We start from the raw sequence: 55189 nt of genomic DNA, 5'->3' as shown, positions 1-55189 counted from the left end.
CAGCAAGTCGGCACTCGTGCCCTTCCACTTCTGGCTGCCCGGCGCCATGGCGGCACCGACTCCCGTGAGCGCCTACCTCCACGCCGCGGCGATGGTCAAGGCCGGCGTCTTCCTCGTGGCTCTTCTCGCACCGGCCTTCTCCGACATCCCCGGCTGGCGGCCGCTGCTCCTCGGGACCGGGCTGCTCACGATGATCATCGGCGGGTTGCGCGCGCTGCGGCAGTACGACATCAAGCTGCTGCTCGCCTACGGCACCGTCAGCCAGCTCGGCTTCCTCATTGCCGTCGTGGGCGTCGGGACGCGGGCCACGGCCTTCGCCGGCCTCGCCCTCGTCCTCGGGCACGCACTTTTCAAGTCGGCCCTCTTCCTCATCGTCGGGGTCATCGACCGCGCCACGGGGACCCGCGACCTGCGTGAGCTCACCGGCCTCTACCGCTCCCTGCCCGTGACCTTCGTCGCTGCCGCGCTGGCCGCGGGATCGATGGCCGGGCTCCCCCCGATGCTCGGCTTCACGGCCAAGGAGTCGGCCCTCGCGGCCTTCCTCGACCTGGGCGCGGACACCAACCTCGGGGTGTGGGGGGACATCGCGCTCGTCGGACTCGTCGTCGGTTCGACCCTCACCGTCGCCTACACCGCACGCTTCGTGTGGGGCGCCTTCGGCGTGCGCAACGTGGAGCCCCCGACCGTCACGAAGCAGCGGCGCGGCTTCATCCTGGCGCCCGTCCTGCTGGCCGGGCTGTCGCTCGTCGGCGGCTTCGCGGGTGCTTTCCTCACGCCACGACTGATGGCGTATGCCGCACAGTCACCCTCCGGGGCCCACGAGCCGACGCTCGCGCTGTGGCACGGGTTCACCCCGGCTCTCGGGCTGTCGGCGGTGATCATCGTGGTCGGCCTGCTGCTCTGGATCGCCCGCCGTGCCGTCGCATCGACCCAGAAGCGCGTCCACGAGGCCCTCCACCTCCCCGAAGCCGAGCTGGTCTATCACGACATCATTCGAGGCGTCGACCGTCTGTCGATCGAGGTGACGGGTCGGACGCAGCGTGGCTCACTGCCGATCTATGTCGGGATCATCCTCCTCGTCCTCGTCATCATCCCCGGGCTCGCGCTCGTGCAGGTGTGGGACGCCGTGCGGCTGCGCGGCCCGGACAACCTGCTCCAGGTCGCCATCGTCTCCGTCGTGGTGCTGGCCGCGATCATGACGGTTCGGTCGCGACGGCGACTGCGTGCCGTCCTGCTCCTCGGGGTCACGGGCTACGGCACCGCGCTCCTGTTCGTCGCGCACGGAGCCCCCGACCTCGCCCTCACCCAGGTGCTCGTCGAGACGTTCTCCGTCGTGACCTTCGTGCTCGTCATGCGCCGCCTGCCCCCCTTCTTCTCCGACCGCCCCTTCACGACGGCACGCCGCATCCGGGTCGCCGTCGGCTGCCTCGTCGGTCTGGCCGTGGGCGGCTATGCCCTCGTCGCGGCGAACGCGCGAACGGCCCGGCCCGTGGGACGTGACTTCGCGGGACCGGCCTACGAGTACGGCGGTGGCAACAACATCGTCAACGTCACGCTCGTCGACATCCGCGTCTGGGACACCTTCGGTGAGATCTCGGTCCTCGTCGTCGCCGCCACCGGGGTCGCGAGCCTCATCTTCCTTCTCACCGATCGGGCGACGTCGCACCGCGAAGCCCGGCGCCTCCGTGCAGACTCCGACCAGGGGTGGCTCCGGGGCGCTGGCCTCATCGCCGACCGCCGTCGCTCCGTCGTCTTCGAGATCGTCACCCGGGTCGTCTTCCCGGTCCTCATGATGTTCTCGATCTACCTGACCTTCGCCGGTCACAACCTTCCGGGCGGCGGGTTCGCCGGTGGCCTCATCGCCGGCCTCGCGCTCATGGTGCGCTACCTCGCCGGCGGCCGGGCCGAACTCGACTCCGCCGCCCCCATCGACGCCGGCGTCGTGCTCGGCAGCGGGCTCGTCATCGCGGCGCTTTCCGGGGCGGTGCCGGCACTCCTGGGCTACAACGCGTTCCAGAGCGGGATCTTCGACATCCCCACGGGCCTCTTCGGCTACGAAGTGCACCTCGTGACGTCGTTGTTCTTCGACATCGGCGTCTACCTCGTCGTCATCGGACTGTCCCTCGACGTGCTCCGCAGCCTCGGCGGCGGAATCGACAAGCACGGCGAGGAGAGCGGAGAGGTCGAGACCGACAGCGGAGAGGTGGCGATCGCCTAGTGGCGACCAACTACGTCCTCATCATCGCGATCGTCGTCCTCGTCGCGTGCGGCACCGTCCTCGTCCTCGAGCGCAGCCTGACCCGAATCCTCGTCGGATGGGTCATGCTCGGGAACGGCGTCAACATCACCTATCTCGTGGCGTCCGGCCCTGCCGGCGGTGCGCCGATCATCGGCGCCGGGGACGACAGCCAGATGACCGACCCGTTGCCCCAGGCGATGGTGCTCACGGCCATCGTCATCACCCTCGGCGTCACGGCGTTCGGACTCGCGCTCGCCTATCGCGCGTGGCAGCTCAGCGGCCATGACGACGTTCAGGACGACGTCGAGGACGACCTCGTGCGTCGCCGCGCCGATCTCGACCACACGTCGGCAACCTTCGACGACATCGAGGCCGGAGTGCCCGATGAGGAGGGCGAGGACTTGCCTGCGCCGCGGACCGGAGTCTCCGACGACGAGCTTGCAGCCGCACTCGCAGCAGAGGACGCGGAGGAACTGGAGGCAGCGACGAGGTCCCAGTGGGTCGGCCCCACGGACGGAGCCGCTGACCCCACGGACGCGGCCGATCTCGAGCAGTCGCGCGATCCCGACCTGGAGCCCGACACCGGAACGACCGAGGACGACCGATGACCCAGATCGTCGTACTCCCCGTCCTGCTCCCCCTGTTGGGTGCCGGCCTCTGCCTCGTCCTCGGCCGCTCGGCGACAGCGCAGCGTCTCATTTCAGTGGTCGTGCTGACGGCAGTCGTCATCACGGCCGCCACACTCCTCTTCCGCGCCGACCGCTACGGCCCCCAGTCCGTCCAGATCGGTGGCTGGGGACCCGACATTGGCATCTCCCTCATCGCGGACCGACTCTCGGCGCTGATGCTCCTCGTGTCGACCTTCGTCACCCTGTGCGTCCTGCTGTACTCGTTCGGGCAAGGCATCGTCGAGTATGGCCGCGAGACACCCCTCTCGGTCTTCCACCCGACGTTCCTCGTGCTCAGCGCCGGGGTGTCCAACGCGTTCCTGTCGGCCGACCTGTTCAATCTGTTCGTCGGATTCGAGATCCTCCTCGCGGCCAGCTATGTGCTCATCACCCTCGGTGGCACGGAGGCCCGCATCAGGGCCGGCACGATCTACGTCATCGTCAGCCTCATCTCGTCGGCGATCTTCCTCATCGCGATCTCGTCCGTGTATGCCGCAACGGGAACCGTGAACTTCGCGGAGCTGGCAGGACGCGTCGACGACCTGCCCTCCGGCATTGCGCAGATGTTGCAACTGCTCCTGCTCACGACCTTCTGCATCAAGGCCGCGGTCTTCCCCCTGTCGGCGTGGCTCCCGGACTCGTACCCCACGGCCCCTGCGCCCGTGACCGCCGTGTTCGCCGGCCTCCTCACCAAGGTCGGCATCTATGCCATCGTGCGGATCCAGACCCTCGTCTTCCCCGGTGACGGGTTGCGCGGGCTGCTCCTGTGGGCGGCGATCCTGACAATGGTCATCGGCATCCTGGGTGCCGTCGCCCAGTCGGACATCAAACGAATCCTGTCCTTCACCCTCGTGAGCCACATCGGGTTCATGCTCTTCGGCGTCGCCTTCGCGACCCAGCTCGGCCTGTCCGGAGCGATCTTCTACATCGCCCACCACATCACCGTGCAGACCGTCCTGTTCCTCGTGGCAGGACTCATCGAGTACCGCAGCGGCACGACGAACCTCAACCGCCTTGGGGGTCTCGCCAGGACGGCGCCAGTCCTGTCCGTGGTCTTCTTCGTCCCCGCCATGAACCTCGCCGGCATCCCCCCGTTCTCGGGGTTCCTCGGCAAGGTGGCCCTCGGCCAGGCCGGCGTCGCGGCAGGCGACTGGTTGGCGCTGGTCACGGTGGCGATGTCGATCCTCACCAGCCTGCTCACGCTGTATGCCATTGCCAAGGTGTGGAACCGCGCCTTCTGGCAGCCGGCCGACCCCGACGCCGACCACGACGATGACGATGACTGGTCGCACGGACCACTGCACGGACACGACCAGGTCTCGACGGGGACGCAGGTCACGACGAAGTGGCAACAGGTCGCGACGAAGCAGCGGCTCCCCATGGCGATGGGCCTTCCGACCGTGCTGCTCGTGACGTTCAGCGTCGGCCTCACGGTGTTTGCCGGGCCGTTGTTCGGCATCACCGATCGCGCCGCCGCCGAGCTGCTGGAGCGCACGCCGTACATCCAGGCCGTCCTCGCGGGGCCGCAATGAGTGGCTCGCTGCCGATGATCATCGGCCTGACCATCGTGTGGATCCTGCTGTGGGGCGCCGTGACGCCGACGATCGTCGTCGGCGGGATCCTCGCGGCCGTGTTCGTCGTCGTCGTCTTCCCATTCCCGAAGGCGCCGTGGACCTGGGTCCTGCGTCCATGGCCGACCTTCGTTCTGGCTGCGCGCTTCTTCTGGGATCTGATCCGCGCCAGCGTCGAGGTGTCATGGTTCGCCATTCGTCCGAGCGGCCCACCCGCGAGCGCCGTCCTCCGCGTGGGCCTGCGCACTCGGTCGGAGCTCATCATGACCATCACGTCGGAGCTCGTCTGCCTCGTCCCGGGATCCCTGCTCGTCGAACTCGTCCCCGAAGACAGCGCCATCTATCTCCATGTCCTTGACGCCGAGACACCCGAGCGCATCGAGCAGTTCCGCCAGTCCGTCCTCGACCAGGAGGAACGTGTCGTGAAGGCCTTCGCCCCTCGCGAGGAACGTGACGCCGTGTGCGCTCAGGTGGGCTCATGATCGTCGTCGGCATCATCTGCGCTGCGCTGCTCGCGGTGGGTGGGGCGCTGTGCCTGTATCGCATGGTGCGCGGCCCGTCGATGCTCGATCGCACCGTCGCCACCGACGTGTTCGTCGCGTCAACCGTCGGTGCCGTCGGTGTGCACGCCGCGGTGGGCCGCTATTCGACCACGGTGTCGGTCCTGCTCGCCCTCTCACTCGTCGGCTTCCTCGGTTCGGTCAGCATCGCCCGGTTCGCCGCCCGCGACGGCGACGGCAGCCCTCACCTCGAGGAGAGTGACCAGCCATGATCGACATCCTCGCCGGAGCCTGCCTGATCCTCGGGTCCCTGCTCGCCCTCGTCGCCGGCATCGGCCTCGTCCGGTTCCCCGATGTGCTGACGCGACTGCACGCTGCCGCGAAGCCCCAGTCGCTCGGGGTCCTGCTCGTCCTGGTGGGACTGGCACTGCGCGTGGAGGACCGCAGCGCGCTGACGATCATCGGACTGGCCGCCGTCTTCCAGCTGGTCACGGCGCCGGTCTCGGCCCACATGCTCGGCCGTGCGGCGTTGCGCGCGGGGCACATCGACCGCACCCGGCTCACCCGCGACGACCTCGCCGACGACTGATTCCCTCTCCTCTCCTCTCCTCTCCTCCCCTCCCCGGCCGCGCGACTTTGTGCCCCATTGGGACACGTGAGGGCGGCCTACCGCCGGTCGTGTGTGTCCCAATGGGGCACAAAGTCGAGGGGCGCGTGGTCAGGTGTTCTGGGGGAATCCGAGGTTGAGACCACCGTGGCTGGGGTCGAGCCACCGTGAGGTCACGACCTTGCCGCGGGTGAAGAAGTGCACGCCCTCCATGCCGTGGGCATGGCTGTCTCCGAAGAGCGAGTTCTTCCATCCGCCGAATGAGTAGTACGCCATCGGCACCGGGATCGGGACGTTGATGCCCACCATCCCGACCTCGACCTCGTTCTGGAAGCGCCGAGCAGCACCACCGTCGTTGGTGAAGATCGCCGTCCCGTTGCCATAGGGGTTGGCATTGATGAGCTCCAGCCCCTCGTCGTAGGACTGCACCCGCACGACCGAGAGCACCGGCCCGAAGATCTCGTCGTCATAGACCGGCATGCCCGGCGCCACCTTGTCGAACAGCGTCGGGCGGAGGAAGAACCCGCCCTCCTCGGCATCGACATCGCCCTCGCGCCCGTCCACGACGAGTTCAGCCCCGGCCTCCACCCCCGCGTCGAGGTAGCCCGCCACCCGGTCACGGTGCGCCTGCGTCACGAGCGGCCCCATGTCGGCGCCTCGCGTCCCGTCCCCGGTGACCAGCTTGCCCACCCGGTCCTTGATCTTCTCGATGAGCTCGTCCGCGATGGGTTCGACGGCGAGCAGTGCCGAGATTGCCATGCATCGCTCGCCCGCCGAGCCGAACCCTGCGTTGACCGCCGCATCAGCGGCGAGGTCGAGGTCCGCGTCGGGGAGCACGAGCATGTGGTTCTTGGCCCCGCCGAGAGCCTGCACCCGCTTGCCGTGAGCCGTTCCGGTCTCATAGACATACCGGGCGATGGGTGTCGATCCCACGAACGAGACCGCCCGCACGTCCGGGTGCTCGAGCAGAGCGTCCACGGCCTCCTTGTCGCCGTGGACGACGTTCATCACCCCGTCGGGCAAGCCGGCCTCGCTCCACAGTCGCGCCACCGCGAGCGCAGCCGAGGGATCCTTCTCGCTGGGCTTGAGCACGACGGTGTTGCCGCAGGCGATGGCCACCGGCACGAACCACAGCGGCACCATCGCCGGGAAGTTGAACGGCGAGATGACCGCCACGACACCCAACGACTGACGGATCGAATACACGTCCACCTTGGTCGAGGCGTTCTCGGTGAACCCGCCCTTGAGCAGGTGCGGGATGCCGCAGGCGAACTCGACCACCTCGAGCCCGCGGGTCACCTCCCCGAGCGCATCGGCCAGGACCTTGCCGTGCTCGGCGGTGATGAGGGCAGCGATCTCCTCCTTGCGCTCGTTGAGGAGTTCACGGAACCGGAAGAGGACCTGGGTGCGAGCGGACAGGGACGACGTTCCCCACCCCGACCGCCACGCTTGCGAAGCGGTCGTGACAGCCTCGGCAACGGTCACGGCCGACGCAAGGTCGAGAGCACCCGTCTCGTCCCCCGTGGCGGGGTTGAACACCGGGCTCGTCCGTTCCACGGGACCGTCCCAGGCCCGGCCGCCGATGAGGTGGGTGATGCGCGTGGGAGTGCTCATGGTGATCCTTCGGGTTCGGCGGGGTGGGGGGACAATGTCTGCGCGGTCTCGGCAGGCTCAAGGTACGGGCGCTGGGACTCTTTGCGGACGGCATACGCCCGCTGAGCAGCGCGCGTCGAGTCGAGTTCACTGACCTGTGCCACCGGCACGTCCCACCAGCTCTCGCTGTCGGGTGCGCCGACGCTGGGGTCGGTCCCGACGTGGATGACGACCGGCCCACCGTCCGGGGGCCAGGCCTTCGCGGACACGATGGCTTCCTCGAGTTCGCCCCGCGAGGACGCCTCGATGACGTGTGCCCCGAGGCTGCGTGCGTTGGCGGCCAGGTCGACTGGCAGACGCTCGCCGTCCAGTCGGTGCGACTCCGGCCCGCGCCTCCGATACTCGGTCCCGAACCGCCCAGAGCCCACGCTCTCGGACAGCGAACCGATGGACTGGAATCCGTGGTTCTGCACGAGGACGACGATGACCTTGACCCGCTCCTGAACCGCCGTGACGAGCTCGGTCGGCATCATGAGGTAGCCGCCGTCACCCACCATCGCGAAGACGTCGCGGGTCGGGTCCGCCCAGCGCACCCCGATGGACGCGGGCACCTCGTAGCCCATGCAGGAGTAGCCGTACTCGATGTGATAGCCCTTGCGATCGCGCACGCGCCACAGCTTGTGCAGGTCGCCGGGCATCGACCCGGCTGCGCACACGACGACGTCACGTGGATCACTCAACTCGTTGACGGCACCGATGACGGTCGCCTGGGTGAGCACTCCGTCGCCCAACGCCTCGGTCACCGAGGCCGGCGGATCGTATGCCGTCCACACGGCCTTGTCCCATCGGCGCCACAGGGTGCCCTGGCGCTTCCGATAGGGGTCTGGCACGGACCACCCCGACAGGGCCGAGGTCAGGGCGAGGAGCGTCTCTCTGGCATCACCAACGACTGAGAGGCCCGCGAGCTTGACCGCGTCGGACGCCGCGACATTGAGGTTGACGAAGCGAACTCCCCTGTGGGCAAACGCTGTTCGGGAAGCAGTGGTGAAGTCGCTCCACCTCGTGCCCACCCCGATGACGACGTCTGCGTCGGCGGCCACCGCATTGGCGGCGGTCGTCCCGGTTGCACCGATGCCACCGAGCAGCTGCGGGTGGCCATGCAGCAACGATCCCTTGCCGGCCTGGGTCTCAGCGACGGGAATGCCTGTGGCCGAGGCGAATTCGGCCAGCGCCCGTTCTGCTCCCGAGTAGTGCACCCCACCGCCCGCGACGATGAGCGGCTTCTTCGCGGACCGGATGATCGACGCAGCAGCCTCCACCCGCGACGTCTCGGGAGGGGGCCGACGCACGTGCCACACCCGCTCCGCGAACAGTTCCGTCGGCCAGTCGAACGCTTCGGACTGCACGTCCTGCGGCAGCGAGATCGTCACCGCCCCCGTGTCCACCGGGTCCGTGAGCACGCGCATCGCCGACAGCAGCGCCGAGGGCAACTGCTCGGGCCTGACCACCTCGTCATAGAAGCGCGACAACGGACGGAACGCGTCATTGACAATGAGGTCACCGGCATACGGGGTCTCGAGTTCCTGCAGCACCGGTGCGGCGACGCGCGACGCGAAGGGGCCGGAAGGCAAGAGCAGCACCGGAATCCGGTTGATCGTGGCCAGCGCGGCCCCAGTCAGCATGTTCGTCGAACCCGGCCCGACCGAGGCAGTGCAGGCCCATGTCTGGAGGCGGTCCTTCTGCTTCGCGAAGCCGACGGCCGTGTGCACCATCGCCTGCTCATTGCGAGCCATGACATAGGGCAGCACCGGCGCGGCGCCGCGCTCCGTGGCGCGCACCTCTTCCTCCAGCAGGGCCTGGCCCACGCCCGCGAGGTTGCCGTGCCCGAAGATGCCGAGGAACCCGGCGAAGAGGCGCTGCCGCTCGCCGTCACGCTCAGTCCACTGCTGCGACAGGAAACGCACGAGCGCCTGGGCCACCGTGAGCCGAACCGTCTCAGTCATCACGGCCCCCAGCTCTCCCGCACCCACGCGTGCGCCGGGTCGTCGCTGATGAGCCACGCGCGTTCTGCGCCGGGGCCAGCCATGACGTTGAGGTAGTAGAGATCCGTGTCAGGGGCTGCCATCGCGGGGCCGTGCCACCCGTGGGGGACGAGCACGACGTCGCCGGTGCGCACCTCGGTGAGGACGTCGATCGGTCGCTCGGCCGTGCCGTAGACCCGTTGGTAGCCCACTGGATCCGTGCCACGCGGATCGATCGAGTGCGTCTCGAAGTAGTAGATCTCCTCGAGCTCCGCCTCGACGCCCGGTAGGTGCTCGTCGTGCTTGTGTGGCGGCCAGGAGCTCCAGTTGCCGGCAGGCGTGATGACTTCGCAGACGAGGATCGAATCGGCGTCGAGGACGGGCGGCAGGCCGAAGCCGCGCACCTCGCGGCTCGCGTTCCCGGCACCACGGTGTTCAGGGGTCGCCTCGTCCGCGGCGATGCGTCGTGGCTCGCGGTCGGATGTGGCGCGGGCACCACAGAGTGCGACACGGGCTCCAGTTCCGCTGTCCTGCACCGTGATCGTGCGGTGGCGCGGCACGTATGCCGTGTCACTGGGTCCGTCGAACACGCTCACTCGTCCTTCGAGCGAGATCGCGTCACCGCCCGACACCTCGATCGTCACCGATCCCGCGAGAGGCACGACCACGACCTCCTCGGCTCGGGTCTCATGCGTCAGGGAACCGCCCGAAGGCAACTCGGCGACCCGCAGCGAGGTGTGGTGCCAACCGTCGACGGCGTCGGTGATCGCCACGGTGAACCCACCCGACGCTGCCTCACCCAGGCGGCGGACCCAGCGGGCGTTGTCTGCACCGGTCCCCACCGTGCGATTCCCCTTGCGCATCATGAGGCCCTCCGGTGGACGGCCAGCGCTGCGTCGACCTCAGCCGTCGTCGGCATCGCCGTCGAGCACTCAAGGCGGCCCGCGACGATGGCACCGGCGACGTTGGCGAACTCGATGGTGCGGCCCAGGTCCCACCCGGCGAGCAATCCGTGGACGAGGGCTCCACCGAAGCCGTCGCCCGCCCCCAGTCCGTTGACGACCTCGACAGGGAAGGGGGCGACCTCGACGCGCTCGTCCGGCGTCGCGGCGAGGACACCGCGCGGTCCCTGCTTGACGACGGCGAGCTCCACCCCGCGCTCAAGGAGTGCATCAGCGGCGCGATGTGGATCGCGCTCACCCACGGCCACCTCGCACTCCTCGGTGTTGCCCACCACGACCGTCACGTGCTCGAGGGCCTGGTCGATCTGCTGAGCGGCCTCCTCCGCCGAGTCCCAGAACATCGGCCTCCAGTCCAGATCGAGCACCGTGTTGCGCACCCGCCCACGTTCCCGCCAGGCAGCGAAATGCGTTGTCCGAGACGGCTCTTGGGACAGCCCTGTCACGGTGGACCAGTAGACACCGGCGGAGCGGATCGCCTCCAGCGGAAGGTCTTCCTCGGTGAGGAGCAGGTCGGGTGCCGCCGGGTAGCGATAGAAATACAGCGGGAAGTTGTCCGGAGGGAAGACCTCGCAGAACGTCACTGGAGTCGGCGGCCCGTCGCCGCGGATCTCGCTGATGCTCACCGGATCGATGCCGAGTCGCTCCGCTTCGCTTCGCACATAGCGCCCGAAGGGATCGCGCCCCACCTTCGTCACGAGGCTGACGCGGCGACCGTGGCGAGCAGCGGCTACGGCGACGTTGGTGGCGCTGCCGCCGAGGAACTTCTCGAACGTCCTGACCTCTTCGAGCCCCACGCCGTGCTGCAGCGGATAGATGTCGACGCCCGTGCGCCCGATCGCGACGAGATCAAATCCGCCGTATGCCGTCCCCTCACCCACCTCGGTCCGTTCACCCATCACCTTCAACTCCCATCCCCCGGTGCGTACCGAACTCACCCAATTGGACGGTTGGGGACGCGTCCCGAACCGAACCGCCGGGACGGTTGGGGAGGTTCCGGATGAATTCGATCGAGGCCCGGACGTCGGCAGCTGGGTCGGCGCCGGTCTCGGAAGGTGACCCGCCGAGAACGGTGTCCTGCTCGAGGACGTACCACCCGGCATACCCACTGCTTTCAAGGGATTCGACAAGGGCAGCGATGTCGATGTCCCCGGTTCCGAGGGGGACGTACATCCCGGCGGCGACTGCTTCGGTGTAGGTCCGCCGCCCCTCCTGGACCTCTCGGGCGAGGTTGGCACGCACGTCCTTGAGGTGGACGTGCTGGATGCGCTCGGGGTGGGTCCGGGCCAGTGCGACCGGATCCGTGCCGCCGATGAGGAGGTGCCCCGTGTCGAGGCACAGCGCCATCCGCGAGCCCGCGAGGACGCGCTCGGTCTCCTCTCCCGTCTCGACGACGGTCCCGACGTGGGGATGGAGCGTCGCGATGAGGCCGTGGGCCGACGCGGTATCGGCGATGCGATCGAGGTTGAGCAGCAGCGTGGACCACTGCGCATCGGTGAGGCCGGGGTGCTCGTCGTAGCCGTCTGCGCCCGTGGCCGCCGCGATGACGAGTACCGAGGCGCGCGCCGCCGCGAGCCCGGCGAGCGCTGCCTCGGCCTCGGCCAGGGGATCGAGTTCGGGGTCGTGGAGCACGAGGGGGACGAACTGCCCGACCGCTCGCAGACCAGCTGCGGACAGAACCTGAACCCTGTCGGTGGGCGTCTCCGGAAGGAAGCCCTCGGGGCCGAATTCCGTTGCGGTGAGCCCGATCTCACTCATCTGGCTCAGAACTGGGTCCATCCCGAGCTGGTAGCCCCAGTCAGGGACCTCGCACACGCCCCACGAGATGGGCGCCCCTGCGATGCGGTCGACGAGGGGTGCACGGACGTGGGGTGCCATTCCCGGGTTCCCGATCGCTCCCGTCATGACGCCCACTGTGTGCGCTCGGGCGCGTCCGGGATCTCGGTCATCGTGACCACGCGGCGCTCGGCCCGCGACACTTCGCAGGCCTCTGCGATGCGGAAGGCCTGCAGTGCGTCCCGCACCGTGCACGGGCTGGGGGTACGCCCGGCGGCAACGTCACAGAACGCGGCGAGCTCAGCGCCATAGGCAGCGCGGAAGCGCTGCATGAACGTCTCGTGCGGAGGGCCCGCCGGGAAGGTCACGCCCTCCTCGGCGGAGCGCACGGCCAGCGCGTCGTCGAGACCCACGGCGAGGCTGGCCGTCGACCCCACCACCTCCATGCGGACGTCGTGGCCACCGCCGCTGTAGCGCGTTGCGCTCGTCGTCACGATCGTGTCGTCGTCGAGGGTGAGCAGCGCCGCGCCGGTGGCGACGTCTCCGGCGGCCGCGAAGAAGTCGGCGCCCTTGTTGCCTCCGGTCGCCATGACCGTTTCGACCTCGCGCCCGGTGACGAACCGAACCGCGTCGAAGTCGTGGACCGAGCAGTCGCGGAAGATGCCGCCGCTCGTCGGGATGTAGGCCGCGTGCGGTGGCTCCTTGTCGTGGGTCTGCGCGCGCACGGCGTGGACGGTGCCGAGTTCGCCGGACGCCACCGCTGCCCTGGCCCGCCGGTAGCCGGCGTCGAAACGGCGTTGGAAGCCGACCTGGACGGGTGTGGTGCTCGCGTCCGCGAGCGCGGTCAGCGCGACCGTCTCGTCCAGGGTCGCGGCCACCGGCTTCTCACAGAACGTCGGTATGCCGGCCGCGAGCGCCTGTCGGAGCAGTTCGGCGTGCGCCGTGGTCGCCGTGGCGATGACGAGGGCGTCGATGTCGGAGGCGAGGAGGGTGTCGATGTCCGGTCCGACCGCCAGTCCGTGGGCCGCGGCCACCCGGTCGGCGAGGCCGGCGTCGAGATCTGCCACGACGACCTCGTCGACGGCGTCGAGCCCGGCCAGGGTGCTCGCGTGGAAGGCGCCGATGCGCCCCACTCCAGCCAGTCCGATCCTCATGTCGTGAACCCTTCCCGAGCGAGGTGTCCGGCGCAACAGCCTGCCCATGGCTGATCCGATCTGACGAGTAGCACGGCGGGTAGCATCCGGGTAGCATTGATCTATGAAGCTCAGCGTCAGTCTCAGTGAAGACGACCTCGCAGCCCTGGATCGCTACGTCGAACAGGCTGGCCTGGGGTCACGCTCCGCTGCGATCCAGGCGGCCATTCGGCAGTTGAGGGACCCCGAACTCGAGGGTGCCTATGCCAACGCCTGGGACGAATGGGCCGAGTCAGGCGCCGAGGAGGCGTGGGCGACCACGGCGTCAGACGGGCTGGCGAATGCTGCGCGGTGAGATTCGGTTGGTGGATCTCGACCCGTCGCGCGGAAGTGAGGCGGACAAACGTCGCCCCGCCGTCCTGGTGAGCAACGACCGGGCCAATGCGACCGCGGCGCGGCTCGGTCGGGGAGTCGTCACTGTCGTGCCCGTCACGAGCAACGTCGATCGCGTGTTCCCGTTCCAAGTCCTCCTGCCCGCTGACGAGACCCGACTCCAGGTGGACTCCAAGGCTCAGCCGGAGCAGGTTCGATCTGTGGCGGTCGAGCGGCTCGGGGCAGCGATCGGCCGGGTTCCGGCCCACCTCATGGCCGAACTCGACGACGCCCTCATCTTGCACCTGCAGCTCTGACTCCCGACGCCAAGGTGGTGAGAAGAACGACTCCCCGCCAGAAAGCGGGAGACGGCGGACAACCCGCGATGGTGGTGGGAACGTAGAGATGAGGTCCCATTCCCACGAGCCAGGGGGCCACGATGAGTGACAGCGACCTGGATGCCGACTTCACGGCATACGTCCGCGCCCGGCAGAGCACTCTGGTGCGGTTTGCCTACCTCCTCACGGGGGATGCGCAAGAGGCCGAGGACCTCGTCCAGAGCGCCCTGGCCAACGTCTATCGCCGGTGGTCGACGATCGACGGGTCACCCGACGCCTACGTCCGACGGACCATGGTCAACGAGCACCACAGCTGGTGGCGTCGCGCGTGGCGACACCGCGAGGTGACCGGAAGCGATCTCGTCGAGTACCAGCAGCCAGCGGCACGTCCGGACGACTACGGAGAGCAGGACCTGCGGGCCCAGATCCGCAAACTGCCCACCCAACAGCGCGCGTCGATCGTGCTGCGCTACTACGAGGACCGCTCCGAGGCGGAGACGGCCGAGATCCTCGGCTGCAGCATCGGCACGGTCAAGAGCCACACCAGCCGGGCGCTGGCCGCCCTGCGCATCACGATGAAGGAGGTCGCGTCATCATGACTCCCCACGAGAGCGAACTGCGCTCCGTCCTGACCCGCGATGCCGAGAGCATCGATGCCACCGGCGACTTCGCCGAAGCAGCCATGACTCTTGAGCGTCAGCGCAGGCGCCGACGCCGCACCCTGGCGGGCACGGCCGTCGCCACCGCAACTGCCCTCGCCGTGGGGATCCCCCTCGCCCTGTCGGAACGGGGTCCCGGAGGGGCCATCCCGGCAGGCACCTCATCTCCGACGCCGACGTCGTCGTCCCCCACTGCAAGCCCGGAACCCACGCCGTCGGTGGGGCAGGCCACGGCATCGCGTGAGGCGTATGCCGTGGGGAACGTCCTGCACATCGGCGACCGGGTCGTCCGGCTCCCGAGGGGAACGATCGTCGAGCAGTTCGCCGTCCTCGAGGGCGGAGGCGTTGTCGTCGCCTCCCACGTCGGCGAGAACCCATGGGTGAGTGCGATCCTCGACGCGACCGGCCGTCAACTCACGAAACTGCCGGACGGCGTCGACGACTGGCGTGTCTCGCGGGACGGCACGAAGGTGTTCTATGCGGACAACGGCAGGACCTTCGTCGTGGACGCGCGCGGAAAGGCCCTGAACTCACTGGAGACCGACAAGTCTGGCGTTGCCCTCATCGGCGACCGCCTCTACTTCGGCGGTCCCTCGGGTGAGGGCGAGACAGGACTCGTGTGGAACCACGTCACCGGGGTGACCCAGGCTGCCCCGGGTCACATCGCCGCCGTCTCGGACGACGAGCGCTTGGCCGCGCTCTACTGGATGCCGCCCTCCGACGACCCGACGTCAGGCTGCTGGGCCGTCGTTGACCTCAAGAAGGCCGGGACGCCCAAACTCCACGGCGACCACTGTGGCACCGCCAGCAAGCCCAACAGGTTCCAACCGCTGACCTTCAGCCCTGACGGCACGCAACTCCTCGGCTCCAACAACATCGATGGCGGACACTGGTTCGCGTCCTCCTTGGTCACCGTGACCGACGGCAGTGTCATCTTCGGCCACGACGGCACCGACGAGAGCAAGATCGTGTCGGGCTGGGGAATGCGCTGGAGCGATGACGGCGCCACGGTTCTCTTCTCCCGGAACACGTCCTCACCGCTGAGCCCGGTCACGGGCAACGACCTCGTGCGCTGCACCGTCGCCCTCTCGTGCACCGAGGTGGCGCCGAACAAGTCCATGACGAACCGGCTCTTCCCGCACTACATCCTGCCGAGGTAGGCGGAAACCGACTTCGTGCCCCGTTGGGACACGTTCCCTCGGCCGAAGGCCTCCGTGAACGTGTCCCAACGGGGCACAAAGTCGAGGGTGTGTGGGAGTCAGTCGAGGACGTGGCGGAGGTAGCGGCGAGGATCATCCAGGAACCGGCGATGGTGGTCGACCACGGCAAGGTCCTCCCACGCCACCGGCTCGATCCCCTCGTCCGACAGTTGCAGGATCCGGGCACCTGGCACCGCAGCCAGGATCGGTGAGTGGGTCGCGAGCAGCACCTGCGCACCGGGCCGGGCAGCCATCGCCGCAAGCTCCGCCACGAGGTGCAGTTGCGCTTGGAACGACAACCCCGCCTCCGGCTCGTCCCAGACGAAGAGGCCGTCACCGTCGAAGCGCTTCGTCGACAACAGCGACACGAAGGACTCTCCATGCGAACGCGCGTGGAAGTCGGGGTCCATCGAGCGGGGTGATTCCGACCGTGAGGTGTCGAGCCAGGCCATGAGCCCGTGCATGGTCTCGGCCCGGACGAAGTAGCCCCACTTCGACGCACCCGGCCCCCGACTCAGCCGCAGCCACTCCCACAACCCCGACTCGGTCTCGTGGGTGCGGTGCCGAGCACCGGTCGACCCACCTTCGGCACCGAGTCCGAACGCCATGGCAATCGCCTCGACGAGGGTCGACTTCCCCGTCCCGTTGTCGCCGACGAGGATCGTGCACGAGCCAAGATCAAGACCGTCGGCCAGCACCTGCGCGACGGCCGGGATCGACACGGGCCAGACGTCGGGAGGCGGCACCACGGCATACGGGCTCTGATCGATGCGACGCACGGGAAGCGGCTCCAGCCACCCCTCCTGCTGCCCCGAGTCCACGATTCCCAAACTACTGCCCGCACCGGAGGCGCCACCCGGACGAAGGCGAACTCACACCGATCGTGTCAGAAGCACTCAGCGAACCCTCGTACCCTTGAGCGTGTGAGCAAGAGCCCCACCGACACCACCACCGAGACGGCCGGCGCCACGGGCGCCCCCGAGATCGACCTGTCCGAGCAGCAACGCATTCGCCGCGAGAAGCGCACGCGACTGCTCGAGTCGGGGAGGGCGGCATACCCCGTGTCGGTCGACCGGACCCACAGCCTCGCTCAGGTGCGCGCGAACTGGGCCCACCTCGAGACCGGCGAGGAGACGCAGGACGTCGTCTCGGTCGCGGGTCGCGTCGTCTTCATCCGCAACACGGGCAAGCTCGCCTTCGCCACCCTCCAGGAGGGCGTCGGCACGCGCCTCCAGGTCATGCTCAGCCTCGCCGAGGTGGGCGAGGAGAGCCTCGCTGCCTGGAAGTCCGACGTCGACCTCGGCGACCACGTGTCCGTCACGGGTCGCGTCATCAGCAGCCGCCGCGGCGAGCTCTCCGTCATGGCGACGAGCTGGACCATGGCGTCCAAGGCGCTGCGCCCCATGCCGGTGCTGCACAAGGAACTCTCCGAGGAGTCCCGCGTGCGCCAGCGCTACGCCGACCTCATCGTGCGCCAGGAGGCGCGCGACATGGTCCGCACCAAGGCGCACATCCTCAGCGCCATGCGCCGCGAGCTCGAGAACCAGGGCTACCTCGAGGTCGAGACGCCGATCCTCCAGCTCATCCACGGCGGTGCTGCGGCGCGCCCGTTCACGACCCACCTCAACGCGTTCGACCAGGAGATGACGCTCCGGATCGCGCTCGAGCTCAACCTCAAGAAGGCCATCGTCGGTGGCATCGACCGCGTCTACGAGATGGGACGCATCTTCCGCAACGAGGGTGTCGACGCGACCCACTCCCCCGAGTTCACGATGCTCGAGGCCTACCAGTCGTGGGGCGACCAGACGACGATCGCGGCCCTCATGCGCGACCTCTATCTCGCTGCGGCGGACGCGCACGGCAGCCGCCAGATCCAGACCGAGCGCGGCACGATCGACCTCGACGGCGAGTGGCGGTGGCTGCCCGTCTACCAGGGCGTGAGCGAGGTGGTCGGCGAGACCGTCACCGTCGACACCGACCTCGAGACCCTGCGCGGCCTGGCCGCGAAGCACGACGTGGCCGTCGACCCGGCCTGGGACAAGGACAAGGTCTTCCTCGAACTCGTCGGCGAACTCGTCGAGCCGAACCTCCTCCAGCCGACGTTCCTCTGCGACTACCCCGCGATCGCCCAGCCGCTGGCGCGACCCCACCGCAGCGAGCCCGGACTCATCGAGGCCTGGGACCTCATCATCGACGGTGTCGAGCGGGGCACTGGGTTCTCCGAGCTCATCGACCCCGAGATCCAGCGCGAGGTCCTCACCGACCAGTCGCTCCGCGCGGCTGGGGGTGACCCCGAAGCGATGCAGCTCGACGAGGACTTCCTGCGGGCCCTCGAATACGGCGCGCCGCCCATGGGTGGCCTCGGACTGGGTGTCGACCGGCTCGTCATGCTGTTCACCGGCGCCAATATTCGCGAAACGATTCTCTTCCCCCACCTCAAGCCGGAGGCATGACCATGTGGGACTCCATCTGGCCCTATCTCGCAGCCATCCTGCCCACGATCATCGTGGCCCTGCTCTTCTATTATCTGATGAAGAGCATCCTCGAGGGTGACCGCCGCGAACGGCTCGCCCAAAGTCAGTGGGAATCCGAGCAGTCCAAAACCCCGAAAAACAATTCGGGGCGATAGTCTTTCGTGCATCAATTGCTGATGCGCGAAAGGGAAATCCATGGCACAGCGTGTTCAGGTGCTGCTCGTTGACGACATCGACAACAGTGACGCCGACGAGACAGTGACGTTCGCCCTCGACGGCGTGACGTATGAAATCGACCTCAACGAGGGCAACGCGAGCAAGCTCCGTGACGCCTTCGCCCCCTGGGTGGGTCACGCCCGCCGCTCGGGTGGTCGCAAGATGTCCGGCAGGGGCGGCTCTGCCGCGGCACGTCGCAAGGACGTCTCAGCCGTCCGTGAGTGGGCGCGCAAGAACGGTCATGACGTCAGCGAGCGCGGTCGCATCCCGGCCGCGGTCCAGGATGCCTACGACAAGGCCAACAACTGATCGTCACCCACAGCGCAGAGGCGACGGCACCCGATCCGGGTGTCGTCGCCTCTGTCATGTCGCGACACCATGGATATCTCGAATTCGTCGGGGGCCGGACCCTCTCCCTGCCGCTCAGCAGCGCATTTTCGTTTTCAACGAAATGGCGTGAAGAAATCACGGCCCAGAACTCCAGACTGTATGCCGTTCCCGCACCTCCTCAGGTCGCTGCGGCTTTCGTCCTCCAGCACCTGCTGAGCATTCCCGCGCAGATTGCCGCGTTGGCCGCGGCCACGGGGCCCTGGGAAGTTGATCTCGGCACTATCGATTCACCCTTGATCTCCTGCGACCTCGCCGACGGCATGTACCCGGAACGGCTGGGGTTTCTTTCCGTGAAGTCGGCATCAGCGGACCGGGACACGCGAATTGCAGGCGCGCGGACGGCATACAGGATTCTTGGCAATGCCATCGCGGACGCCTATGAGCCGGGCGTCAAGATGTCGAGCCGACAGCGGTTCGGGATGGTCGACGACCTCTGGGCGATGGCGGAGCGTGATGCCCGCGCCGCGACGGGGGACGGGTGGGGCGCGGTGGTCGAGCGCCAGTCGTGCTGCTTCATCTATGCCCTGCCCGGGTGCCAGGAGTGTGCTGGCTGCCCTCGCCTCGCGATGACCGACTGAGTCGATCGCTCCACGTCCTGCGGCACTGATATCTGGCCGATACCTCCCTGCCACACGCTGATATCGGCCGAATCGCGGCCATTTCGCGCGAGACCTGGAGGCACGAACATGCATCTCACTCGGCGCGCCTGCGCCCTGATCAGTTCCGCAGTCATCACGGTGCCGCTCGCTCTCGGCACCACCACCGCTGCCCAGGCGTCGGGCAGCTCGAAAGCCGACGTCGGCGACTCCGCACAGGTCGTCATCGAATGGCAGCGCATCCTCAACACCACGGTCTACCCGGCGATGCCGATCCCGAATGGTGTCCCGCTGCTCGGCTACACGTCCATGGCCATGCTCGACGCCGTGGACCGCTCCCTCAAGGCCGGCGACAGCTCCGAGACGGCCGCCGTGGCGACCGCCGCGCACGACGTCCTGGTCCACTACTTCCCCGCGCAGAAGGGCACGCTCGACGCACGCCTGGCCACGAGCCTCGCGTCGGTCGGCGACGCGGACGAGAAGGCCCGGGGGTCCTTCCTGGGAGCGGCATCGGCCAGCCTGATGCTGGCCAGCAGGGTCGGTGACGGCTTCGGGGACACGAGCATCCACTACACACTCCCGCCGGGAATCGGGGTCTGGCAGCCAATCCCACCCACGACGGACATGCTCGCGGCGTGGCTCGGTTCGGTGGACCCGCTCGTGCTGCGACGGCCGATCCGTGTCAACGGGCCCGACAAGCTCACGAGCCGTGGCTACGCCAAGGACTTCGCGGAGGTGAAGCGGCTCGGAGGCAACGCGGCCACGGGCAGTGAACGCACGCAGGAACAGACCGACATCGCGGTCTTCTTCAACGGGAACGCGGCGACGATGATCCCGGATGCGCTGGGCCGCAACCTCGAGGCGAGCGGCGCGCTCACCATTCGTGGCACGGCCCTGGTGTTCGCGCGCATCCACGCGGCGATGGCCGACTCGATCATCCAGAGCTGGCGGCTCAAGCGTGACCTCGGCTTCTGGCGACCGTTCGAGGCGATCCAGTCAGGCGACCTCGACGGCAACCCGGCCACCACGGGGCAAGCCAACTGGGAGCCGCTGATCGGAAAGCCGCCGTACTCCGACTACGTCAGCGGGCACGCCTCTCTGACCGGCCCGGCAGCCGAGGTCGTCCGCCGCACCCTCGGGGACAAGGTCACTCTCGAGATGATCTCCGGAACGACGCCGGTGCATCGGACCTACACCAGTCTCAAGGCTCTTGAGTTCGACGCCTTCCACGCTCGGATCTGGGGCGGTCTGCACTTCCGGGACGCCATGGACGACGGCTACCGGATCGGCCACCTCACGGCACGGCACGTGATGGCCGACCTGCGCTGACCCGTCACGGGAGCCCGACCGCGGCCCTTCGCGACCTGAGTAGCAGACCTCATGGTCGCGGAGGGCTTCGCGCGGGATGGTGGAGGCATGGCCATCATCGTGAGAACGCTCGGGATCTCGGTGGCTGCCGTGCTCGGCCACCTCGCGCTGGTCTTTGCAGGCGGCGGCTTCCGTCAGGGTGACGCCAACATCGGTGCCGGACTCATCGTGTTCGCGGTGCTCGTCGTGGGGTCCTTTGCCTGGGCTCTCGTCGATGGGCTGCGTGAGTGAACCGACCTCGGGGCGCTGGCGATCCGGTGGGCCGCGGTCGCCGTGGCGGCGCCCGCGGTCATCACCCTCGCCATCTGGGCCGTGAGCCAGACCGCCCCCGACTGGGGGCTGCGGCCCGAGATGTTCATCCTCTGGGCCATGACCGCTGCAATGTCGTTCGTGCCGGCCGTCATGGGTGCCGCCATCGGGTATGCCGTCCGGTCACCACAGCGCGTCGCGAACTGAAGGAGCCTCGTCGGCAAGGTGAGGCAACCCAGGGGCGGGGTCCATCCGTCATGGTGGGTGCAACGGAAACCACCACGGAAGGTCGTCATGCGCTCCAGTTCTCGTGACGAGGCGTTCACGCTGTTCGCCACGCAGGCCCGCCCGGGCCTGCTGCGATCGGCGCGCCTCCTCACCACCGGTGACGAGGCGCGGGCGGAGGACCTCGTCCAGCACGTGCTCGTTCGGCTGTATGTGCGCTGGCCGAATGTCACGCGGGCCGACGATCCCGTGCGCTACGCCCACCGCTCCCTCGTCAATGCGTTCATCGACGACAGCCGCAAGGTGCATCGGCGCCGCGAGTGGTCGTCGGAGGACCCGGCCCGCTCCGAGGTGGCAGTCGAGGGCGACAGCACGGTCGACCCGTTGCTTCGCCAGCAAGTGCTCAGGGCATTGGCCGACCTGCCCCCGGGGCAACGTGCGGTCGTCGTCCTGAGGCACTGGCTCGACTGGTCGGTCGAACAGACCGCCCAGGCGCTCGACATCTCGACCGGGTCGGTGAAGTCGCAGAACCACAAGGCGCTCGCCTCGCTGCGCACGTCGCTCCCCCAACTGTCACCTGTGTTCGCCACTGAAAGGGCCTCGTCATGAACCAACTCCACGACCTCCTCGACACGGCCAGTCGACCCGCCGCGCCCGACGGCCGAGACACCGGCCACGACGTCACCTCCGACATTCGCCTCGGACGGCGCGTACTGCGGCGCCGTCGCCTCGCCGCTGCAGGGGGCGGTGTGGCGGCGGCGGGTCTGGTGGCCGGTGCCCTCGTGGGTGGTGCGGCGCTCTCCGGCGGTCCCGGCCCAACAGGCGGACCCGCCCTTCCCGGTGGAGGGACCTCTGCCTCGGTGCAGACGAACAGTGCTCCAGTCACCTTGACCGACACCCCCGCGCAAGCAGGCGCCTTCCACTTCTCCAAGACGCCGACCGGATGGGTGGCGGGGGCGAGTGGTCCGTACGCGGGCCTCCTTGTCCCCGTCAGTGGCGGCGTCAGCGACGACGAAACCGACTTCGCCGGCAAGATCACCGCAATGGTGCAGAACCGCTCCACTGCGGGCGGAGCCGCGGCCGTCCACGGATCGGGGTTGACGTTCGAACGATCGATCACGCTCGATGGCATGGAGAAGACCCTCGTCGTCCAGATCCCGGACTCCGTTCGGCTCTCACCCGACGATGTCGGCAGCTTCGTCGCGGCGATCACCGTCAGTCCCGCCGTCCAGTCGGCCGCGGGCTGAGCCTGACGAGCCTGTTTCAGAGCAGGTCTTCGAGCAGGTCGCCGTGGGTCTCGAGGCGTTCGAGCATGTCGTCGAACATGACCTGCTCGAACTTCTCCCCTGCGGCGCCCTGCTCGACCTCGTCCCACGTGCGCGGGGCGGCGACGCAGGGCAGTTCCTTGCCACGCAGTGAATAGGGGCTGATCGTCGTTTTCGCCGCGACGTTCTGGCTCCAGTCGAGGAAGATCTTGCCCGGCCGCAGGGACTTGGTCATCTTCCACAGGACGAGGTCGGGGTGCTTCTTCGTCATCTCCTGCGCGAGCTGCTGGGCGAGGTCGCGGACCTGGTCGCTGGTGAGGTCGCCCCCGAGGCTCGCATAGAGCTGCATGCCTTTGGATCCGCTCGTCACCGGATAGAGCTCGAGTCCGAGCGCATCGAGGCGCTCGCGCAGGCGGAGGGCGACCTGGGCGCACTCCTTGAGACCCGCGGGGCTTCCGGGGTCAAGGTCGATGACGAGTCGGTTGGGGTTCGTGCGCTCACCCTCGTCGGTGACCTGCCACTGCGGCACGTGAACCTCGAGCGAGTTGAGGTTGATGAGATAGACGAGGTGCGACAGCTCCTCGACGAGCGGATACGTGACGTCGTCGACCTTGACCCTCGGAAGCCACGTCGGCGCGCCGCTCGGCAGGTTCTTCTCGAAGAAGCTCTGATCGGCGACACCGTGCGGCCAGCGCACGCGAGTCACCGGACGAGCAGCAATGTGCCGCAACAGGATCGGCCCCGCCGTCACGAAGTAGTTGAGCACCTCACCCTTGGTCGTCTCCGTGGCGGGGAACATGACCTTGCTGAGGCTCGACAACTTCATCGTGCGTCCGCCGACGTCGACCCGGGTGATCTCGGGGACGAACTTCTCAGGCATCGGTCACCTCGTGCAGGTCGGCAGGAGTCAGGTCGGTGCGAATGCCAATGTATGCCGGTTGCCGCAGTTTCCCGGTCGACCCACGTCCCAGCGACTGCACCTCCACGACGACGGACGGCTCAACCCAGGTCGCTCCCACGGCGTCCTCCTTGGGGACGGGGTTGGAGAACGGGGAACCGTTGCGAGACAGGGGTTCCAGGAGCTTTCCGACCCGGGCACCCGCGGTGCCGGCGAGTCCGGCACCGACGCGGCCGGCATACTCCCATCCCCCGGCACCATCGGGAGTGCCGACGAGAACGGCACCCATGCGGTTCGTCGTTCCGGTCTCGGGACGCCAACCGCCGATGACGACCGAGAGGGTGGCGCGGTGCGGGGACTTGCGCCAGTCCGGGGAACGGCGCCCGGGTGCGTAGGGCGAGGCCCGCCGCTTGCTCACGATGCCCTCCAGACCCTGGTCGCGCGTGGCTTCGAAGAGCTCTTCGCCGTCTTCGTAGACCGGCGGGACCTGCCAGGCCGAACTGCGGAGGTCGAGCCGTTCGAGGAGTTCGCGTCGCGCGGACCACGGCTGCTTGGTCAGGTCCTGGCCGAAGAGGCGCAACAGGTCGAACGCCATGAAGGTCACCGGGCGGGTCGTCGCCAGCTGGGCGGCCTTGCGTGGGGACGAGACGTGCATGCGTTCGGCGAGCGCGGCGAAGGAAGGTATGCCCTTGTCGAGGGCGACGACCTCGCCGTCAAGGAGGAGGTCGTCGAAGGTGCCTGCGAGGCCCGCGAGCTCGGGGAAGCTCACCGACACGTCACGGCCGGTGCGGCTGGAGAGGACGAGGCGGCCGTCGCGGACATCGGCAAGGACGCGCATGCCGTCCCACTTCACCTCGTGCACCCAGTCGGCGCCGCGGGGGATGCCGTCGGCGACGGAGGCGAGCATCGGCTGGAGCGGCATGAGCCCCATCCTGTCGCACCCAGACCCCACCAACCCACCTTCGACTTTGTGCCCCAATGGGACAGGGAGGGAGGCCTTCGGCCGTTGAGCCCTGTCCCATTGGGGCACAAAGTCGCACGCTCACGTTCAGCCCGTTGTGCTGGGGGCGGGTGCGTTCGCCGGCTCGAGCCCGCACTGCTTGAGCTCCTGGTCGACCTTGAGGGTGAGCCGTTCCTTGCCGGCCGCGTGCGCGTCGGCGACCGTGCCCTCATAGATCGTGTTGTCCCGGGACTCGCGCTGCAGGTCGGAGGCCTCAGCGCAGATGTGGAAAACCTCGCCCTGCTTGGTCCAGTAGACGTGGTCCTCACCCACCGCGTCGATGACCGAGTTCTGCTCCTGGGTGTACTGCTCCACCGACGGTGGGTTGAAGTCCGCACCGAGGAACGTCGCCACCAGTGCCAGGACGATGCCGATCCCGCCGGCGAGCGCCTTTTGCCCCTTGCTCAGGTCCTTGTCGAGGAGGATGACGACGATGAGCGGGAGGAACGCGAGCAGGGTCATGAGCGCGCCCAACTGGTTCTGCACGAAGAACTTCACGGTCTCGCTCTTGCGCGCCGGGTCGAGACGGTTGGCCTTCTTCCACAGCATCGAGCCACCGATGGCGAGCGCCGCGATGATGACCAGTCCGACGATCAGGATCACCATGACAGCAGTGGTGACCGGGCGGCCGGACAGGAGAACCCCGAAGATCAGGTAGAGCTCGGCGGCGATCGCCAGCAGCCACAGCACGAAGGCGATGACGCGCAACTTCGTCGCCTGCGCGTTCGCACCCTCGGTCGGCGCCCACTCGGACCCCCGCTCCGGCTTGTCCTCGCTCTCTACGCGGACAACCTTCTTGTCGGTCATGAACTGCTCCCTCTGTGCCGTGGTCCTTGTGCCCGGTCGCGACCCTAGGGCACTCACCCGTCCGAGGCCGTCGCAGAGCCCGCCCTCCACGGACGGTGAGCCGCCCACGGTCGGGCGCGACCGGCATACAGTGGTTCCATGCGTGCGATCTGGAAGGGCGCGGTCTCGTTCGGACTCGTCAACGTTCCGGTGCGGCTCTACTCCGCCACCGAGAACCATGACGTGCAGTTCCGGCAGGTGCACCGCGAGGACGGCGGTCGGATCAAGTACAAGCGGACCTGTTCGATCGACGGCGAGGAGGTCGCCTACGACGACATCGCCAAGGGCTACGAGACCGAGGACGGCGACATGGTCGTCCTCACCGACGAGGACTTCAAGGATCTGCCGAGCAAGTCCTCCAAGGAGATCAACGTCGAGAAGTTCGTGCCGTCGGAGCAGATCGACCCGATGCTCCTCGACAAGAGCTACTACCTCGAGCCGGACAAGACGGCGACCAAGCCCTACATCCTGTTGCGCGAGGCGCTCGAGTCCGAGGGCCGGATGGCCGTCGTCACCGTCTCGATCCGCACCCGCATGACGATGGCGGTGCTGCGCGTGCGCGACGGGGTCATCGTCATGCAGACCATGCTCTGGCCCGACGAGATCCGCAAGGCTGACTTCGCCAGTGTCGACGAGGCCGCCGAGGCCACTGACAAGGAGATGGCCATGGCCAAGCTCCTCATCGAGCAGTTGGCCGGCGACTTCGAGGCCGAGGACTACGAGGACGACTACGCCATCGCGCTCCAGGCCCTGGTCAAGGCCAAGGTCGAGGGTGGCGAGGTGCAGGCGCCGGCTGCCGAGGCCGAGGAGTCGGGCGAGGTCGTCGACCTGCTCGCTGCTCTGGCGAAGTCGGTCGAGAAGGCCAAGGCGTCGCGTGGCGAGGCTCCGTCCAAGCCTGCTTCCAAGGCGCCCAAGGCTGCGGCGGCTGACGAGAAGCCCGCGAAGAAGGCTGCGGCCAAGAAGACCGCCACCAAGAAGGCGAGCAAGAAGGCTTCCTGAGCGCCAAGTCGAGCGCGGTTCCAGGCGTTCGGTGGGGGCTTGGTTCGCGCTGCCACGGCTGCTCAGCACGGCACGACAAAAGACGCCTCTGTATGCCGTCCACACGGCACACAGAGGCGTCTTCGTCACCCAGCGGGGCCCAAGACTCAGGCGTTCTCCTTGCGGAAGGTCGACGTCCCCCACCACAGCGAAATGGCGAACAGCACTGCCGCCCAGGCCGTGCCATAGATCATCGGGTCGCGAGCGAACTCGCCCGAAAAGCCCGTGCGCACCGCGTCCGTGACCCAGCGGAACGGCATCCAGTCCGACACCGACTGGAGCCACTTCGGGCCCATCGTCATCGGGAGGAGGATCCCGGAGAGCAGGAGCACCGGCATCATCACCATGTTGATGACCGGGGCCATGACGTCCTCGGACTTGGTCGTCAGTGCCAGCGCGTTGGAGGCCGCGGCGCACGCACCACCGACGAGCATCGTGAGGAGCACGCCGAAGACGATGCCACGCGCAGACCCGGTCATGCCCAACGCGTAGCCGAGCCCGACGAGGATCAGCGCCTGGACAAAGAGCTGGATGAGGTCGCGGATGAGACGCCCGACGAGCAGGGCCGTACGGCTGGCCGGGGTGACCCGCTCGGCCTCGATGACTCCCTCACGCCACTCACCGATGAGGCTGAAGCCGGCGAAGAACGCACCGAAGATGCCGAGCTGGACGAGCATGCCCGGGACGAAGAACGTGTATTCGTTGTCGACGCCGAGCTGCTGGACGATCGGCTTGAGGAGCGGGCCGAAGAGGAAGAGATACATGATCGGCTGGAGCATGCCGATGATGACCCAGGCCGGGTTGCGCAGGTTCATCCGCAGCTGACGGCGGAAGACGATGTAGCACTCGCGAATGAAGGTCATCACTTCTCCTGTCCGACACCGGCGAGGGCCGGCTGCTCGGTGTGATCGGCGGACTCATCGGACGCTTGGTCGTCCTTGGTCGTCTCCTGCGCGTCCCGGAGCGACCGACCGGTGAGGGTGAGGAAGACGTCGTCCAGGGTCGGGCGGTGCACCTCGATCGACTCGAGGGTGATGCCGGCCGTGCCGAGGTCGGCGAGCAGGCCCGGGACGGCGCGGCCCGCGCGGGCCACCCGCGCCCGCACGTGGTTTCCCTCGATCTCGACCGGGTCGCCTCCGGAACGAGCGGCCTCCGCGATGGAGCCGAGTCGCGTCGCCGCACTCTGCACATCGGCCGCGCTGCTGAGCTCAAGGTCGACGAGGTCACCCGAGACGTTGGCCTTGAGGTTCTCCGAGGTGTCCGAGGCGACGATGCGACCGTGGTCGATGATGATGATCCGGTCGCTGAGGTGGTCCGCCTCGTCGAGGTAGTGCGTCGTCAGGAAGACCGTCGCCCCACGCTTGCGGCGGAGGTCGGCGATGTGCTCCCAGAGGTTGGCGCGGGCCTGCGGGTCGAGGCCCGTCGTCGGCTCGTCGAGGAAGACCAGCGTCGGGTCGTGGATGAGCCCCATGACGATGTCGAGGCGCCGACGCTGACCGCCGGACATGTTCTTGGGCATGCGGGTCCACAGGCCGTCGAGGTCGAGCTGCTCGAAGAGCTCCTGACCGCGAGCCTTGGCCGCCGACTCCTTCATCCCGTAGAGCATCCCGTGGTCGACGACCTCGTCACCGGCACGTGCGGCGCTGAAGGCACCGCCGGCCTGCGAGACATAGCCGATCGACCGACGAACCTGCTCGGACTCGCGGACGACGTCGTAGCCGGCGACGGTCGCAGTGCCCTCGGTGGGGCGAAGCAGGGTCGTGAGCATCCGCAGCGTCGTGGTCTTGCCGGCGCCATTCGGGCCCAGGAAGCCGACGACCTCCCCCTCGGCGACATCGAGGTCGACGCCGTCGACGGCGCGGACCACGGTCTTCTTCTTGCCTTCCCTGGACTGGAAGGTCTGCACGAGTCCTCGTGCGTGGATCATGACGATCTCCCTCATTGGTGTTCAAACTTGAATAGACGCCAGTGTTCAATATTGAACAACCGGTGTCAAACCCCAGGCGTTCGACCTGCGAGCACGATGAATCAACCTCGATCGAGGCTAGGCGGAGCCACTGACAATGTCGCTCGGATTTCCCCTGCGGATGGACGGCGGCTCGGGCAGCCCCGGCACGTCCGTCGAGAGATGAACGCCCCGTCGCCCTCCACAGTTCCGCCCGGTTCAGTTCCGCCCGGAGATCAACCGGAGGTAGCGCTCCCGATCACTCGCCATCTGCCACCCCGGGTCGCCCGACGGTGGCGCCCACGACGACTCGTCGCCCTGCAGCGCGAGTTCCCCACGGTCGAGGCGACCGATCAGGTTGACGACCCACTCGCGGTCGGTCTGGATGAGACCCATCCAGAGGTCTGCCAAGGAACGCACGTGCGGAGGGAACGCCGACATGTCGCCCTTCCGCGACATCTGCTCGCGCGCGGTGGCATCGATGCGTGCCAGTCTCGTCTGCAAGGTCGCGCGCACCACCTCTCGGTCATTGAGGGGCATCAGCGCGATCGCGGTGTGAAAAGGCAACGGGGACAACGGATCCACCTGCTCGATCGCCGACACCCACATGCGCGAGAACTCCTCACGCCCCGCCTTCGTACTCGTGTAGACCGCCACCTCACGAGTGCCGTCGACAAGGTCGTGCCGGTCGAGCAATCCCTGCTTGGCCAGCGTCGTGAGTCCTGAGTAGATCGATCCCGGGTTCACGTGCGCCCACTCGTCGACCTCCCACGAGAGCAACTCGCGGCGCAACTGATAGCCGTTCACCGGCTCGAAGAGCATCACGGTGCCGAGCAGCAGCAGACGGGTCTCGGTGGCTGCCATGAGATGAAGTCTAGGTGTGGCCGATGATGGGCCCATGCCCGAAGGCCACACTCTCTATGCGCTTGCCCGCGATCTCGACGACGCCTTCCGTGGCACCTCGCCGGCCGTGACGAGCCCGCAGGGGAAGTTCGCGGGAGGGGCTGCGCTGATCTGCGGGCATGAGGTCCTCGGTGCGACGTCGTGGGGCAAGCACCTCTTCGTCGAGTTCAGCGGGGACCGCTGGTTGTGGGTGCACCTCGGTCTCATCGGCACCTTCCGAATCGACAATCTCGCGTATGCCGGTGACGCACCTGTCGTCGGTCAGGTCCGGTGCCGCTTCGCGACCGATTCCCACGTCGCCGACCTGCGGGGGCCCATGGTGTGCGATGTCGTGACGCCGGAGAAGGTCGACGAGATCCTGTCGCGACTGGGGCCAGATCCGTTGCGGCCCAGTGATGTTCGCTCCGACCCGGACCTCGCGTGGAAACGCATCCAACGATCGGGCAAGCCCATCGCCGAGCTCCTCATGGACCAGGCGGTCCTCGCGGGCGTCGGCAATGTCTATCGCTCCGAGGTGCTGTTTCGGTTGCGGGTCAACCCTTTTCGGCCCGGCAACAAGCTCCAACGCAAGTACTGGCGGGCCATGTGGGACGAGTTCGTGACCCTGCTTCCGCTCGGCGTTGCGACCTCCAAGATCGTCACGGTCCACGATCAGGTCGAGGATGTGGCGCGACTGCTGGACGAGGGCGAGGACGTGCGTCTCACTGAGCGGGAGTCCTACGTCTACCGTCGGGCCGGCGAGCCCTGCCACGTCTGCGGCTCGCGGATCAGGACCCAGGTCGTCGCCGGTCGCAACCTCTTCTGGTGCGGCAACTGCCAACGCCGCGGCTAACTCCCCTCCCCCGCAAGCACCGCCCCGTTGCGTCTGCGGATTCGGTTGCTAGAACCGCCGATTCCACAGACGTTGGGGAGGCACCGCCCCATTCAGCCGCGCGATCCGCCTAAGGTGTGCCGACTCTTCATACCGATCAGGGGGACACCATGACCGAGTTCTACCCACCCGCGCCGCCTTCCAGCCCACAGGGCGCCCTGTTGTCATCACCACCGGCGGCATGGGGGCCGCCGAAGGTCCGGTCAACCCGGGGACTCGCCATGGCGACCTTGGCGATGGGTGGCCTGGCCCTGCTCCTCACCATCGCCCTGGCCGCCACATCGTTTGCGGCTGCCAACGACTACCAAGAGGCCATCGACGCGACGGGGACGTCCGCGGACACCCTCACGGCGTACGACCTCCTGGCTCTCCCGTGGACGATCGCCATGCTGATCGCCTGGGTGTTGACGGCCGTCTGGCTCGGCAAGGCACGCGCCAACACCCAGAACATCCGGCCCGGCTTCCACTTCCGCCGAAGCCAGGTCTGGGACACGCTCGGCTGGATCGTCCCGTTCGTCTCGTTGTGGTTCCCGCGCCAGATCCTCGGCGACCTGAGCAAGGGCAGTTCGCCCGCCATGAAGGACAACCGACAGGTCGGCATCTGGTGGACGGCCTGGCTCGTCGGCCTCGTCGCGAGTCAGGCATCCGACCGGGTGGCGATGAGCGGCGACGGCTCGGGTGTGGGGCTGCTCCCCGTGTTCAACGTGGTGCACGCCGTGGCGTGGGCCATTGCCTTCGCACTCTGGGCCAAGCTCGTCCTCTCCATCGTGCGCGACCAGGAGAACGCCACCCCGCGCGCCTGACCCGTTGGCCCTCCCCTGAGGCGAGCGGGAGGTGGGGGCAGGGAAATTCGGTGGCGGACGGCATACGGGAATCTCCACACTGGACCACGGACAGACGAGAGGAAGCAGTCGGAGCGGCGTGCCGCACCCCGGTCCTGCGCATCGCCTCTCGTCGATGGGATCCACAACTGGCATGCCCCGCAAAGGCTCGGGTTCGACTCCCGGTTCACACGTGGTGCCGGTCGGGTCACGGATCGTCGCGCTCTGCGGCCCGGGTGGTCAGGGAGACGCCCGGCGCCCCGCGCGGCGATCCGCCGACCGGCGCCATTGCCAGCCGTTGACCCGTCGCGTCCGCCGCCCACACCATCCCGGCGCACCCTGAAGGAGGTTGCCCATGATCCTGTTCCACATCACCGTCCCGGCCCACACCGCCGCAGTCGAGTACGTCGACGGCACCCCCCAGCGGGTGCTCGAGCCGGGCCGACACGCTCGGGTGTGGCGGGCGACCTACCGTCAGGTGGACCTGCGCGAGCAGCTGCTCGCCGTCTCCCCGCAGGAGATCCTCACCGTCGACGGCGTGCAGGTGCGCGTCTCGGCAGCGGTGCGGTGGACCGTCGCGGACCCGATCGCGTGGCTGGAGCGCGCGACCGATCCGCTCGGTCTGGTCTACCTCGCGACGCAGGTCGCGCTGCGCGACGCCGTCGCCGGGCTGACGCTCGAGACGGTCTCGCAGCGTGGTGCCGGCCTCGACGCCGCCGCCCTCACAGCGGCGGTCGCCTCGGTGGCCCGACCGGTCGGGGTCGCGGCCACCGAGGTCGTCGTCAAGGACGTCATCCTCCCGAGTGAGGTGCGAGCGGCGACGCTCGAGCTCGCGACGGCACGGCAGCGGGGTGCCGCCCAGCTCGAGATGGCTCGTGCCGAGACGGCGGCGCTGCGTTCGCTCGCCAACGGCGCGAAGCTGCTCGACGACCATCCGGCGCTGGCCCGGATGCGTCTGGTCCAGGCGATGCCGTACGGCGCGCAGCTCGTCGTCAGGGTCGGCGAGTCTGGCGGCGTCGGCGGCGACGCGGACTGAGGTCGGCTGCGTCCGCAGGATGGGTTGCCATTGCGACCCATCCTGCGGACCTTCCCCGTATGCCGTCCGCCCCCGTCCGCGGGTGTGGTCGCCATTGCGGCCACACCCGCGGACGCAAGGCTTCGGGGGACGCAGCGGCTTCCGAGCCGATTCGCGGCTGTGTCACAGGTTGGGGGGACATGCTCGTGGTGAGCGGAAGGGACCTCCCATGAGCCAGACCCCAGAGCAGCCGGACCGTCCAGAATCCTCGTCGCCTCAGTCCGACCCGTCCGCGCCTCCCCCGGAACCAGCTCCTCCTGCGGAGCCCGAGGAGGCGTCGACCGGTCCGGCGCAGTCAGAGGCCGCACCGGCACCTCCACCTGGCCAGCCGACGCAGCAAGGGGCAACCCCTTCGTCCGCGCCGGCCGCGCCGGCCGCGCCGGCGGCCCCGGTGGCCCCGGTGGCCCCGGTGGCGCGACGGTCGATGTGGGGGGACGCCGTGTCCACGACGGGCGGCAAGGTTGCCGTCATCGTGGCGGGCGTGAGCCTGGGGCTCATCGGCCTGCTCATGGCCGGCCTGGTGGTCGGCGGGTTCGTCCGCGCCTTCGGTGACGACCGCGACGGGGGATGGTGGGCCCGGGACTCCCAGCGGGGACCGATGCCCGAGCGGATGGATCCCGGGGAGCGCGGGCCGGACCGGATGCCGCCGGGCCAGGAGCGACGCGGTGGTCCGAACCGCGGAGATGCCGACGAGCTGCCCGACTTGGGCCTGCCAGGTCTGGGAGCCCCGGGCACGGACGGGGCCCTTCGCGGTGAGGTCATCGTGCCGGGCGACGGCACGAACACGCGAACGCTCGTGTTCCAGAACGGTGAGGTCACTGCTGTCACGGAGGAAACGGTCACGGTCAGGAGTGATGACGGCGTCTCCGTGAAGTACACGATCGGCGACGACACTCGCGAGCGCCTGAGGGACGGGGTGTCGACGTTGGCCGAGGGCGATCGGGTCATGGTGATCGCCGACAAGGCGGGCAACGAGACGCTCCGCATCCTCAAGACCGGCCGCTCCGGCTGACCCGAGGCTCTGCGCGGCCAGACTTCGGTCTGGTCTGGTCTGGTCTGGTTCAGTAGTCTGGGTGCATGACGATGGTGAACATCCAAGAGGCCAAGACGCACCTGTCTCGGCTACTCGAGCGTGCCCAGGCGGGCGAACGCATCGTCATCGCCAAGGCGGGCAAGCCCATCGCCGAGCTGACCGCGGTCACTCGCGCGGACATCGTCTTCGGTGGGCTGGTCGGTGAGGTCACCATCGACTACGAGGCCTTCGACGCGGCGGACGCCGACATCGCCCGGATGTGGGACGAGTCCCTGAACGATGAATCACCGCATGACGAACCAGGTCTCGGCGAGGCGCAGGACGTCGACGCGTGATCCTGCTCGACACCCATGTGGCTCTCTGGCTCCTGCACGACCCGGGGCGCATCGGGCCCAGCGCACGACGCGCCCTCGAGTCGGCCGCGACGGTCTACTTCTCCCCCATCTCCCTCGTGGAGACATCGGTCAAGCGGATGATCGGTCGGATCGACGTGCCCGATGATCTCGATCGGATCTTCGTCGAGCAGGGCCTGGTCGCCCTGCCACTCACTCCCGAACATGCGGTGGGCGTCGAGCGCTTCACGTCTCTGGCCCGCCACGACCCTTTCGACAGGGTGCTCCTCGCCCAAGCCGCTGTGGAGCGGTGTCAGCTCGCCACGGCTGATCGGCGGCTGCTTGACCTCGACCTCGACTGGGTCATCGACGCCCGGTCATGACGGGAATCCGCCGAGAGCGAACATGAGTCGCCTCGGCTCACCCCGTGGAACACGATGTAGGCCCGCTGCGTTGGACGCCATGACACACCTCAGCTGTGGCCCCGACCATCCCGATTCGGTGACCGTCCCTGTGAAAGGACGAGCACGGCATACAGGGAGCGGAGATAGCATCGAGGTGACGCAGCAATCAGTCAGGAGCCAGCAATGTTCGAACGGTTCACCGACCGGGCCCGACGGGTGGTCGTCCTCGCTCAGGAAGAGGCGCGGCTGCTCAACCACAACTACATCGGCACCGAGCACATCCTGCTCGGTCTCATCCACGAGGGTGAGGGTGTCGCCAGCAAGGCCCTGGAGAGCCTGGGGATCTCTCTCGATGCCGTCCGCGAGCAGGTCCAGGAGATCATCGGCCAGGGCCAGCAGGCTCCGACCGGACACATCCCCTTCACGCCCCGCGCCAAGAAGGTCCTCGAGCTCAGCCTCCGCGAGGCGCTCCAGCTCGGCCACAACTACATCGGCACCGAGCACATCCTGCTCGGTCTGATCCGCGAGGGCGAGGGCGTCGCCGCGCAGGTCCTCGTCAAGCTCGGCGCCGACCTCGGTCGTGTGCGCCAGCAGGTCATCCAGCTCATCTCGGGCTACCAGGGTGGCAAGGAGGGCGCCACGGCCGGTGTCGGTCAGGGCGGTCCCGCCGAGGGCACGCCCGCCGGTTCGCTCGTGCTCGACCAGTTCGGTCGCAACCTCACCGTGGCTGCCCGCGAGGGCAAGCTCGACCCGGTCATCGGGCGTGAGAAGGAGATCGAGCGGGTCATGCAGGTGCTGTCCCGCCGCACCAAGAACAACCCGGTCCTCATCGGAGAGCCCGGCGTCGGCAAGACCGCCGTCGTCGAGGGCCTCGCCCAGGACATCGTGCGCGGCGAGGTGCCCGAGACCCTCAAGGACAAGCAGCTCTACACCCTCGATCTCGGCGCGCTCGTCGCCGGAAGCCGCTACCGCGGTGACTTCGAGGAGCGCCTCAAGAAGGTCCTCAAGGAGATCCGCACCCGCGGCGACATCGTCCTGTTCATCGATGAGATCCACACGCTCGTCGGTGCCGGTGCGGCCGAGGGCGCGATCGACGCAGCCTCGATCCTCAAGCCGATGCTGGCCCGCGGTGAGCTCCAGGTCATCGGTGCGACGACGCTGGACGAATACCGCAAGCACATCGAGAAGGACGCCGCCCTCGAGCGCCGCTTCCAGCCGATCCAGGTGGCCGAGCCGACGCTGGCCCACGCCATCGAGATCCTCAAGGGTCTGCGCGACCGCTACGAGGCGCACCACCGCGTCTCGATCACCGACGGCGCGCTCGTCGCGGCGGCCAACATGGCCGACCGCTACGTCAACGACCGCTTCCTCCCCGACAAGGCCATCGACCTCATCGACGAGGCCGGCGCCCGGTTGCGCATCCGCCGCATGACCGCACCGCCAGACCTGCGCGAGTTCGACGAGAAGATCCAGGCCGTCGTGCGCGAGAAGGAGTCGGCGATCGACGGGCAGGACTTCGAGAAGGCCGCGCGCCTGCGCGACGACGAGAAGAACCTGCGCGCCGAGAAGCAGCGCCGCGAGACCGAGTGGAAGAGCGGCGACCTCGACGTCGTCGCCGAGGTCGACGAGGAGCTCATCGCCGAGGTCCTGGCTGCCTCCACCGGCATCCCGGTCTTCAAGCTCACCGAGGAGGAGTCGAGCAGACTGCTCCACATGGAGGACGAGCTGCACAAGCGCGTCGTCGGCATGGACGACGCCATCAAGGCTCTCTCGCAGGCGATCCGCCGCACGCGCGCCGGCCTCAAGGATCCGCGTCGCCCCGGTGGCTCGTTCATCTTCGCCGGCCCCACGGGTGTCGGAAAGACCGAGCTCGCCAAGACGCTCGCCGAGTTCCTCTTCGGTGACGAGGACAGCCTCATCCAGCTCGACATGTCGGAGTTCAGCGAGAAGCACACTGTCTCGCGGCTCTTCGGTTCGCCTCCCGGCTACGTCGGCTACGAAGAGGGTGGCCAGCTCACCGAGAAGGTGCGGCGCAAGCCGTTCTCGGTCGTGCTCTTCGACGAGGTCGAGAAGGCCCACCCGGAGATCTTCAACAGCCTGCTGCAGGTGCTCGAGGACGGCCGCCTCACCGACTCCCAGGGTCGGATGGTCGACTTCAAGAACACCGTCATCATCATGACGACCAACCTCGGCACGCGCGACATCTCCAAGGGCGCCCTCGGCTTCACCGCCGGACCGGACACCCAGAGCAGCTACGAGCGCATGAAGAACAAGGTCACGGACGAGCTCAAGCAGCACTTCCGTCCCGAGTTCCTCAACCGCGTCGACGACACGATCGTCTTCCCGCAGCTGACCCGCGACGAGATCATCCAGATCGTCGACCTCGAGATCGCCAAGCTGGACAAGCGCCTCAAGGACAAGGACATGGGCATCGAGCTCACGCCCGCGGCCAAGGCTCTGCTTGCCAAGCGCGGCTACGACCCCGTGCTGGGTGCGCGACCGCTGCGTCGCACGATCCAGCGCGAGATCGAGGACGTGCTGTCGGAGAAGATCCTCTTCGGCGAGTTGAAGTCCGGCGAGATCGTCGCGGTCGACGCGACGGGCGAGGGCAAGGAGGACACCTTCACCTTCGAGGGCACCGCGCACTCCGCGGCCATCGAGGTGCCGGTCGTCACCGCTGGTTCCTCGGCCCCACCCGCCACCGGGACGGCCGCGGCCACCTCGGGCGAGTGATCACCAGGGTCACCTGAGGGGACCCGACCGAACGACAAGGCGGCGTATGCCGGGACGCAAGTCCCCGGCATACGCCGCCTTTGTGTTGCTCCCCTCCCCGACTTTGTGCCCCAATGGGACACGCCGACGGAGGCCTTCGGCCGCCGGATCGTGTCCCATTGGGGCACAAAGTCGAAAGTCAGGCGAGGCGGGCGAGCATGCTCTGCATCTGGTCGATCTGCTTGGTCTGGGTGACGTTCATGTCGGCGGCCATCTCGCCGACGATCTCCTCGCCGGCGTGCTTCCCGTGCTCGCGGACCATGTCGATGGCGCCCTGGTGGTGCTTCGTCATGAGGGTGAGGAACATCCGGTCCGCGACCACGCCGCTCGCCCGGCCGAGCTCGGCGAGCTGAGCCGGCGTCGCCATGCCCGGCATGTCCGCATGGTCGTGATCGCCGAGGCGCGGGTTCGTCGCCTGTGGCGGGACCTCCTGCTTGCGCTCCTCGAGCCACGTCTTCATGGCCATGATCTCGGGCTTCTGCTCGTCCGCCATGCGGGAGGCCAGCGCCTTCACCTGCGTGTCGGACAGGCGTGGCATGGCCGTCTCGACCATGACGATCGCCTGTGAATGGTGGACGATCATGTCCTGATAGAAGGCCACATCGGTGGGCGCAACGGTGGCCGTGTGGCTCGGCATGGCGGCGCTGCCAGTGAGGGTGGCGTTGGGTTCTCCCGGCAGGCCGGGCTGGATGACGGACCCGCTGGGGGCGGCTCCTGTCCGTTCCGGCACCGCCACGTTGTCGTCGCCGGAGCACCCACTCAGGCCCACCGTCAGGGCAGCCGCGAGGAGGGTGACGGTGACGCGGCGGTGAAGAAGCATGCGCCGCACTGTAGTTCGCCTTCCAGCCGACATGCCCGCTCTCCGGCGGGAAGAACTCGTGAGTAGTGAATTTCTTACTCTCCCTTTACCCAACGATGGAACTTTCTCCGAAAGGGTTGGCGGCACCGCACATTCACCTGGGGGTCGCCGCATCGTGGTTGCCGCCAACGGAGGAGGAACGATGAGGTTTTTCCGTAGCGTGGCCATCGGGGCAATCGCCGCGATCGCCACCACTGGCGTGGGGGTCGCCTCGGCCAGCACTGCCGGCGACGTCCCAGAGCCGGCAGTCGGCAAGTCCGGCCTCGAGCTCGCACCGGACCAGATCGGCCACAGCAAGAACGTCAAGCATCTGTTCAACACCCCGCACGTCACCCCCGTCGACGCCACCGGAAGCGACATCGCCTTCTCGGGCGACAAGGCGTTCGTCGGCAACTACGACGGCTTTGTCATCTTCGACATCTCGACGCCCGCGTCGCCCGAGGTGCTCGCCCGCGTCAGCTGCCCGGGTTCGCAGAACGACATCACGATCTCCGGCGACCTGCTCTACCTGTCCACCGACTCCTCGCGCAGCGACACGTCGTGCGCGTCGACGACGCAGTCCGCAGAGGTCAAGGAGTCGTGGGAGGGCATCAAGATCTTCGACGTGTCCGACCCCAAGAACCCGGAATACATCAAGGCCGTCGAGACGAAGTGCGGCTCGCACACCAACACGCTCGTCCCGAGCGCGGACCACGACTACATCTACGTGTCGTCGTACTCGCCCAACGAGGACTTCCCGGACTGCCAGCCGCCCCATGACCTGATCAGCATCGTCAAGGTTCCCAAGGCGGACCCGACCGCGGCTGCGGTGGTCGACGCTCCGAACCTCTTCCCCGATGGTGGCAACCCCGGCGGCACCGAGGGCACCAACAACTACCGCACCACCAGCGGCTGCCACGACATCACCGCCTACCCGTCCAAGAAGATCGCGGCTGGTGCGTGCATGGGTGACGGCGTCATCATCGACATCGCCAACCCGGAGGCCCCGAAGGTCATCGAGACCGTTCGGGACACGGCGAACTTCGCGTTCTGGCACTCGGCCACGTTCAACAACACGGGCACCAAGGTCGTCTTCACCGACGAGCTCGGTGGCGGTGGCCTCGGGACCTGCAACGTGAAGCTCGGCCCGACACGGGGCGCCAACGCGATCTACGACCTGTCGTCCGACAACCAGCTGACGTTCAAGAACTACTTCAAGATCTCGCGTCACCAGAACGACAACGAGAACTGCGTCGCCCACAACGGCTCGCTCATCCCGCTCCCGGGACGCGACGTCATGGTGCAGTCCTGGTACATGGGTGGCACGTCGGTCTGGGACTTCACCGACTCGGAGAACCCGCGTGAGCTCGAGTACTTCGAGCGCGGTCCGAACGGCAACGTCGGCGGTGGCGGCGGAGGCACCTGGTCGTCGTACTACTACAACGGCCACGTCTACTCCTCCGACCTCGGCAAGGGCTTCGACGTCCTCAAGATCACCAACCCGAGCCTCAAGCAGGCCGACAAGGTGAAGATGAACGAGCTCAACCCGCAGAGCCAGCCGGTCTACCCCAAGCGCTGACTCGCACACGGAGGGCCCACCTCGGCTCTCTGAACGGACCGGCCGTCCGCGCTTCGTGCGCGGGCGGCCGGTCCTTGCGTATGCCGCGATAATCCTTCGTATGCCGTCCACGCCCTCCGCGCCCACCGCACCCGATGTCCCGGCTGGGGCGGACGGCATACGAATTCGGCCGGCACGGACCGCGGACGTGCGTGCGATGCGGGCGCTCGTCGCACCGTTGGCGGCGGACCGAGTCCTGCTGCAGAAGGAGTCGGTGGCGTACTACGAATCCGTCGGAGACTTCGTGGTCGCCGAACGTGACGGCGAAATGCTGGGCTGCGGTGCGGTGCACGTGCTGTGGGAGGACCTCGCCGAGATCCGCACCCTGGCCGTGGCGAAGGCAGCCCTGGGGCAGGGAATCGGGTCGCGGATTCTCGAGCGGCTCGTCGAGCGGGCCCATGAACTCGGTGTGGAGCGGCTGTTCTGCCTGACCTTCGAGACGGAATTTTTCGGGCGGCACGGGTTCGCGCCGATCGAGGGGCAGGCGGTCGAGCCCGAGGTCTACGCCGAATTGCTGCGCTCCTATGACGAGGGTGTGGCGGAGTTCCTCGACCTCGAGCGGGTCAAACCGAACACTCTGGGAAACACGCGTATGCTCCGAGTCCTCTGAATCGCTTCATTCGGGTCCCCACCCGGCCCCATCACGCCGAATGATTGTGTGCCGAGACGGACTGGAGTATTGTTTGCCCATGCTGGGCGTGGGAACCCGGGTTCGCGGAATAGTGGGGCTATTCGTCTGTCTGACGCTGATTGCAGCCTTTCACGTAGTCACGCCCAAGTCGGCCAATGCGGCGCCATGGGGTTGCAGCTTCACCACGGCCTCCCTCAAGTGGAAGCCTGCCATAACTAACTCAGGCTATTCGACGCCCGCGTCCTCGGCTGTGAGTTCTTGGAATGCGACGGCCTCGCCGGTGTTGTTTACCCTTGCTCAGGCATGCACATTATGACCCAAGGTGTGACGAATCGGGTCGACTGTGGAATCAATTCGCCAACGTCCAGCGATGTCGGCTTCATCAATCAGATCTATTGAGGTGGGCCCGATGCGAGTTCTCCATCTCGGAATTCTCATGACAATCGCGGTCCTTCCAGCGACGGTGGCCTGCTCCCACGACGCGTCCGACGGGCCAGCGACCACGCCGTCGCCCACGGTGTACCAAGATGACCGCCCGCCTGCCCACTCCATGACCGATCCGCTGAAGATCTACCGATCCGTGGATGAAGTCAACGCTGACGCAACACTGGTCGTGCGGGCTAGGGCCACGTCGAGGTCGTGGATCGAGACTGTGCGGAGCGAGAAGTATCCCGAGTTGGGAGTCCAGTTCACCGTGAGGTCTTTTGCGGTCTCGAAGGTGCTTCGTGGAGACGACCCTGGCGCCTCAATCGACGTGCGTGAACTTGGCGTCGAGACGGATCGGGGAACGACCGTGTCCGAAACGGACTACATCCTCTTCCTGCATGAGTTCGGCTTCGAGAAGGGCACGCAGTACAAGAACCAGTGGACGGGGGTTGGCGGACCCGTTGGAGTCATGGTGGTGGATGGACAAACGACTCTGCGCAGTTCGGACGAGTTCCCCGAGATGCCGTCGAGCATTCCGCTGAGGATCGTCGAGGCGGCGGCTGGGCGAGTTGCCTCAGGTTGACGATCAAGCGGCCGTCCGCCGGCGGAGCTGAACGGCCGTGAGGAGGACGGCGACGAGTAGGCCGCTGATGACCCCGAAGCCCAGTTGTGGGTTGAGGGGCAGAGCGATGCCGAGCCCACCGCCGATCACCCACGCGGTCTGGAGGACCGTCTCGGACCAGGCGAACACCTGCGTGCGGACGTTCTCGGCGACGTCGCGCTGGATGATCGCGTCGGTGCTGAGCTTGATGACCTGGGAGCAGAGTCCGGCAGCGAGTCCGAGGACGAGCAGGGTCCAGAGCGAGTAGGCCAGCGCGGTCGCGAGCGCCGCAGCCACGATGACGAGGAACGCGGCGGAAGCGATGCGGTCAGGGCGCTGTCGTTTGGCAGCGTTGCCGACAACCGTGCCGAGCGCATTGCCGGCGCCCGCCGCACCGACGACGAGCGCGAGCACGAGCGTCCCGCTGTAGCCGGGGATCGGGTGTTCGCGCATGAGGAAGGCCATGAACAGGGTGAGGAAGCCGGTGAGGAGTCGCCCACCCATCGCTGTGACCAACGCTGCCCGAACCGTGGCCGGGAGGGCGAGCACCCGGGCCCTCAGTCGGTCGAGCACCGAAGAGAACCGTCGCCTCCGCACGGCCCGCGGCGGCGGTGTCGCTGCTTCCTCGCTCCGACTTTGTGCCCCATTGGGACGGGCACGTTCGGCCGACGACCTCTCATGTCCGTCCCAATGGGGCACGAAGTCGGGAGGGGTGCCCGGGCTTGAGGTCAGGAGTGGATGGGTGTCCTCGATGTCGAACTCACCGACGGAGGAGTCCACGCGAGCCGGGAGACGGATCGCAAGGATGGTGCCCACGACATAGAACACGAACGCCAACCGCAGCGACCAGTCAGGTCCGATGCGGGACACGGCACCGGCCAGACCACCACCGACGGCCATCGCAGCCACGCCCGCGAGGGCGATGCGGGAGTTGGCGTTGACGAGGGTGAAGCCCTCCGGCAGCAATCGCGGGATCGCGGCCGCGCGGGTCACGCCATAGGCCTTGGACGCCACGAGACACCCCAGCGCCGCGGGGAAGAGCCACGGCGAGTCGGTCACGACGGCACTGGCGAGCACCCAACACAGGAAGGCCCGCAACGCGAGGGTCGTGCCGATCGCCCAACGCCGCCCCTGCCGGAAGCGGTCGAGCAGGGGGCCGATGAACGGCGCCAACAGCACGAACGGCGCCATGGTCAGGATGAGGAACTGCGCCACCTGGGCCCGCGCCTCGTCGGTCGGGATCGCGAAGATCGTCCCGGCAAGGCTGACGGTCAGCGCTGCGTCGCCGCAGATGTTGACGAAGTGGAGTTCGACGAGTCTGGCCAGTCCGCTCTCGTCGGCACCCTTGGACCGCGCGAAGGCCCGCGCCCTCTGGGCGCCTGCGCGACTCCCGCGACCGGCGAGCCGCGCTCCCCCTGCCGTCCCGCGACCGATGGCCCGGAACGCCTTGCCCGCTCCAGCGCGCACGCCATAGGGGTCTGGCGGGGTCTTGCGCGCCGTGTGCCCATCTCCGTCGTGCGGCGGCGGTGCGCCCTCGTCCGGCCCCTTGCCGCTCTGGCTCAGCGGCTCGGTGGGGTTCGAGTGGCGAATGGGCTCGGTCGGCTCGTCTTGCCAGCTCACCCGGCCACCTCCTCGACCGCGTCGTCCTGGTCATGGCCCGGGAGCGAAAAGCGCTCTGCCCCAACGGGTTCGACGAGTCCGTCCTCAATGAGCCCGGCCAGGCAGCGGTCGACCTGTGCCGCGTCACGACCCGATGCGAGGTCGGCCCGCGCGACCGGGTCCAGGCTGTCGCGCAGCGTCTGAACGATGATGCCGCGCACCTGCCTATCCGTGCCGTGCCACTTCTGCCCGCGGCGCGGTGGTCCGTCGTATGCCGGCCGCCCACCGACGTTCCACGCACACCGTTCGCGGACGGGACACTCCGCACACCGTGGCGCCCGGGCCGTGCAGACGAGGGCCCCGAGTTCCATGACGGCGACGTTCCACGTCGCCGCATCCTTGTCGTCCTCGGGCACGAGTGCCGCTGCGAGCTCCACCTCGGCCCGGGTCAGGGATGGAGCAGCGTGTTCGACACCTGTGACGACGCGCGCCTCGACCCGTCGCACGTTGGTGTCGACGACGACCGAGCGATCCCCGAACGCGAACGCCGCCACAGCCGCAGCGGTGTAGTCGCCGATGCCGGGCAGTGCCTTGAGTTCGCCCTGGTCCCGGGGCACGTCGCCTCCGTGTCGATCGACGATCGCGATCGCTGCCTCGCGCAGCCGCAGCGCCCGCCGCGGGTAGCCGAGCCGACCCCACGCCCGGACGACATCAGCGGGTGACGCGGCGGCGAGGTCCGCTGGCGTCGGCCACCGGTCGATCCATTCGCGCCACGCCGGCTCGACCCGGGCCAAGGGCGTCTGCTGTGCCATGACCTCGGAGAGGAGCACACCCCACGGTGAGCACGACGGATCGCGCCAGGGAAGCGGACGGGCGTGCACGGAATACCACTCAAGAATGGAGCGGTGCAGTGCGGCGACGCCGGAGTCAGCCATGAGGGCAGGCCCCACCGGTCAGACGTAGCGCTCGAGGATGCTGCTCTCCGCGAGACGCGACAGGCCTTCGCGGACGAGACGGGCCCGACCTTCGCCGACGCCTTCGACCCCCATGAGGTCGTCCACACCGGCGGCGAGGAGCTTCTGGAGGCTGCCGAAGTGGTCGACGAGGCGGTCGACGATGGCACCGGGGAGGCGGGGCACCTTGCTGAGCAGGCGGTAGCCGAGCGGGCTCACCGAGGAGTCGAGGGCGTCGCCGACGACGGTGAAGCCGAGCGCCTTGGCACCTGCGGCCGGGTCGAGGATCTCGCCGGCGTCGATGGCCGTGAGATTGGCGATCGCCTGGCCGAGGTCGTGCTCGCCGCGCGACTCGTGCAGGTAGTCGCGGATCACGAGGCCGAGGTCGTCGGAGAGGCCTGCGGTGAGCTCTTCGAGCTGGAGGCTGAGGAGTCGGCCGTCGGTGCCGAGCTGGAGGACGTATTCGTCGATCTCGTCGCGGATCCGGCGCACCATCTCGAGGCGCTGGAGGACGTTGGCGACGTCACGGACGGTGACGAGGTCCTCGATCTCGAGGGCGGAGAGGGTGCCGGTGACCTCGTCGAGCCGCTGCTTGTAGCGCTCGAGCGTCTGGAGGGCTTGGTTGGCGCGCGAGAGGATGGCGCTGGAGTCCTCGAGGACAAAGCGGCTGCCGCCGACATAGAGCGCGACGATCCGCATCGACTGGCTCACGGACACCACAGGGAAGCCGGTCTGCTTGGCGACACGCTCGGCGGTGCGGTGACGAGTGCCCGACTCGCTCGTCTCGATCGTTGCGTCGGGGACGAGTTGCGTTGCGGCGCGCAGGATCTTGGTGACGTCGCGGTCACAGACGATCGCGCCGTCCATCTTGGCGAGTTCGCGCAACCGGGTCGCGGAGAACTCGACCTCGAGCGGGAAGCCTCCTGTCGCGATCTGGTCGATGACCCGGTCCGTCCCCAGGACGATGAGGGCTCCGGTGCGACCTCGCAGGATGCGTTCGAGTCCGTCGCGCAGTTCGGTCCCGGGCGCGACGGCCGCGAGGGTCGTCCGCATCAGTTCGTCCTCGTGCAGCGGCGTGGCCACATGCATCCCTTCATGTCGTTGCAGGTCAGGTACCCCGACCCGAATGCGAGTCTAGCCGCGACGGTGCGGCGTGCGGCGCGTGAAGGGTCAGCCCGGTGCGATCATCCACGCATCCGCGAAGCCCCGACGTCGAGCGAGCCAAGAGTTCGCGAGCGATGCACCCACGGAGGTAGTGCTGGCCAACTCTTGGCTCGCTCGAGCGCGCAATGACGAACCTGCTCAGTGTGCGGCGACCCCGGCTGAGACCTGGACGGCCTCGAGCACCGAGGACACCTCGATGACGCGGAGACCGTCGGGCACCGGGCCGCCGCCCACGACGCCTGGCGGGACGATCGCAGTCGTGAAACCCAGCCGCGAGGCCTCCGCGAGTCGGCGATGGGCACCCGTGACCGGCCGCAACTCGCCCGCCAACCCGACCTCGCCGAATGCCACCGTGCCTTCGGGGAGTGGCTGGTCGTTGATGGCGCTGGCCAGCGCCAGGGTGATGGCGAGGTCGGCGGCCGGCTCGGTGATGCGTACTCCTCCGACTGTCGAGGCGAAGACATCCTTGCGGCCGATGGGTGCGCGGGCCCTTGTGCCGAGAACCGCGAGGATCATGCCGACCCGGGCGGAGTCGAGACCGCTCGTGGCACGCCTCGGGTTGGGCACCTCGCTCTGGTCGACGAGCGCCTGGACCTCGGTGACCAGCGGCCGTCGCCCCTCGAGGGTGACCGTGACGCAGGTGCCGGGGACGGCGGCCGTGCGGTTGGACAGGAAGAGTCCGCTCGGATCGGCCAGCCCGGTGATGCCCACGTCGGAGAGGTCGAAGCAGCCGACCTCGTCGGTGGGGCCGTAGCGGTTCTTCACCGCGCGCACCAGACGAAGGCGGCTGTGGCGGTCGCCCTCGAACTGGACGACGACGTCGACGAGGTGCTCGAGCACACGCGGGCCGGCGATGGAGCCGTCCTTGGTGACGTGTCCGACGAGCAACGTGGCGATGCCCCTGGACTTGGCAGTGGCGATGATGCTCGCGGCGACCTCGCGCACTTGCGAGACGTTGCCGGCTGCGCCCTCCACCTCGGCGCTGCTGATCGTCTGGACGGAGTCGACGATGAGCAACTCGGGTTCGACCTGCTCGACCTGCCCGAGCACCGTCGCGAGGTCGGTCTCGGAGGCGAGGAAGAGCGTGCGCGCCATGGCCTCGATCCGCTCCGCCCGGCTCCGCACCTGCGCGGCCGACTCCTCGCCACTGACATAGAGGACCCGGCGCTCGTGCCCCGGCTCTCCCCCGCGCGCCGCGCGTCCGGCGACATCGAGCAGCAGCGTGGACTTGCCGATGCCGGGCTCACCCGCGACGAGAACGACGGCACCACGCACCAGCCCGCCGCCCAGCACCCGGTCGAATTCGGGGACGCCGGTCCCCCGCGCCTCGGCCCGCGTCAGGTCGACCTCGCCGATGGGCAGCGCCGGTCGCGCGACGCTCTTGACGGCGGTCGTGCGCGCCGCCACGGCACCGACCTCGGTCACCGACCCCCAGGCCTGGCACTCGCCGCAGCGACCGACCCATTTGACGGTGGTCCAGCCGCATTCCGAACACCGGTATGCCGGCCGGTTCCCTTTCGCTGCCATGGCGCCCAACCTAGGCGAGGGTGGTGACACGACCTCGGTGACGCCACGCGAAGCCGGCCCACGACACGATCACCGAGGCTGCCGCGAGCAGTTGGAGCACTGCTGTGTAGCGCTCGGGATAGAGGACGCCCTCGATGTAGTGGTCGATGAACCCGGTGCCCGCCAGAGCCTCCTCGCCCGCGCGCTCCCGGGCCCACTCCTCGACGTCGGTGAGCGGGCACCTGATCGAGAACGCCACCGTCGCGAAACCCCAGACCGCAGCCGGGACATGCACCCAGATGAGCTTCGGCCAGCGCCACGCGAGGAACCCACCGAGAACCACGAAGAGCAGGAACGCGAAGTGCACGAGCATCACCGCGTCCGCGAGCACCGCCTGCCAGGCCATGACCTCATTGTCCGCCTGTCCCGAGCCGTCGAGAGTAGACAAAGTCCCGCGTCCGGGGTGGGTTGGCGGGACTTTGTCTACTTTCGACTGGTGGGGGTCAGCGTTGCCCTCCCGCCATGGACGATGGCCAGGGCGAGGGATGTTGCGGCACACGCGAGCCACAGCGTGGACGCCCCCTGGCCCAGGAGTGGGGCGCCGACGAGTGGGGCGACGACGGTGGCCACCCCCCACGAGAGCCCGAAGACCGTCATGACGGCCGCTCCGAGGCCGGGCCCGCCCATGCGCGCCGCCGTCGCTTGATAGGTCCCGAGCAGGAACGCCCCGCTGGCACCCTCCAGCACCGCGCCGACGACGAGCCATACGAGGGCGCCCGTGGCCCACAGCCCGAGACCGGCCGCGAGCATCAGGTGACCGATGACGAGAAGGTGAGCGGACGGCATACGGAGTTCGATCCGGGCGAGCACACGTTGAGCCGCGATGGCAGCGGCGGCCGCCACCGCAAGCACCCATCCCGTCGTCGAGGTCGAGTGACCAGCGCGGTCGACCGCCAGCGGGAGCATGAAGACGATGACCATGACGAGTGTGGCGTAGAGAGTTCCGACGCCCGTCCAGGCGAGCAGCCGCGGGGTGACGGCCGACCGCCACGGGGACGGGTGCCGCTCGCCCCTCGCGGCGGGTAGCAACAGAAGGGCAGCCACCGCTGCGATCGCACTCGACACGGCATCGCAGAGGAAGATCGCCGAGACGCCCCACCGACCCAGCAGCGCGGCGAGCAGTCCGGAGACGACCCCCGCGACCGACAGGGTCGACCAGAGCAGGGCGAACGCCGATGCCTGCCTCGTGGGATCGATGGATTCGGCGATGACTGCCTGCGTGGCGGGTTCGACGAGCTCGTAGGCGAGTCCCAGTGAGAGCACCGCGGCGACGACGACGGGGATGCTGTCGCCGAGCGCGATGGCGAACAACGCGGCAGCGCAGGCGAGGAGGCCGGCGGCGATCGTCCAGCGCGCCCCGATCCGCGTCGCGAGGATGCCCCCCAGGATCCGGCTGGGGATGGTGCAGGTGCCGAACACCGCCAGCACCACGCCCACGGCGCTGAGCGACATGCCGAGATCGCGAGCCAGTCGGAGCCCGAGGAAGCTCATGCCGAACCCACCCAGGCGGTTGACCACCCGCACCGCCACGACCGCGTGGAGCACGTGGGCCGGACGAGTCAGGGTCATCGCGTTCAGGGTCATCGAGGGTGGCACGACGGGAACCCTAGGCGTCACGGCCGACACGACGTATGGGCCGAGGCCCGGTTCGGCCAGACCCGTCGGAGGGTTGATGAGGGGTCCGGAGGGTAATGAAGCCTCCGGCGGCGACAGGTTCCGTCATGGGGAGCAAAAGTTGGGGCGGGGGATGCGACAGCGCCCGGCTCCCCCGAAGGGAAACCGGGCGCTGTCGGTGCTCGGTGTTCGTCGGGCTGCGTCAGCCGGCGACGACGTTGAGCGTGACCTTGGCCTGCACCTCGGGGTGCAGACGGACGAGAGCCTCGTGGGCACCCGTGGTCTTGATCGGGGACGGAACCTCGATCTTGCGCTTGTCGAGCTCGGTGCCGATGGCGTCCTTGACGGCCGCGGCGATGTCCGCGGTGGAGACGGCGCCGAAGAGGCGACCCTCCTTGCCGGCGTGCGCCGGAACCGTCACGGCCTTGGACTCGAGGTTGCCCTTGATCGACTGGGCCTCCTCGAGCGACTTGACCTCGCGAACCTCACGGCCCTTGGCGAGGGAGTCGACCTGCTTCTGGCCGCCCTTGGTCCACGCCGTCGCGAGACCGCGGCGGAAGAGGAAGTTGCGGGCGTAGCCGTCCTTGACGTCGACGACGTCACCGGCGGTGCCGAGGTTGCTGACCTCGTGCGTGAGAATGACCTTCATTTCAGCTCTCCTTCTGGTGCTGTGGTCGCGCGTCAGCGGGACGAGCTGGAGTAGGGAAGGAGCGCCATCTCACGGGCGTTCTTGACCGCGTTGGCGATCAGACGCTGCTCCTGGACGGACACGCCGGTCACCCGACGAGCGCGGATCTTGCCGCGGTCGGAGATGAACTTGCGCAGCAGCGCAGTGTCCTTGTAGTCGATGTTCTCGACCTTCGCCGCCTTGAGCGGGTTGGCCTTCTTCTTGGGCTTGCGCACAACTGGCTTGGCCATCGTGGTGCTCTCCTTCTGCTGAGTGCTTCAGCGGATGAGCCCTGGTCTCCCAGGGATGGTGTGAATCTTTGAGAGGTGTGGGCCCCGGGTAGGGTCCACGACGGTTCGGCGACGACCGGAACGTTCGCGCTGTGGCGAACGGCGCTCAGGAGCCGAACCTGAACAGCTCAGAAGGGGGGCTCGTCGTAGGCCGGGGCGTTGCCCCAGCCTCCCTGGCCGCCCTGCTGCGGTGCCTGACCCTGCTGCTGACCGCCCTGCGGCTGGTTCCAGCCGCCCTGACCGCTCTGGCCGCCCTGACCCTGTGAAGGCTGGCCACCCTGCGGCGCCCCACCCTGAGGTGCGGAGCCACCGGTCGCCCACGGGTCCTGCTGGCCGCCGAAGCCGCCACCCTGCTCGCCACCGAAGCCGCCGCCGCCACCGCGCGAGGTCTTGTTGACCTTGGCAGTTGCGTACTTCATCGAGGGGCCGACTTCGTCGACGTCCATCTCGATGACGGTGCGCTTCTCGCCCTCCTTGGTCTCGTACGAACGAGACTTCAGACGGCCGGTGACGATGACGCGCGTGCCCCGCTGGAGGGACTCGGCGACGTTCTCCGCCGCGTCACGCCAGACCGAGCAGCGCATGAACAGCGTCTCGCCGTCCTTCCACTCGTTGGACTGCCGGTCGAACGTGCGCGGCGTGGAGGCCACGGTGAAGTTCGCGACGGCAGCGCCGGACGGAGTGAAGCGCAGCTCGGGGTCACCGGTGAGGTTCCCGACGATCGTGATGACGGTCTCGCCTGCCATGGATCAGATCCCCTTTGGTCTGGTGTGCAGTTGCGACGGATTCTTGGGTATGCCGTACGGCTGGGTCAGCGATGAATCGCTGGGTCCTGCGGTGGAGTGCGATCAGACGCCGGGACGAAGGAGCTTCGTCCGCATGATCGACTCGTTGAGCCCGAGCTGGCGGTCCAGCTCCTTGGCGGTGGCCGGCTCCGAGGTGAAGTTGACGACGGCGTAGATGCCCTCGGCCTTCTTCTTGATCTCGTAGGCCAGGCGACGGCGGCCCCAGATGTCGACGTTGTCGACGGTGCCACCGTCCTTGGTGATCACGGTGAGGAACTTGTCGAGCGACGGCTGAACCGTGCGGTCGTCGAGTTCCGGGTCGAGGATGACCATGAGTTCGTACTGGCGCATGCGTTAACCCGCCTCCTTCGGTCTGAACGGTCACGGTCTCTCCGTGACAGGAGGGTATGCACTGCTGCCGACACCGCCGTGGAGTTGTCCACAGGGCGCAGGGCAACCCGGCAAGGGTACCGGCTGGACGGCATACGGGCTAAATCGGCGACGGGTGCTCCGCGGCAGGCGACTGTGCTTCGGAACTTCTCCCTTCGCTTGGTCGCGGATCCGGCGCGAAACCCACTTCCGGCGGGAAGGTCGTGGCGACCTGCCAAGCGCGGACGGCGAGGAAGACCACGGCACCGACGCGCGCGAGGAGGGCGACGGCATACCAGCTCTCCGGCAGGGACCGGTTGGCGTCCTGGAGCCCGCCGAGATAGAGCCACACCGCAAGGAAGTGCACTGCCTCGGCCAGCCCCCACACGAGGTGGTCGCGCCAACGCAGACCCGCATAGGCCACGAGCGGCACGAGCCACAGCGACGACTGGACCGGGAAGGCCTTGCCGGTGACGAGGACGACGGCGACGGCCAGCAACGCCACGGCACCCAGCCGGGGGGACATCGGCGACCCGAGGACGAGCAGGGCCGCGAGCGCGATGGCCACCGCGACACCGAGGACGGACAGCACCGTGAGAATCGACGGGGACCACGCGTGGCCGGCGAGCGTCGGGATGTACCAGACCGAGCCGAGGCCGGCGGGCATGTCGAGCCACCCCGACCACGAGCGAGTGAGAGTCTCCGGCGACGTCAGGAGCAGCGGGAGGCCGACCACCGCAACGGCCGCCAGGGCTCCACCGCCGACGCGCAGCAGTTCACGCTCGCGCCCGGCCCGCCACGCATGGAGAGCCACGACAACGAGGAGCAGAGCCGGATAGGTGCGGGCCATGAAGCCGGCACCGAGCAGCATTCCCGCCGCCAGAGGATGTCGGCGGCTCCACGCCCAGAGCCCGGCCGTGGCGAGCGCCACGCCCAGCAGGTCCGGCGAGAGCAGGAGAGTCAGTGCTGCCACGGGCGCGAGGGCGACCTGGAGGGGATCGCCACCTCGATGGCGACCGGTCGGCCGCACCCACCAGGCCATGGCGACGAGGGCGACGACCGCGAGCACCGCCCACACGCCGAGGACCCACCGCTGTGCGGCGAGAATCCCGTCGCCCGGCGCGAACCCCGCGATGAGGGCGACGAGCGCACCGCTCAGGGGTGGCTGGTCGAGAGGCACGTCACCGGAGAGATAGGCGAGGAGACCCGCATCTGCTCCCGACGTCTGCACGCCGACCGCGAGGTCGGAGTAGCAGACCCTCCAGAAGGGCTCCCTCCCTCCCCAGCCCTCATCGAGGCAGGGGCCCTGCTTCCAGACAGCGGCGAGCACCGGCAGCGCTGCGAGGAGCGCCACCGGTGCTAAGGCCGCCGCGGTCCCACCGCGACCAGCGCGGCGAGGACCGGCAGCCGTCACGGTCAGCCGTTGCCGCCGCCGCCACCGCCACCGCCACCGCCACCGCCACGGCCTCCACCGTCGCCGTCACCGGGTGGCGGTGTTGTGGGTTCGGGGAACGGGAAGGTGATCGTGGGCCTCGGAGGCCGGGTGGACGGCTTCGGCGGCTTGGTCGGCCGCTCGGTCTTGCTGGGCTTGGGCGTCTCCGTCGGCCGCTCGGTCCTGGTGGGCTCGGGCTCGCGGGTGCGCTCGGGCTCACGGGTGCGCTCGGGCTCCCGGGTGCGCTCCGGCTGCGGCTTCGGCTTCGGCGCGACACCCTTGTTGATGTATGCCGGCTCGGGGAACTTCAGTCGCTCCATGCCCTCGACGGCGGTCCGCATGTAGTCGGTCCAGATGCGCAGCGGGATCGTGCTACCGGTGATGGCGCCCCAGCCCTCGACGTCGTCCATCTGGTTGGCCTCCTTCATGGAGCCGTCACCCTTGTACATGCCCACCGCGGTCGCGAGCTGAGGGGTGAACCCGTCGAACCACGCCGAGTAGTTGTCGCTCGACGTGCCCGTCTTGCCGGCGGCATCACGGTTGAGGCGCTCGCCGGCGTACTCACCACTGCCGCCCTCGATGACCTGCTGCATGCTGTAGACGACGTCCGAGACGAGCTTGGCGTCGAAGGCGCGCTTGACCTGGATCTTGGCCTTGTAGTCGAGGGCGCCGTCGGTCGACGTCACGCTCTTGAGGAAGTACGGCGACGCCTTCATGCCCTTGGCCGCGAGCGTGGCGTAGGCGTTGGCCATGTCGATGACCTTGACGTTGTCGGTCCCCAGCACGTTGGCGTAGTTCGGGCTGAGCTTGGCCGTGACACCGGCGCGCTTCGCTGCGTCGGCCGTGTTCTCGGGTCCGGCAATGACATTGAGCTGGGCGTAGACGGTGTTCACCGAGTCGGCCGTCGCCTTGGGGACAGTGATCCGGCCGTAGTCGTTGTCGTTGAAGTTCTTGACACCGCCGCGCTTGTTGAAGTCGGTCTCACCGGCGGGGTTCTCGAACTCCTCGAAGTACTGCGGGCTGCTGCCATCGAAGGTGTTGCGGATGCTGAGCTTCTTGCTCTCGAGGGCGGCGATGAGGGCGAAGATCTTGAAGGTCGACCCTGCCTGCATCGTGTCCTGAGTCGCGGAGTTCTGTTGGCGCTTGGCGTAGTCGGCACCGCCATAGAGAGCCTGCACGGCGCCGTCGCCCGGCTTGATCGAGGCGAGACCGACGTGGAGGTCCTTCTCGGACTCGGGGATGCGGGCGTCAATGGCCTTGAGGGCTGCGTCCTGCTTCTTCTTGTCGATCGTCGTGACGATCCGCAGCCCACCCTTGGAGATGTCCCCCTCGGTGAGCTTGAGCTTGCTGGCCAGTTCTCTCTTGACGAGTTGGACCAGGTGGCCGTTGGGCCCCTTGGCCGTCGGTGGCCGATAGGGCACGAACTGTTTGTCGGTCGGGAACGTCGCCGCGGCGCGCTCCTCCGGGGTCAGCCAGCCCTCGCGCACCATCGCGTCGAGGATGATCCCGGAGCGCGTCTCGGCATTGCTCCGCTGTTCCTCACCCAGGCGCGGGTCGTAGAAGTCGGGGCCGCGAATGGCCGACGCCAGGAAGGCACCCTCGGCAGCAGTGAGCTGGGAGACGTCCTTGCCGAAGTAGGCCTTGGACGCGGTCTGGATGCCGTAGGCACCGCGCCCGAAGTAGATCGTGTTGAGGTAGTTCTGGAGGATCTCGTCCTTGGACTGCTGGCCGTCGATCTTCACCGCGATGAGGATTTCCTTGGCCTTGCGCGACAGCGTGCGGTCCTGGCTGAGGAAGTAGTTCTTGACGTACTGCTGGGTGATCGTCGAGCCACCCTGGGTCGCTTCGCCACCCTTGACCGCGACCCACACCGCACGGGCGATACCCGTCGGTGAGATGCCACGGTTGCTGTAGAACTTGCGGTCCTCTCCGGCGAGCAGCGCGCGCTGCACGTGGAGCGGCACCTGCTCCAACTTCACCGGCTCACGGTTGTAGTCGGAGATGCGGGCGATCTCGTTCTTGCCGTCGGCGAAGTAGATGACGTTGGTCTGGCCGGTCGCCGACTCGTTGGCCTTGGGAACGTCGGTCATGGCATAGGCGACCCCGAGGCCGAGGACGCCCAGGAGGAAGAAGCCGATCAGGGCATAGAGGATCCGGCGCGGCCAGGATCCACCCCGGCGGCCTGCAGGACCACGTGGGGGTTGACCACCAGCACGACGAGCCGGCGGCCCCTCGGGCCGTCGACCCGGCTGGGCTGCCTGGAGGCGACGAGCCTCGGCGCGCGTGCGGGGTTGGATGCTCATGGATGACTTTCGTTTGCCGACGTTCTGAATGAGGGCGCAGACCACCCATGGGGCAGGGGACGCCTCACCCAGTATGACGCCCCAAACCTGTGTGTCACATTCAGGAACGTCTCAGGTCACGTTCCGGAAGCCCCCTCGGAGGCGCCCCTGACGAGCTGATCGGCCACCTCGCGCACGGCCGCTCGGAGCTCGGATCCGCCCTCCACGCGGAACGGGAGCGGGATGCGCGCGAGCCACTCACGGACATACATGGACGGGTTGCTCGTGCTCCCGACGAGCACACACCCTTCCGTATGCCGTTCGAGCCGTCCCATGGCCGGGTGCACCCACCGCTGCGCCTCCTCCTGCGGCACCTGGAACACGACGCGCGTCTCGAACTCCCACCCGATCCCGAGATGCTCCTCGAGGGAGGCGACCGGGTCGAGGGCCGGCGGCGGCTCGAAGCCCCCGTCGAGCTCGACCACGTCGACGATGCGGTCGATGCGATAGGTGCGCACGGCGTCCGCGCGGTGTGAGTGGCACAGGAGGTACCAGCGACTGTGGCGCACGACGACGGACCACGGGTCGGTGGTGTCCTGCCACGTGGATCCCGACTCGCTCGCATAGGTGATGCGCACCCGCCGTCGGGCGGCACTGGCCGCGACGAGCGCGCTCGTCGTGCGCGGGTCGGGACGGCTGGCACGGCGATCCGGTGTGGCCGAGGCGTGTTCGCGCAGCGCAGCCGCCTGCCGCGCTGCCGCGCGAGGAAGGGCCCTGACGACCTTGTCGAGCGCCGTGCCCACCGTGTCGGCGTCGTCGTCCGTCGGAGTCGCCGCGCTCGGGTGGCTGTCGATGACGGCCATGACGAGGCTGAGCGCTTCGGTCTCGGTGAAGACCACCGGTGCGAGTGCCGCCCCGCGACCGAGGGCATAGCCGCCGTGTGGCCCGCGGGTCGACACCACGGGGATGCCGGCTTCCCGCAGGATCGCGATGTGCCTCCGCGACGCCCGCTCGCTCACGCCCAGCCGCCGTGACAGTTCGGCGGCCGTCACGCCGGGACGGTTCTGCAGGATCTCGAGGGTCAGCAGCGCCCGAGCCGTGGGGCTCACCTCGCTGGACCCGACCGCATCGGAAGGCATGCCGACCAACATTCCAGAGCGGACGGCATACCGGAAGTCGTTCGTCCGCAATGGGCTCTACCGTGAGTGACTCGACCACGACACAAGGAGCGCACGCATGCACATCGTCCTCATCGGCGGACTCTGGCTCACCGGCTCGGCCTGGGAGGCAGTCGCGACTGAACTCGCGGGCCTCGGGCACGAAGGGGTCGCGGTGACGCTGCCCGGCCAGGGGGACGGCGCGGTGACGGCGACCCTTGAGGAGCAGGTGGCCGCTGTCCTCGCGACCGTGGACGCCGCTCCCGGGCCGGTGTCGGTCGTCGGCCATTCGGCGGCCGCGTCACTCGCCTGGCTCGCAGCGGACGCACGGCCGGAGAAGCTGGCGTCGGTCGTGTTCGTCGGCGGCTGGCCGGCCGCGGACGGCGAGACGTACTTCGGGTCGCTCGAGGTGGTCGACGGCGTGCTGCCGTTCCCGGGGTGGGAGCCGTTCGAAGGCCCCGACTCCGCAGACCTCGACGACGCGGCCAAGGAACGGTTCGCCGCAGAGGCGGTCGCGGTGCCGGAGGGCGTGGTGCGCGCGACGGTCCACCTCAGGGACGAACGCCGGTATGCCGTGCCGGCCGTTCTCGTGTGCCCGGAGTTCTCGCCGGCCGAGGCCCGGGAATGGATCGACGGGGGCGACCTCCCCGAACTGGCGAAGATCGCCGAACTCGACCTTGTGGACATCGACTCGGGGCACTGGCCGATGGTGACGCAGCCGCGACGCCTCGCCGAGATCCTCGCCGCCGCACCCTCGGGCGACTGATCCCCCGGGCACCCCAGCAGCGTCCCGATCTCACCGAATTCCTCGGTTAGACATCCCAGGGTTGTAAGTCGTCAA

At 68.2% G+C, this 55189-nt stretch carries 58 protein-coding genes (1 of these 58 cut by a window edge); 31 read left to right on the top strand and 27 right to left on the bottom strand.

The genetic code is table 11. The features are described 5' to 3' along the window. The 6 genes in view from N802_RS15330 to mnhG are tightly spaced (each overlapping or abutting the next) and all read left to right on the top strand, a layout consistent with a single transcriptional unit that may run on beyond the window. A protein-coding gene (locus N802_RS15330; protein ID WP_035917911.1) for a Na+/H+ antiporter subunit A crosses the window boundary here: on the top strand, nt 1–2218 show its 3' portion. 641 nt of this gene lie to the left of the window's left edge; 2218 of the gene's 2859 nt are visible here — the last part of the coding sequence; the start codon falls outside the window, past its left edge; it ends in the stop codon at nt 2216–2218. Next, a complete protein-coding gene (locus N802_RS20010) occupies nt 2218–2847 on the top strand; it encodes a Na(+)/H(+) antiporter subunit C (protein WP_084072265.1) in 630 nt (209 codons plus the stop codon). The genes N802_RS15330 and N802_RS20010 overlap by 1 nt, the downstream gene beginning before the upstream one ends. Further along, nucleotides 2844–4439, top strand: a complete 1596-nt coding sequence (locus N802_RS15320; RefSeq protein WP_035917909.1) for a Na+/H+ antiporter subunit D — start codon at nt 2844–2846, stop codon at nt 4437–4439. Before N802_RS20010 ends, N802_RS15320 begins: the two co-directional genes overlap by 4 nt. Next, a complete protein-coding gene (locus N802_RS15315) occupies nt 4436–4960 on the top strand; it encodes a Na+/H+ antiporter subunit E (protein WP_035917908.1) in 525 nt (174 codons plus the stop codon). Before N802_RS15320 ends, N802_RS15315 begins: the two co-directional genes overlap by 4 nt. Then, nucleotides 4957–5250, top strand: a complete 294-nt coding sequence (locus tag N802_RS15310; protein ID WP_035917906.1) for an MrpF/PhaF family protein — start codon at nt 4957–4959, stop codon at nt 5248–5250. The genes N802_RS15315 and N802_RS15310 overlap by 4 nt, the downstream gene beginning before the upstream one ends. Continuing rightward, nucleotides 5247–5567 carry a monovalent cation/H(+) antiporter subunit G gene (gene mnhG / locus N802_RS15305; RefSeq protein WP_035917905.1) on the top strand — a complete coding sequence of 107 codons (321 nt, stop codon included), beginning with the start codon at nt 5247–5249 and terminating at the stop codon, nt 5565–5567. Before N802_RS15310 ends, mnhG begins: the two co-directional genes overlap by 4 nt. Before the next feature lie 129 nt (nt 5568–5696). Here mnhG and N802_RS15300 read toward each other — a convergent pair whose 3' ends face one another. The 6 genes from N802_RS15300 to N802_RS15275 are packed head-to-tail and all read right to left on the bottom strand — an operon-like array spanning nt 5697 to nt 13088. Then, entirely contained in the window at nt 5697–7199 is a 1503-nt protein-coding gene (locus N802_RS15300) for a CoA-acylating methylmalonate-semialdehyde dehydrogenase (protein WP_035917904.1), read from the bottom strand. Next, nucleotides 7196–9181, bottom strand: coding sequence for a 3D-(3,5/4)-trihydroxycyclohexane-1,2-dione acylhydrolase (decyclizing) (gene iolD / locus N802_RS15295; protein WP_052110030.1), 1986 nt, complete (start codon nt 9179–9181; stop codon nt 7196–7198). Before iolD ends, N802_RS15300 begins: the two co-directional genes overlap by 4 nt. Then, the gene (iolB, locus tag N802_RS15290; protein WP_245613962.1) at nt 9181–10065 is read right to left on the bottom strand and encodes a 5-deoxy-glucuronate isomerase; all 885 of its coding nucleotides are present in this window, start codon (nt 10063–10065) and stop codon (nt 9181–9183) included. Before iolB ends, iolD begins: the two co-directional genes overlap by 1 nt. After that, nucleotides 10062–11057, bottom strand: a complete 996-nt coding sequence (gene iolC / locus N802_RS15285; protein WP_052110020.1) for a 5-dehydro-2-deoxygluconokinase — start codon at nt 11055–11057, stop codon at nt 10062–10064. Before iolC ends, iolB begins: the two co-directional genes overlap by 4 nt. After that, nucleotides 11050–12063 carry a TIM barrel protein gene (locus tag N802_RS15280; RefSeq protein ID WP_245613961.1) on the bottom strand — a complete coding sequence of 338 codons (1014 nt, stop codon included), beginning with the start codon at nt 12061–12063 and terminating at the stop codon, nt 11050–11052. The genes iolC and N802_RS15280 overlap by 8 nt, the downstream gene beginning before the upstream one ends. Then, nucleotides 12060–13088: a Gfo/Idh/MocA family protein gene (locus N802_RS15275; RefSeq protein WP_035917903.1), complete on the bottom strand. Its 1029-nt coding sequence runs from the start codon at nt 13086–13088 to the stop codon at nt 12060–12062. The genes N802_RS15280 and N802_RS15275 overlap by 4 nt, the downstream gene beginning before the upstream one ends. A 103-nt stretch (nt 13089–13191) precedes the next feature. On the opposite strand from N802_RS15275, the gene N802_RS15270 reads away from it, so the two are divergent. The 4 genes from N802_RS15270 to N802_RS15255 all read left to right on the top strand — a co-directional run bounded on the left by N802_RS15270 (nt 13192) and on the right by N802_RS15255 (nt 15596). Continuing rightward, nucleotides 13192–13422, top strand: a complete 231-nt coding sequence (locus N802_RS15270) for a ribbon-helix-helix domain-containing protein (protein ID WP_035917902.1) — start codon at nt 13192–13194, stop codon at nt 13420–13422. Between the two features lie 10 nt (nt 13423–13432). Next, nucleotides 13433–13756 (top strand): type II toxin-antitoxin system PemK/MazF family toxin, encoded by a 324-nt coding sequence (locus N802_RS15265; RefSeq protein WP_281175147.1) that lies wholly within the window; start codon nt 13433–13435, stop codon nt 13754–13756. 122 nt (nt 13757–13878) lie between these two features. Next, the gene (locus N802_RS15260) at nt 13879–14376 is read left to right on the top strand and encodes a SigE family RNA polymerase sigma factor (protein ID WP_035917900.1); all 498 of its coding nucleotides are present in this window, start codon (nt 13879–13881) and stop codon (nt 14374–14376) included. Continuing rightward, nucleotides 14373–15596 carry a WD40 repeat domain-containing protein gene (locus tag N802_RS15255; RefSeq protein ID WP_035917899.1) on the top strand — a complete coding sequence of 408 codons (1224 nt, stop codon included), beginning with the start codon at nt 14373–14375 and terminating at the stop codon, nt 15594–15596. The genes N802_RS15260 and N802_RS15255 overlap by 4 nt, the downstream gene beginning before the upstream one ends. Nucleotides 15597–15694: 98 nt before the next feature. Here the strand turns inward: N802_RS15255 and N802_RS15250 are convergent, their stop codons facing one another. Then, nucleotides 15695–16456 (bottom strand): AAA family ATPase, encoded by a 762-nt coding sequence (locus N802_RS15250; protein WP_245613960.1) that lies wholly within the window; start codon nt 16454–16456, stop codon nt 15695–15697. A 102-nt stretch (nt 16457–16558) separates the two neighbouring features. Here N802_RS15250 and lysS point away from each other — a divergent pair, with 102 nt between their 5' ends. From lysS to N802_RS15205, 9 genes are all read left to right on the top strand, one after another. Continuing rightward, entirely contained in the window at nt 16559–18088 is a 1530-nt protein-coding gene (gene lysS, locus N802_RS15245) for a lysine--tRNA ligase (protein WP_035917898.1), read from the top strand. Further along, nucleotides 18085–18264, top strand: a complete 180-nt coding sequence (locus tag N802_RS15240; RefSeq protein ID WP_035917897.1) for a hypothetical protein — start codon at nt 18085–18087, stop codon at nt 18262–18264. The genes lysS and N802_RS15240 overlap by 4 nt, the downstream gene beginning before the upstream one ends. 40 nt (nt 18265–18304) lie before the next feature. Beyond that, entirely contained in the window at nt 18305–18634 is a 330-nt protein-coding gene (locus N802_RS15235; protein WP_035917896.1) for a histone-like nucleoid-structuring protein Lsr2, read from the top strand. 56 nt (nt 18635–18690) lie between these two features. Next, the gene (locus N802_RS15230; protein WP_035917895.1) at nt 18691–19293 is read left to right on the top strand and encodes a (2Fe-2S)-binding protein; all 603 of its coding nucleotides are present in this window, start codon (nt 18691–18693) and stop codon (nt 19291–19293) included. 108 nt (nt 19294–19401) lie between these two features. After that, a complete protein-coding gene (locus N802_RS15225) occupies nt 19402–20640 on the top strand; it encodes a vanadium-dependent haloperoxidase (RefSeq protein WP_052110019.1) in 1239 nt (412 codons plus the stop codon). An 87-nt stretch (nt 20641–20727) separates the two neighbouring features. Next, the gene (locus N802_RS15220; RefSeq protein ID WP_156971446.1) at nt 20728–20910 is read left to right on the top strand and encodes a hypothetical protein; all 183 of its coding nucleotides are present in this window, start codon (nt 20728–20730) and stop codon (nt 20908–20910) included. A 42-nt stretch (nt 20911–20952) separates the two neighbouring features. Then, entirely contained in the window at nt 20953–21135 is a 183-nt protein-coding gene (locus tag N802_RS15215) for a hypothetical protein (RefSeq protein WP_035917892.1), read from the top strand. Between the two features lie 87 nt (nt 21136–21222). Further along, nucleotides 21223–21762: a SigE family RNA polymerase sigma factor gene (locus N802_RS15210; RefSeq protein WP_035917889.1), complete on the top strand. Its 540-nt coding sequence runs from the start codon at nt 21223–21225 to the stop codon at nt 21760–21762. Then, nucleotides 21759–22400 carry a hypothetical protein gene (locus N802_RS15205; protein WP_035917887.1) on the top strand — a complete coding sequence of 214 codons (642 nt, stop codon included), beginning with the start codon at nt 21759–21761 and terminating at the stop codon, nt 22398–22400. Before N802_RS15210 ends, N802_RS15205 begins: the two co-directional genes overlap by 4 nt. A 16-nt stretch (nt 22401–22416) precedes the next feature. Here N802_RS15205 and ligD (N802_RS15200) read toward each other — a convergent pair whose 3' ends face one another. From ligD (N802_RS15200) to N802_RS15190, 3 genes are all read right to left on the bottom strand, one after another. Then, on the bottom strand, nt 22417–23298 hold the full coding sequence (ligD, locus tag N802_RS15200; RefSeq protein WP_035917885.1) for a non-homologous end-joining DNA ligase: 882 nt from the start codon (nt 23296–23298) through the stop codon (nt 22417–22419). Beyond that, entirely contained in the window at nt 23291–24238 is a 948-nt protein-coding gene (gene ligD / locus N802_RS15195) for a non-homologous end-joining DNA ligase (RefSeq protein ID WP_245613959.1), read from the bottom strand. The genes ligD (N802_RS15200) and ligD (N802_RS15195) overlap by 8 nt, the downstream gene beginning before the upstream one ends. 126 nt (nt 24239–24364) lie before the next feature. Then, nucleotides 24365–25123 (bottom strand): hypothetical protein, encoded by a 759-nt coding sequence (locus N802_RS15190; protein ID WP_052110018.1) that lies wholly within the window; start codon nt 25121–25123, stop codon nt 24365–24367. A 138-nt stretch (nt 25124–25261) separates the two neighbouring features. Between N802_RS15190 and ku the strand changes: the two genes are divergently transcribed. Continuing rightward, entirely contained in the window at nt 25262–26161 is a 900-nt protein-coding gene (ku, locus tag N802_RS15185; protein ID WP_035917883.1) for a non-homologous end joining protein Ku, read from the top strand. Nucleotides 26162–26307: 146 nt separating this feature from the next. Here the strand turns inward: ku and N802_RS15180 are convergent, their stop codons facing one another. The 3 genes from N802_RS15180 to N802_RS15170 form a co-directional block, all read right to left on the bottom strand. Further along, the gene (locus tag N802_RS15180; protein WP_035917880.1) at nt 26308–27063 is read right to left on the bottom strand and encodes an ABC transporter permease; all 756 of its coding nucleotides are present in this window, start codon (nt 27061–27063) and stop codon (nt 26308–26310) included. Continuing rightward, a complete protein-coding gene (locus tag N802_RS15175) occupies nt 27063–28127 on the bottom strand; it encodes a daunorubicin resistance protein DrrA family ABC transporter ATP-binding protein (RefSeq protein WP_035917959.1) in 1065 nt (354 codons plus the stop codon). The genes N802_RS15180 and N802_RS15175 overlap by 1 nt, the downstream gene beginning before the upstream one ends. Before the next feature lie 237 nt (nt 28128–28364). Beyond that, nucleotides 28365–29009, bottom strand: coding sequence for a PadR family transcriptional regulator (locus tag N802_RS15170; protein ID WP_035917878.1), 645 nt, complete (start codon nt 29007–29009; stop codon nt 28365–28367). A gap of 34 nt (nt 29010–29043) precedes the next feature. Here N802_RS15170 and N802_RS15165 point away from each other — a divergent pair, with 34 nt between their 5' ends. The 7 genes from N802_RS15165 (at nt 29044) to N802_RS15135 (ending at nt 36317) form a co-directional block, all read left to right on the top strand. Then, nucleotides 29044–29880 (top strand): Fpg/Nei family DNA glycosylase, encoded by an 837-nt coding sequence (locus N802_RS15165; RefSeq protein ID WP_035917875.1) that lies wholly within the window; start codon nt 29044–29046, stop codon nt 29878–29880. A gap of 149 nt (nt 29881–30029) precedes the next feature. After that, nucleotides 30030–30722, top strand: a complete 693-nt coding sequence (locus tag N802_RS19640; protein WP_084072263.1) for a DUF4328 domain-containing protein — start codon at nt 30030–30032, stop codon at nt 30720–30722. Between the two features lie 373 nt (nt 30723–31095). Then, a complete protein-coding gene (locus tag N802_RS15155) occupies nt 31096–31776 on the top strand; it encodes a slipin family protein (RefSeq protein ID WP_052110016.1) in 681 nt (226 codons plus the stop codon). Between the two features lie 478 nt (nt 31777–32254). Continuing rightward, nucleotides 32255–32827, top strand: coding sequence for a hypothetical protein (locus tag N802_RS19635; protein ID WP_156971444.1), 573 nt, complete (start codon nt 32255–32257; stop codon nt 32825–32827). Between the two features lie 65 nt (nt 32828–32892). Then, the gene (locus tag N802_RS20005) at nt 32893–33183 is read left to right on the top strand and encodes a type II toxin-antitoxin system Phd/YefM family antitoxin (protein ID WP_084072262.1); all 291 of its coding nucleotides are present in this window, start codon (nt 32893–32895) and stop codon (nt 33181–33183) included. Continuing rightward, nucleotides 33180–33563, top strand: a complete 384-nt coding sequence (locus tag N802_RS15140; protein ID WP_035917872.1) for a type II toxin-antitoxin system VapC family toxin — start codon at nt 33180–33182, stop codon at nt 33561–33563. Before N802_RS20005 ends, N802_RS15140 begins: the two co-directional genes overlap by 4 nt. A gap of 204 nt (nt 33564–33767) precedes the next feature. After that, the gene (locus tag N802_RS15135; protein WP_035917870.1) at nt 33768–36317 is read left to right on the top strand and encodes an ATP-dependent Clp protease ATP-binding subunit; all 2550 of its coding nucleotides are present in this window, start codon (nt 33768–33770) and stop codon (nt 36315–36317) included. A gap of 178 nt (nt 36318–36495) precedes the next feature. Here N802_RS15135 and N802_RS15130 read toward each other — a convergent pair whose 3' ends face one another. Then, entirely contained in the window at nt 36496–37176 is a 681-nt protein-coding gene (locus N802_RS15130) for a DUF305 domain-containing protein (protein ID WP_035917869.1), read from the bottom strand. Nucleotides 37177–37357: 181 nt separating this feature from the next. Here N802_RS15130 and N802_RS15125 point away from each other — a divergent pair, with 181 nt between their 5' ends. From N802_RS15125 to N802_RS15115, 3 genes are all read left to right on the top strand, one after another. Continuing rightward, nucleotides 37358–38773, top strand: a complete 1416-nt coding sequence (locus tag N802_RS15125) for an LVIVD repeat-containing protein (protein ID WP_035917867.1) — start codon at nt 37358–37360, stop codon at nt 38771–38773. A 100-nt stretch (nt 38774–38873) separates the two neighbouring features. Next, nucleotides 38874–39422, top strand: a complete 549-nt coding sequence (locus N802_RS15120; RefSeq protein ID WP_084072260.1) for an amino-acid N-acetyltransferase — start codon at nt 38874–38876, stop codon at nt 39420–39422. A gap of 571 nt (nt 39423–39993) precedes the next feature. Then, on the top strand, nt 39994–40452 hold the full coding sequence (locus tag N802_RS15115) for a hypothetical protein (protein ID WP_156971442.1): 459 nt from the start codon (nt 39994–39996) through the stop codon (nt 40450–40452). A 3-nt stretch (nt 40453–40455) separates the two neighbouring features. Here the strand turns inward: N802_RS15115 and N802_RS15110 are convergent, their stop codons facing one another. The 13 genes from N802_RS15110 to N802_RS15050 form a co-directional block, all read right to left on the bottom strand. Beyond that, nucleotides 40456–42090, bottom strand: a complete 1635-nt coding sequence (locus N802_RS15110; RefSeq protein WP_035917863.1) for an MFS transporter — start codon at nt 42088–42090, stop codon at nt 40456–40458. Further along, complete coding sequence (locus tag N802_RS15105) at nt 42087–43004, bottom strand: HhH-GPD family protein (RefSeq protein ID WP_035917861.1); 918 nt, start codon at nt 43002–43004, stop codon at nt 42087–42089. The genes N802_RS15110 and N802_RS15105 overlap by 4 nt, the downstream gene beginning before the upstream one ends. An 18-nt stretch (nt 43005–43022) precedes the next feature. After that, on the bottom strand, nt 43023–44075 hold the full coding sequence (disA, locus tag N802_RS15100) for a DNA integrity scanning diadenylate cyclase DisA (protein ID WP_245613958.1): 1053 nt from the start codon (nt 44073–44075) through the stop codon (nt 43023–43025). Between the two features lie 249 nt (nt 44076–44324). Beyond that, the gene (gene radA / locus N802_RS15095; RefSeq protein WP_035917858.1) at nt 44325–45713 is read right to left on the bottom strand and encodes a DNA repair protein RadA; all 1389 of its coding nucleotides are present in this window, start codon (nt 45711–45713) and stop codon (nt 44325–44327) included. A 10-nt stretch (nt 45714–45723) separates the two neighbouring features. Continuing rightward, nucleotides 45724–46098, bottom strand: a complete 375-nt coding sequence (locus N802_RS15090) for a DUF2784 domain-containing protein (RefSeq protein ID WP_035917856.1) — start codon at nt 46096–46098, stop codon at nt 45724–45726. Nucleotides 46099–46175: 77 nt separating this feature from the next. Further along, nucleotides 46176–47321: an MFS transporter gene (locus tag N802_RS15085; RefSeq protein ID WP_169743444.1), complete on the bottom strand. Its 1146-nt coding sequence runs from the start codon at nt 47319–47321 to the stop codon at nt 46176–46178. 247 nt (nt 47322–47568) lie between these two features. Continuing rightward, nucleotides 47569–48015 (bottom strand): 50S ribosomal protein L9, encoded by a 447-nt coding sequence (gene rplI, locus N802_RS15080; protein WP_035917855.1) that lies wholly within the window; start codon nt 48013–48015, stop codon nt 47569–47571. A gap of 32 nt (nt 48016–48047) precedes the next feature. Next, nucleotides 48048–48284: a 30S ribosomal protein S18 gene (rpsR, locus tag N802_RS15075; protein WP_035904052.1), complete on the bottom strand. Its 237-nt coding sequence runs from the start codon at nt 48282–48284 to the stop codon at nt 48048–48050. Nucleotides 48285–48451: 167 nt separating this feature from the next. Continuing rightward, nucleotides 48452–49069: a single-stranded DNA-binding protein gene (locus N802_RS15070; RefSeq protein ID WP_035917853.1), complete on the bottom strand. Its 618-nt coding sequence runs from the start codon at nt 49067–49069 to the stop codon at nt 48452–48454. A gap of 102 nt (nt 49070–49171) precedes the next feature. Beyond that, nucleotides 49172–49459, bottom strand: a complete 288-nt coding sequence (rpsF, locus tag N802_RS15065) for a 30S ribosomal protein S6 (RefSeq protein WP_035917852.1) — start codon at nt 49457–49459, stop codon at nt 49172–49174. Between the two features lie 139 nt (nt 49460–49598). Then, a complete protein-coding gene (locus N802_RS15060) occupies nt 49599–50831 on the bottom strand; it encodes a hypothetical protein (RefSeq protein WP_052110012.1) in 1233 nt (410 codons plus the stop codon). Nucleotides 50832–50893: 62 nt separating this feature from the next. Next, nucleotides 50894–53212: a transglycosylase domain-containing protein gene (locus N802_RS15055; RefSeq protein ID WP_084072259.1), complete on the bottom strand. Its 2319-nt coding sequence runs from the start codon at nt 53210–53212 to the stop codon at nt 50894–50896. A 116-nt stretch (nt 53213–53328) separates the two neighbouring features. After that, on the bottom strand, nt 53329–54330 hold the full coding sequence (locus N802_RS15050; RefSeq protein ID WP_035917947.1) for a helix-turn-helix transcriptional regulator: 1002 nt from the start codon (nt 54328–54330) through the stop codon (nt 53329–53331). A gap of 97 nt (nt 54331–54427) precedes the next feature. On the opposite strand from N802_RS15050, the gene N802_RS15045 reads away from it, so the two are divergent. After that, on the top strand, nt 54428–55114 hold the full coding sequence (locus N802_RS15045; RefSeq protein ID WP_035917850.1) for an alpha/beta fold hydrolase: 687 nt from the start codon (nt 54428–54430) through the stop codon (nt 55112–55114). Nucleotides 55115–55189: the final 75 nt, after the last annotated feature.

Origin of the sequence: Knoellia sinensis KCTC 19936, from assembly GCF_000768705.1 — a bacterium.
Taxonomy (GTDB): Bacteria; Actinomycetota; Actinomycetes; order Actinomycetales; family Dermatophilaceae; genus Knoellia; species Knoellia sinensis.
Note: the sequence above shows the minus strand (reverse complement) of the source record. Positions and strands in the feature narration are given on the sequence as shown.

What these genes read in the sequence shown, in the direction of transcription:
- N802_RS15255 (WP_035917899.1), top strand. Translation starts at nt 14,373, where the DNA reads ATGACTCCCCACGAGAGCGAACTGCGCTCCGTCCTGACCCGCGATGCC.
- N802_RS15240 (WP_035917897.1), top strand. Translation starts at nt 18,085, where the DNA reads ATGACCATGTGGGACTCCATCTGGCCCTATCTCGCAGCCATCCTGCCC.
- N802_RS15155 (WP_052110016.1), top strand. Translation starts at nt 31,096, where the DNA reads ATGATCCTGTTCCACATCACCGTCCCGGCCCACACCGCCGCAGTCGAG.
- N802_RS15280 (WP_245613961.1), bottom strand. Translation starts at nt 12,063, where the DNA reads ATGACGGGAGCGATCGGGAACCCGGGAATGGCACCCCACGTCCGTGCA.
- N802_RS15210 (WP_035917889.1), top strand. Translation starts at nt 21,223, where the DNA reads ATGCGCTCCAGTTCTCGTGACGAGGCGTTCACGCTGTTCGCCACGCAG.
- N802_RS15165 (WP_035917875.1), top strand. Translation starts at nt 29,044, where the DNA reads ATGCCCGAAGGCCACACTCTCTATGCGCTTGCCCGCGATCTCGACGAC.
- N802_RS20005 (WP_084072262.1), top strand. Translation starts at nt 32,893, where the DNA reads ATGACGATGGTGAACATCCAAGAGGCCAAGACGCACCTGTCTCGGCTA.
- rpsR (WP_035904052.1), bottom strand. Translation starts at nt 48,284, where the DNA reads ATGGCCAAGCCAGTTGTGCGCAAGCCCAAGAAGAAGGCCAACCCGCTC.
- N802_RS15225 (WP_052110019.1), top strand. Translation starts at nt 19,402, where the DNA reads ATGCATCTCACTCGGCGCGCCTGCGCCCTGATCAGTTCCGCAGTCATC.
- N802_RS15070 (WP_035917853.1), bottom strand. Translation starts at nt 49,069, where the DNA reads ATGGCAGGCGAGACCGTCATCACGATCGTCGGGAACCTCACCGGTGAC.
- ku (WP_035917883.1), top strand. Translation starts at nt 25,262, where the DNA reads ATGCGTGCGATCTGGAAGGGCGCGGTCTCGTTCGGACTCGTCAACGTT.
- rplI (WP_035917855.1), bottom strand. Translation starts at nt 48,015, where the DNA reads ATGAAGGTCATTCTCACGCACGAGGTCAGCAACCTCGGCACCGCCGGT.
- N802_RS15085 (WP_169743444.1), bottom strand. Translation starts at nt 47,321, where the DNA reads ATGACCCTGACTCGTCCGGCCCACGTGCTCCACGCGGTCGTGGCGGTG.
- N802_RS15175 (WP_035917959.1), bottom strand. Translation starts at nt 28,127, where the DNA reads ATGATCCACGCACGAGGACTCGTGCAGACCTTCCAGTCCAGGGAAGGC.
- N802_RS15125 (WP_035917867.1), top strand. Translation starts at nt 37,358, where the DNA reads ATGAGGTTTTTCCGTAGCGTGGCCATCGGGGCAATCGCCGCGATCGCC.
- iolD (WP_052110030.1), bottom strand. Translation starts at nt 9,181, where the DNA reads ATGACTGAGACGGTTCGGCTCACGGTGGCCCAGGCGCTCGTGCGTTTC.
- N802_RS15105 (WP_035917861.1), bottom strand. Translation starts at nt 43,004, where the DNA reads ATGGCTGACTCCGGCGTCGCCGCACTGCACCGCTCCATTCTTGAGTGG.
- N802_RS15220 (WP_156971446.1), top strand. Translation starts at nt 20,728, where the DNA reads ATGGCCATCATCGTGAGAACGCTCGGGATCTCGGTGGCTGCCGTGCTC.
- N802_RS15135 (WP_035917870.1), top strand. Translation starts at nt 33,768, where the DNA reads ATGTTCGAACGGTTCACCGACCGGGCCCGACGGGTGGTCGTCCTCGCT.
- ligD (WP_035917885.1), bottom strand. Translation starts at nt 23,298, where the DNA reads ATGCCTGAGAAGTTCGTCCCCGAGATCACCCGGGTCGACGTCGGCGGA.
- N802_RS15260 (WP_035917900.1), top strand. Translation starts at nt 13,879, where the DNA reads ATGAGTGACAGCGACCTGGATGCCGACTTCACGGCATACGTCCGCGCC.
- N802_RS15315 (WP_035917908.1), top strand. Translation starts at nt 4,436, where the DNA reads ATGAGTGGCTCGCTGCCGATGATCATCGGCCTGACCATCGTGTGGATC.
- N802_RS15115 (WP_156971442.1), top strand. Translation starts at nt 39,994, where the DNA reads ATGACCGATCCGCTGAAGATCTACCGATCCGTGGATGAAGTCAACGCT.
- N802_RS15045 (WP_035917850.1), top strand. Translation starts at nt 54,428, where the DNA reads ATGCACATCGTCCTCATCGGCGGACTCTGGCTCACCGGCTCGGCCTGG.
- N802_RS15300 (WP_035917904.1), bottom strand. Translation starts at nt 7,199, where the DNA reads ATGAGCACTCCCACGCGCATCACCCACCTCATCGGCGGCCGGGCCTGG.
- mnhG (WP_035917905.1), top strand. Translation starts at nt 5,247, where the DNA reads ATGATCGACATCCTCGCCGGAGCCTGCCTGATCCTCGGGTCCCTGCTC.
- N802_RS15275 (WP_035917903.1), bottom strand. Translation starts at nt 13,088, where the DNA reads ATGAGGATCGGACTGGCTGGAGTGGGGCGCATCGGCGCCTTCCACGCG.
- N802_RS15230 (WP_035917895.1), top strand. Translation starts at nt 18,691, where the DNA reads ATGTCGCGACACCATGGATATCTCGAATTCGTCGGGGGCCGGACCCTC.
- iolC (WP_052110020.1), bottom strand. Translation starts at nt 11,057, where the DNA reads ATGGGTGAACGGACCGAGGTGGGTGAGGGGACGGCATACGGCGGATTT.
- radA (WP_035917858.1), bottom strand. Translation starts at nt 45,713, where the DNA reads ATGGCAGCGAAAGGGAACCGGCCGGCATACCGGTGTTCGGAATGCGGC.
- N802_RS15235 (WP_035917896.1), top strand. Translation starts at nt 18,305, where the DNA reads ATGGCACAGCGTGTTCAGGTGCTGCTCGTTGACGACATCGACAACAGT.
- ligD (WP_245613959.1), bottom strand. Translation starts at nt 24,238, where the DNA reads ATGCCGCTCCAGCCGATGCTCGCCTCCGTCGCCGACGGCATCCCCCGC.
- N802_RS15190 (WP_052110018.1), bottom strand. Translation starts at nt 25,123, where the DNA reads ATGACCGACAAGAAGGTTGTCCGCGTAGAGAGCGAGGACAAGCCGGAG.
- N802_RS15170 (WP_035917878.1), bottom strand. Translation starts at nt 29,009, where the DNA reads ATGGCAGCCACCGAGACCCGTCTGCTGCTGCTCGGCACCGTGATGCTC.
- disA (WP_245613958.1), bottom strand. Translation starts at nt 44,075, where the DNA reads ATGCGGACGACCCTCGCGGCCGTCGCGCCCGGGACCGAACTGCGCGAC.
- N802_RS15130 (WP_035917869.1), bottom strand. Translation starts at nt 37,176, where the DNA reads ATGCTTCTTCACCGCCGCGTCACCGTCACCCTCCTCGCGGCTGCCCTG.
- N802_RS15055 (WP_084072259.1), bottom strand. Translation starts at nt 53,212, where the DNA reads ATGAGCATCCAACCCCGCACGCGCGCCGAGGCTCGTCGCCTCCAGGCA.
- N802_RS15270 (WP_035917902.1), top strand. Translation starts at nt 13,192, where the DNA reads ATGAAGCTCAGCGTCAGTCTCAGTGAAGACGACCTCGCAGCCCTGGAT.
- N802_RS15310 (WP_035917906.1), top strand. Translation starts at nt 4,957, where the DNA reads ATGATCGTCGTCGGCATCATCTGCGCTGCGCTGCTCGCGGTGGGTGGG.
- rpsF (WP_035917852.1), bottom strand. Translation starts at nt 49,459, where the DNA reads ATGCGCCAGTACGAACTCATGGTCATCCTCGACCCGGAACTCGACGAC.
- iolB (WP_245613962.1), bottom strand. Translation starts at nt 10,065, where the DNA reads ATGATGCGCAAGGGGAATCGCACGGTGGGGACCGGTGCAGACAACGCC.
- N802_RS15090 (WP_035917856.1), bottom strand. Translation starts at nt 46,098, where the DNA reads ATGGCCTGGCAGGCGGTGCTCGCGGACGCGGTGATGCTCGTGCACTTC.
- N802_RS15320 (WP_035917909.1), top strand. Translation starts at nt 2,844, where the DNA reads ATGACCCAGATCGTCGTACTCCCCGTCCTGCTCCCCCTGTTGGGTGCC.
- N802_RS19640 (WP_084072263.1), top strand. Translation starts at nt 30,030, where the DNA reads ATGACCGAGTTCTACCCACCCGCGCCGCCTTCCAGCCCACAGGGCGCC.
- N802_RS15205 (WP_035917887.1), top strand. Translation starts at nt 21,759, where the DNA reads ATGAACCAACTCCACGACCTCCTCGACACGGCCAGTCGACCCGCCGCG.
- N802_RS15180 (WP_035917880.1), bottom strand. Translation starts at nt 27,063, where the DNA reads ATGACCTTCATTCGCGAGTGCTACATCGTCTTCCGCCGTCAGCTGCGG.
- N802_RS15120 (WP_084072260.1), top strand. Translation starts at nt 38,874, where the DNA reads ATGCCGTCCACGCCCTCCGCGCCCACCGCACCCGATGTCCCGGCTGGG.
- N802_RS15050 (WP_035917947.1), bottom strand. Translation starts at nt 54,330, where the DNA reads ATGCCTTCCGATGCGGTCGGGTCCAGCGAGGTGAGCCCCACGGCTCGG.